At 70.7% G+C, this 55,165-nt stretch carries 54 protein-coding genes and 1 pseudogene (1 of these 55 cut by a window edge); 33 read left to right on the top strand and 22 right to left on the bottom strand.

From position 1 onward, the window contains the following. A protein-coding gene (locus tag ACFXJ5_RS30520) for a GNAT family N-acetyltransferase (protein WP_384638047.1) crosses the window boundary here: on the bottom strand, positions 1–467 show its 5' portion. It extends 148 nt beyond the left edge of the window; only the first 467 of its 615 coding nucleotides appear in the window; it begins with the start codon at positions 465–467; the stop codon falls past the left edge of the window. Between the two features lie 34 nt (positions 468–501). Next, positions 502–1,053, bottom strand: a complete 552-nt coding sequence (locus tag ACFXJ5_RS30515; protein ID WP_384638044.1) for a DinB family protein — start codon at positions 1,051–1,053, stop codon at positions 502–504. 59 nt (positions 1,054–1,112) lie between these two features. Between ACFXJ5_RS30515 and ACFXJ5_RS30510 the strand changes: the two genes are divergently transcribed. Then, on the top strand, positions 1,113–2,075 hold the full coding sequence (locus ACFXJ5_RS30510; protein ID WP_384638040.1) for a helix-turn-helix transcriptional regulator: 963 nt from the start codon (positions 1,113–1,115) through the stop codon (positions 2,073–2,075). A 169-nt stretch (positions 2,076–2,244) separates the two neighbouring features. On the opposite strand, the gene ACFXJ5_RS30505 is transcribed toward ACFXJ5_RS30510, so the two are convergent. From ACFXJ5_RS30505 to ACFXJ5_RS30495, 3 genes are read right to left on the bottom strand one after another with little or no spacing between them, the layout of a single operon-like run. Further along, a complete protein-coding gene (locus ACFXJ5_RS30505; RefSeq protein WP_384638119.1) occupies positions 2,245–3,123 on the bottom strand; it encodes a haloalkane dehalogenase in 879 nt (292 codons plus the stop codon). A 3-nt stretch (positions 3,124–3,126) separates the two neighbouring features. Then, positions 3,127–3,534 (bottom strand): nuclear transport factor 2 family protein, encoded by a 408-nt coding sequence (locus ACFXJ5_RS30500; RefSeq protein ID WP_384638038.1) that lies wholly within the window; start codon positions 3,532–3,534, stop codon positions 3,127–3,129. Position 3,535: 1 nt separating this feature from the next. After that, a complete protein-coding gene (locus ACFXJ5_RS30495) occupies positions 3,536–3,985 on the bottom strand; it encodes a hypothetical protein (RefSeq protein WP_384638035.1) in 450 nt (149 codons plus the stop codon). 112 nt (positions 3,986–4,097) lie between these two features. Here ACFXJ5_RS30495 and ACFXJ5_RS30490 point away from each other — a divergent pair, with 112 nt between their 5' ends. Continuing rightward, entirely contained in the window at positions 4,098–4,622 is a 525-nt protein-coding gene (locus tag ACFXJ5_RS30490; RefSeq protein WP_384638032.1) for a MarR family winged helix-turn-helix transcriptional regulator, read from the top strand. 278 nt (positions 4,623–4,900) lie between these two features. Here the strand turns inward: ACFXJ5_RS30490 and ACFXJ5_RS30485 are convergent, their stop codons facing one another. Together ACFXJ5_RS30485 and ACFXJ5_RS30480 are read right to left on the bottom strand one after the other, a co-directional pair. Next, complete coding sequence (locus ACFXJ5_RS30485) at positions 4,901–5,383, bottom strand: GNAT family N-acetyltransferase (protein ID WP_384638029.1); 483 nt, start codon at positions 5,381–5,383, stop codon at positions 4,901–4,903. A gap of 12 nt (positions 5,384–5,395) precedes the next feature. Next, the gene (locus ACFXJ5_RS30480; protein ID WP_384638026.1) at positions 5,396–5,992 is read right to left on the bottom strand and encodes a carboxymuconolactone decarboxylase family protein; all 597 of its coding nucleotides are present in this window, start codon (positions 5,990–5,992) and stop codon (positions 5,396–5,398) included. A gap of 115 nt (positions 5,993–6,107) precedes the next feature. Here ACFXJ5_RS30480 and ACFXJ5_RS30475 point away from each other — a divergent pair, with 115 nt between their 5' ends. Then, the gene (locus ACFXJ5_RS30475; RefSeq protein ID WP_384638023.1) at positions 6,108–6,638 is read left to right on the top strand and encodes a nuclear transport factor 2 family protein; all 531 of its coding nucleotides are present in this window, start codon (positions 6,108–6,110) and stop codon (positions 6,636–6,638) included. Here ACFXJ5_RS30475 and ACFXJ5_RS30470 read toward each other — a convergent pair. Next, a complete protein-coding gene (locus tag ACFXJ5_RS30470; RefSeq protein ID WP_384638021.1) occupies positions 6,613–7,992 on the bottom strand; it encodes a hypothetical protein in 1,380 nt (459 codons plus the stop codon). The genes ACFXJ5_RS30475 and ACFXJ5_RS30470 overlap by 26 nt on opposite strands. 182 nt (positions 7,993–8,174) lie before the next feature. Between ACFXJ5_RS30470 and ACFXJ5_RS30465 the strand changes: the two genes are divergently transcribed. The 10 genes from ACFXJ5_RS30465 (at position 8,175) to ACFXJ5_RS30420 (ending at position 18,805) form a co-directional block, all read left to right on the top strand. After that, the gene (locus ACFXJ5_RS30465; protein ID WP_384638018.1) at positions 8,175–8,999 is read left to right on the top strand and encodes an SDR family NAD(P)-dependent oxidoreductase; all 825 of its coding nucleotides are present in this window, start codon (positions 8,175–8,177) and stop codon (positions 8,997–8,999) included. Positions 9,000–9,006: 7 nt separating this feature from the next. Next, positions 9,007–9,933, top strand: coding sequence for an amidohydrolase family protein (locus ACFXJ5_RS30460; protein ID WP_384638016.1), 927 nt, complete (start codon positions 9,007–9,009; stop codon positions 9,931–9,933). Beyond that, positions 9,930–11,300 (top strand): FAD-binding oxidoreductase, encoded by a 1,371-nt coding sequence (locus tag ACFXJ5_RS30455; RefSeq protein ID WP_384638014.1) that lies wholly within the window; start codon positions 9,930–9,932, stop codon positions 11,298–11,300. The genes ACFXJ5_RS30460 and ACFXJ5_RS30455 overlap by 4 nt, the downstream gene beginning before the upstream one ends. Positions 11,301–11,503: 203 nt before the next feature. Then, complete coding sequence (locus ACFXJ5_RS30450) at positions 11,504–12,853, top strand: FAD-binding oxidoreductase (protein ID WP_384638011.1); 1,350 nt, start codon at positions 11,504–11,506, stop codon at positions 12,851–12,853. Then, entirely contained in the window at positions 12,847–13,869 is a 1,023-nt protein-coding gene (locus tag ACFXJ5_RS30445; protein WP_384638008.1) for an ABC transporter substrate-binding protein, read from the top strand. Before ACFXJ5_RS30450 ends, ACFXJ5_RS30445 begins: the two co-directional genes overlap by 7 nt. A gap of 12 nt (positions 13,870–13,881) precedes the next feature. Beyond that, complete coding sequence (locus ACFXJ5_RS30440; protein WP_384638004.1) at positions 13,882–14,718, top strand: ABC transporter permease; 837 nt, start codon at positions 13,882–13,884, stop codon at positions 14,716–14,718. Between the two features lie 16 nt (positions 14,719–14,734). Continuing rightward, complete coding sequence (locus ACFXJ5_RS30435) at positions 14,735–15,502, top strand: ABC transporter permease (RefSeq protein ID WP_384638001.1); 768 nt, start codon at positions 14,735–14,737, stop codon at positions 15,500–15,502. Then, positions 15,499–16,305 carry an ABC transporter ATP-binding protein gene (locus tag ACFXJ5_RS30430; RefSeq protein WP_384637999.1) on the top strand — a complete coding sequence of 269 codons (807 nt, stop codon included), beginning with the start codon at positions 15,499–15,501 and terminating at the stop codon, positions 16,303–16,305. Before ACFXJ5_RS30435 ends, ACFXJ5_RS30430 begins: the two co-directional genes overlap by 4 nt. Next, entirely contained in the window at positions 16,302–16,721 is a 420-nt protein-coding gene (locus tag ACFXJ5_RS30425) for a VOC family protein (RefSeq protein ID WP_384637996.1), read from the top strand. The genes ACFXJ5_RS30430 and ACFXJ5_RS30425 overlap by 4 nt, the downstream gene beginning before the upstream one ends. A 98-nt stretch (positions 16,722–16,819) precedes the next feature. Next, on the top strand, positions 16,820–18,805 hold the full coding sequence (locus tag ACFXJ5_RS30420; protein ID WP_384637993.1) for a hypothetical protein: 1,986 nt from the start codon (positions 16,820–16,822) through the stop codon (positions 18,803–18,805). Positions 18,806–18,932: 127 nt separating this feature from the next. Here ACFXJ5_RS30420 and ACFXJ5_RS30415 read toward each other — a convergent pair whose 3' ends face one another. Further along, the gene (locus tag ACFXJ5_RS30415; protein ID WP_384637990.1) at positions 18,933–19,715 is read right to left on the bottom strand and encodes an SDR family NAD(P)-dependent oxidoreductase; all 783 of its coding nucleotides are present in this window, start codon (positions 19,713–19,715) and stop codon (positions 18,933–18,935) included. A gap of 37 nt (positions 19,716–19,752) precedes the next feature. Beyond that, positions 19,753–20,496, bottom strand: coding sequence for an SDR family NAD(P)-dependent oxidoreductase (locus tag ACFXJ5_RS30410; protein WP_384637987.1), 744 nt, complete (start codon positions 20,494–20,496; stop codon positions 19,753–19,755). 108 nt (positions 20,497–20,604) lie between these two features. Here ACFXJ5_RS30410 and ACFXJ5_RS30405 point away from each other — a divergent pair, with 108 nt between their 5' ends. Genes ACFXJ5_RS30405 through ACFXJ5_RS30385 form a run of 5 tightly spaced genes read left to right on the top strand, consistent with a single transcriptional unit; the run spans position 20,605 to position 25,589 of the window. Further along, positions 20,605–21,477, top strand: coding sequence for a fumarylacetoacetate hydrolase family protein (locus ACFXJ5_RS30405; RefSeq protein ID WP_384637985.1), 873 nt, complete (start codon positions 20,605–20,607; stop codon positions 21,475–21,477). A gap of 4 nt (positions 21,478–21,481) precedes the next feature. Further along, positions 21,482–22,327 carry a fumarylacetoacetate hydrolase family protein gene (locus tag ACFXJ5_RS30400; protein ID WP_384637982.1) on the top strand — a complete coding sequence of 282 codons (846 nt, stop codon included), beginning with the start codon at positions 21,482–21,484 and terminating at the stop codon, positions 22,325–22,327. Next, a complete protein-coding gene (locus ACFXJ5_RS30395; protein WP_384637980.1) occupies positions 22,328–23,587 on the top strand; it encodes an amidohydrolase family protein in 1,260 nt (419 codons plus the stop codon). Beyond that, positions 23,584–25,074: a carboxylesterase/lipase family protein gene (locus tag ACFXJ5_RS30390; protein ID WP_384637977.1), complete on the top strand. Its 1,491-nt coding sequence runs from the start codon at positions 23,584–23,586 to the stop codon at positions 25,072–25,074. Before ACFXJ5_RS30395 ends, ACFXJ5_RS30390 begins: the two co-directional genes overlap by 4 nt. 11 nt (positions 25,075–25,085) lie before the next feature. Then, positions 25,086–25,589, top strand: a complete 504-nt coding sequence (locus ACFXJ5_RS30385; RefSeq protein WP_384637974.1) for a carboxymuconolactone decarboxylase family protein — start codon at positions 25,086–25,088, stop codon at positions 25,587–25,589. A gap of 20 nt (positions 25,590–25,609) precedes the next feature. Here the strand turns inward: ACFXJ5_RS30385 and ACFXJ5_RS30380 are convergent, their stop codons facing one another. Then, on the bottom strand, positions 25,610–26,590 hold the full coding sequence (locus ACFXJ5_RS30380) for an alpha/beta fold hydrolase (RefSeq protein ID WP_384637971.1): 981 nt from the start codon (positions 26,588–26,590) through the stop codon (positions 25,610–25,612). A 158-nt stretch (positions 26,591–26,748) separates the two neighbouring features. Here ACFXJ5_RS30380 and ACFXJ5_RS30375 point away from each other — a divergent pair, with 158 nt between their 5' ends. Next, positions 26,749–27,489 (top strand): GntR family transcriptional regulator, encoded by a 741-nt coding sequence (locus ACFXJ5_RS30375; protein ID WP_384637968.1) that lies wholly within the window; start codon positions 26,749–26,751, stop codon positions 27,487–27,489. A 39-nt stretch (positions 27,490–27,528) separates the two neighbouring features. Here ACFXJ5_RS30375 and ACFXJ5_RS30370 read toward each other — a convergent pair whose 3' ends face one another. Beyond that, positions 27,529–28,338, bottom strand: a complete 810-nt coding sequence (locus ACFXJ5_RS30370; RefSeq protein WP_384637965.1) for an SDR family NAD(P)-dependent oxidoreductase — start codon at positions 28,336–28,338, stop codon at positions 27,529–27,531. Positions 28,339–28,480: 142 nt separating this feature from the next. Then, positions 28,481–30,172 (bottom strand): discoidin domain-containing protein, encoded by a 1,692-nt coding sequence (locus tag ACFXJ5_RS30365; protein WP_384637962.1) that lies wholly within the window; start codon positions 30,170–30,172, stop codon positions 28,481–28,483. A gap of 385 nt (positions 30,173–30,557) precedes the next feature. On the opposite strand from ACFXJ5_RS30365, the gene ACFXJ5_RS30360 reads away from it, so the two are divergent. Both ACFXJ5_RS30360 and ACFXJ5_RS30355 read left to right on the top strand, forming a co-directional pair. Then, a complete protein-coding gene (locus ACFXJ5_RS30360; protein ID WP_384637959.1) occupies positions 30,558–34,853 on the top strand; it encodes a discoidin domain-containing protein in 4,296 nt (1,431 codons plus the stop codon). A 220-nt stretch (positions 34,854–35,073) separates the two neighbouring features. After that, a complete protein-coding gene (locus ACFXJ5_RS30355) occupies positions 35,074–36,873 on the top strand; it encodes a discoidin domain-containing protein (protein ID WP_384637957.1) in 1,800 nt (599 codons plus the stop codon). A gap of 67 nt (positions 36,874–36,940) precedes the next feature. On the opposite strand, the pseudogene ACFXJ5_RS30350 reads toward ACFXJ5_RS30355, so the two are convergent. Together ACFXJ5_RS30350 and ACFXJ5_RS30345 are read right to left on the bottom strand one after the other, a co-directional pair. After that, a pseudogene (locus tag ACFXJ5_RS30350) lies at positions 36,941–37,237 on the bottom strand (aldo/keto reductase); the annotation flags it as partial. A 16-nt stretch (positions 37,238–37,253) separates the two neighbouring features. Beyond that, positions 37,254–37,757, bottom strand: coding sequence for a MarR family winged helix-turn-helix transcriptional regulator (locus tag ACFXJ5_RS30345; protein ID WP_384637954.1), 504 nt, complete (start codon positions 37,755–37,757; stop codon positions 37,254–37,256). A gap of 110 nt (positions 37,758–37,867) precedes the next feature. Here ACFXJ5_RS30345 and ACFXJ5_RS30340 point away from each other — a divergent pair, with 110 nt between their 5' ends. Together ACFXJ5_RS30340 and ACFXJ5_RS30335 are read left to right on the top strand one after the other, a co-directional pair. Beyond that, positions 37,868–39,013 carry an ABC transporter substrate-binding protein gene (locus ACFXJ5_RS30340; RefSeq protein ID WP_384637951.1) on the top strand — a complete coding sequence of 382 codons (1,146 nt, stop codon included), beginning with the start codon at positions 37,868–37,870 and terminating at the stop codon, positions 39,011–39,013. 206 nt (positions 39,014–39,219) lie between these two features. Beyond that, positions 39,220–40,236, top strand: coding sequence for a DUF3800 domain-containing protein (locus ACFXJ5_RS30335; RefSeq protein WP_384637948.1), 1,017 nt, complete (start codon positions 39,220–39,222; stop codon positions 40,234–40,236). 27 nt (positions 40,237–40,263) lie between these two features. On the opposite strand, the gene ACFXJ5_RS30330 is transcribed toward ACFXJ5_RS30335, so the two are convergent. Then, positions 40,264–40,590, bottom strand: a complete 327-nt coding sequence (locus ACFXJ5_RS30330; protein WP_384637946.1) for a plasmid stabilization protein — start codon at positions 40,588–40,590, stop codon at positions 40,264–40,266. A 265-nt stretch (positions 40,591–40,855) separates the two neighbouring features. Here ACFXJ5_RS30330 and ACFXJ5_RS30325 point away from each other — a divergent pair, with 265 nt between their 5' ends. Continuing rightward, positions 40,856–41,014, top strand: a complete 159-nt coding sequence (locus ACFXJ5_RS30325) for a hypothetical protein (protein WP_384637943.1) — start codon at positions 40,856–40,858, stop codon at positions 41,012–41,014. A 24-nt stretch (positions 41,015–41,038) separates the two neighbouring features. On the opposite strand, the gene ACFXJ5_RS30320 is transcribed toward ACFXJ5_RS30325, so the two are convergent. Beyond that, positions 41,039–41,455, bottom strand: a complete 417-nt coding sequence (locus ACFXJ5_RS30320) for a DUF1992 domain-containing protein (RefSeq protein WP_384637940.1) — start codon at positions 41,453–41,455, stop codon at positions 41,039–41,041. A 176-nt stretch (positions 41,456–41,631) separates the two neighbouring features. Between ACFXJ5_RS30320 and ACFXJ5_RS30315 the strand changes: the two genes are divergently transcribed. The 4 genes from ACFXJ5_RS30315 (at position 41,632) to ACFXJ5_RS30300 (ending at position 45,506) form a co-directional block, all read left to right on the top strand. Further along, positions 41,632–42,597 carry an ATP-binding cassette domain-containing protein gene (locus tag ACFXJ5_RS30315; RefSeq protein WP_384637937.1) on the top strand — a complete coding sequence of 322 codons (966 nt, stop codon included), beginning with the start codon at positions 41,632–41,634 and terminating at the stop codon, positions 42,595–42,597. Next, on the top strand, positions 42,594–43,442 hold the full coding sequence (locus tag ACFXJ5_RS30310) for an ABC transporter permease (protein WP_384637934.1): 849 nt from the start codon (positions 42,594–42,596) through the stop codon (positions 43,440–43,442). The genes ACFXJ5_RS30315 and ACFXJ5_RS30310 overlap by 4 nt, the downstream gene beginning before the upstream one ends. Positions 43,443–43,533: 91 nt before the next feature. Then, the gene (locus tag ACFXJ5_RS30305; protein ID WP_384637931.1) at positions 43,534–44,832 is read left to right on the top strand and encodes a sensor histidine kinase; all 1,299 of its coding nucleotides are present in this window, start codon (positions 43,534–43,536) and stop codon (positions 44,830–44,832) included. Continuing rightward, a complete protein-coding gene (locus ACFXJ5_RS30300; protein WP_384637928.1) occupies positions 44,829–45,506 on the top strand; it encodes a response regulator in 678 nt (225 codons plus the stop codon). The genes ACFXJ5_RS30305 and ACFXJ5_RS30300 overlap by 4 nt, the downstream gene beginning before the upstream one ends. A 28-nt stretch (positions 45,507–45,534) precedes the next feature. Here the strand turns inward: ACFXJ5_RS30300 and ACFXJ5_RS30295 are convergent, their stop codons facing one another. The 4 genes from ACFXJ5_RS30295 to ACFXJ5_RS30280 all read right to left on the bottom strand — a co-directional run bounded on the left by ACFXJ5_RS30295 (position 45,535) and on the right by ACFXJ5_RS30280 (position 49,972). Next, the gene (locus ACFXJ5_RS30295) at positions 45,535–46,503 is read right to left on the bottom strand and encodes a pirin family protein (protein WP_384637925.1); all 969 of its coding nucleotides are present in this window, start codon (positions 46,501–46,503) and stop codon (positions 45,535–45,537) included. Between the two features lie 35 nt (positions 46,504–46,538). Then, positions 46,539–46,715 (bottom strand): hypothetical protein, encoded by a 177-nt coding sequence (locus tag ACFXJ5_RS30290; protein ID WP_384637922.1) that lies wholly within the window; start codon positions 46,713–46,715, stop codon positions 46,539–46,541. Positions 46,716–46,803: 88 nt separating this feature from the next. After that, positions 46,804–48,552: an acyclic terpene utilization AtuA family protein gene (locus ACFXJ5_RS30285; protein ID WP_384638116.1), complete on the bottom strand. Its 1,749-nt coding sequence runs from the start codon at positions 48,550–48,552 to the stop codon at positions 46,804–46,806. Between the two features lie 61 nt (positions 48,553–48,613). After that, on the bottom strand, positions 48,614–49,972 hold the full coding sequence (locus ACFXJ5_RS30280) for an NAD(P)/FAD-dependent oxidoreductase (RefSeq protein ID WP_384637919.1): 1,359 nt from the start codon (positions 49,970–49,972) through the stop codon (positions 48,614–48,616). Between the two features lie 211 nt (positions 49,973–50,183). On the opposite strand from ACFXJ5_RS30280, the gene ACFXJ5_RS30275 reads away from it, so the two are divergent. Next, positions 50,184–51,245, top strand: coding sequence for a DUF3533 domain-containing protein (locus ACFXJ5_RS30275; protein WP_384637916.1), 1,062 nt, complete (start codon positions 50,184–50,186; stop codon positions 51,243–51,245). Here the strand turns inward: ACFXJ5_RS30275 and ACFXJ5_RS30270 are convergent. Beyond that, the gene (locus ACFXJ5_RS30270) at positions 51,172–52,566 is read right to left on the bottom strand and encodes a cytochrome P450 (protein ID WP_384637913.1); all 1,395 of its coding nucleotides are present in this window, start codon (positions 52,564–52,566) and stop codon (positions 51,172–51,174) included. The two genes, ACFXJ5_RS30275 and ACFXJ5_RS30270, sit on opposite strands and share 74 nt — an antisense overlap. 71 nt (positions 52,567–52,637) lie before the next feature. On the opposite strand from ACFXJ5_RS30270, the gene ACFXJ5_RS30265 reads away from it, so the two are divergent. The 4 genes from ACFXJ5_RS30265 (at position 52,638) to ACFXJ5_RS30250 (ending at position 55,127) form a co-directional block, all read left to right on the top strand. After that, positions 52,638–53,159 carry an NUDIX hydrolase gene (locus tag ACFXJ5_RS30265; protein ID WP_384637910.1) on the top strand — a complete coding sequence of 174 codons (522 nt, stop codon included), beginning with the start codon at positions 52,638–52,640 and terminating at the stop codon, positions 53,157–53,159. A gap of 166 nt (positions 53,160–53,325) precedes the next feature. Beyond that, positions 53,326–53,730, top strand: coding sequence for a YidH family protein (locus tag ACFXJ5_RS30260; RefSeq protein WP_384638113.1), 405 nt, complete (start codon positions 53,326–53,328; stop codon positions 53,728–53,730). Then, positions 53,730–54,044: a DUF202 domain-containing protein gene (locus ACFXJ5_RS30255; protein WP_384637907.1), complete on the top strand. Its 315-nt coding sequence runs from the start codon at positions 53,730–53,732 to the stop codon at positions 54,042–54,044. The genes ACFXJ5_RS30260 and ACFXJ5_RS30255 overlap by 1 nt, the downstream gene beginning before the upstream one ends. Positions 54,045–54,092: 48 nt before the next feature. Beyond that, positions 54,093–55,127: an ArsR/SmtB family transcription factor gene (locus tag ACFXJ5_RS30250; protein ID WP_384637904.1), complete on the top strand. Its 1,035-nt coding sequence runs from the start codon at positions 54,093–54,095 to the stop codon at positions 55,125–55,127. Positions 55,128–55,165: the final 38 nt, after the last annotated feature.

Here is a 55,165-nt window from a genome sequence, read left to right as displayed (position 1 = left end):
AGCGCACGAGCCCCGCGGTCGCGCGCGAAATCGACCGTGGCGCGTGCGAGCGCGTAGGTGATGCCGCGGCGGCGGAAGGACTTGCGGGTGACGAAACAGGTCACGGCCCAGACGCTGTCGTCGGTCTTGTCCTCCTCCCGGCCGGTCCAGGGGACGCGGGTACGGAGCAGCCGGAGGTAGGCCGTTCGGGGCTCGACCGCGCACCACCCGACCGGCTCGCCGTCCAGATAGGCGACGAGGCCGCTCGTCGAAGGAGCACCGGCGTCGCCGCAACCGGTCTGTTCGCGCAGCCGCTCGGCGCGTTCGTCGTCGGAGACCGAGGCCCAGTGGGAGTCCCGGATCTTGTAGCGCTGGCACTGGCACTTGGACGGGTAGTCCGTTGTGCCGAAGATCGTCCGCAGGTCGTCCCATGACGCTTCGTTGGCGGGGACGATCGAGATCTGATAATCCGTGATCTGCTGGGTCATGGCTGAGATCATCGCAATCCGGGAGACACGGGGGTCACCGGGGTGGGTCCTCTCCTACGAGCCCGTCCACCGACTCCCGGATGAGGTCGGCATGGCCGACATGCCGTGCGTACTCCTCGATCAGATCGATCAGAATGCGCCGCAGGCTGGGTGCCCGGCCGTCGGGCCGGCCACGCTGGGCCAGCCGGTCCAGGCCGCCGTCGGCCAGCGCCTCCGTAACGAGGGAGCGGGAGCGGGCCACGGTGTCCTGCCAGAGCGTCAGCAGCTGCTCCGGGGTGTCCTCGGCCGCCGATCGCCACTCCCAGTCGGGGTCGGCGTCCCAGTCCACCGTGTCCCACGGGGGACTCGGCTGCCGCCCGAACAGCCGCCCGGAGAAATAGTCGTCCTCGACCAGGGCCAGGTGCTTGAGCAGCCCGCCGAGGGTCATCGACGACTTGCCGACCGTCGCCCTCAGGCCGGCCGCGTCCAGTCCCCCGCACTTCCACGCCAGGGTCGCGCGCTGGCGCTCCAGGGAGCCCAGGAGGGTCGCGGTTTCGTCGCCCGCGACCGGAGGTTCCGAGAGAACCGACTCGTTGTTGTCACTCATGGCGAGCACGCTAACCTCTATTCCGGTCGATCCACTTCCGGAATGCGGAGTGATTGCTGATGGTGCACGACACGAGCCCAACGGCCCGGACGCTGCTGGTCCTCGAGCTGATCCAGAACAGCCCCGGCATCACGGCGGACCGGCTGGCGGACGGGCTCGGTGTCTCCGAGCGGGCGGCCCGCCGGTACGTCGGCATCCTGCGGGAGGCCGGTGTCCCGATCGAGTCCACCCGGGGCCCTTACGGGGGTTACCGCGTCGGGCGTGGTCTGCGGCTTCCGCCGCTGATGTTCACCACCCCCGAGGCGCTGGGGCTCGTCATGGCCGTACTGGAAGGACGTCGCAGCGCAGCTGACGCGGCCGACCCGGTGGAGAGCGCCCTCGGCAAGATCATCCGCGTTCTTCCCGATCCCGTCGCCAAACCGGCCGAGGCCGTCCGGAAGGTGAGCGCACTCGGCCCGGATCCCGGCGCCGCGAGCCCCAGCCCCGAGACGACGGCCGTCCTCGTTCAGTCCTGCGCCTCGCGTCGCCGGCTGCGGCTCGGATACCGAAGGGGGCCCGGAGTGGAACGGGTCATGGAAGTCGATCCGTGGGCCGTCGTCGTGCGTCACAGCCGGTGGTATCTGCTGTGCTGGTCGCACGCGAAGAACGCCAGACGAGTCCTCCGCGTGGACAGGGTTGCCACCGTCGACGTTCTCCAGGACACCTTCATCCCTCCGGCTGGTCTCGACCCGACGCAGACGCTGGAAGAGCACCTCGCCGAAGGCTGGAAGTACGAGGTCGAGGTCGTCGTCGACGCTCCCGCCGCCATGGTCGCCCAATGGATTCCGCGGAACCTGGGCCGCCTCGAGGCGATCGACGCGGACCACACCCACCTCGTCGCCACCACCGACGAACCGGACTGGTACGCCGAACAACTCTCGGCCGTCAAGGCGCCGTTCCGCATCGTCAGGCCACGGGAACTACGGGATGCCGTGCACGTTCTCGGACAACGGCTGCTGCGGGCGAGTGCCCAGCCCTCGTAGCGGAGCCCTCCCAGGAATCGAGGCCCGCACCCGGCGGCGAAGCATCAAGACCCCGTTCGGTTTCGCCGGCGCCGCCGCCGAGGTCGCCCCGGGCGTTGACCTCACCGGCCTTCGCCCCCGCTCGGACTGAGTGGCCGTCCGGTCGGAACCCCCGGACGGCCACTGGCGTCTAGCGCAGCCCGTGCCGGTCGGCCCATGCGGAGACCGCGGCTGCGATCTCTTCCGGGCGGTCCTCCGGGGCGTGGTGCGCGGCCTCGCCGCAGGGGACGGTCTCAAGCGAGGCGATATGGGTCTCGCACCAGTCGGCCATCTCCTTGCCCAGGAGCAGTGTGGGCGAGCCCTCGAAGGTCATGAGCAGCTTGGGGACGCTCGTACTGGTCGCGAGCCACGCGTCGTACGCCTCGATGCGGGCGACCAGTTCGGCCGGCTCGCCGCCGAGCGGGAGCTGCCGTGCCCAGGCGAGAAGGGGGCGCCGGCTCTCGCGGGTCGAGTAGGGGGAGAGGTAGACCTCCAGGTCGTCCTCGTTCACGGGGGTGAGTACGCCACCGCCGGTGAACGCCATCCTGACCAGCACGTCCTGATCGAGAAGGGCGTCCTCACCGGCGGGAGCGAGAACCATTTCGGAGCGCCGGCGCGCCTGGGGCGACAGGTCCTCCCAGGCCATCGGCTTGACGATGGTCTCCAGGAAGGCGATGCCGCGTACGCGTTCGGGGTGCCGGGCCGCCCGGTCGAAGGCGAGCGCGCCGCCCCAGTCGTGGCCGATCAGGATGACCTGGTCCAGGTCGAGGGCGTCGAACCAGGCGTCGAGGTAACGGGCCTGGTCGGCGAAGCTGTAGGGGATGTCGGGCTTGCCGGACTGCCCCATCCCGATGAGATCGGGTGCAAGCAGCCGCCCCTCCCCCACGCGGGGAAGCACGTTGCGCCACAGGTACGAGGAGCCGGGGTTGCCGTGCAGGAAGACCAGAGGCGTTCCACTCCCCTTCTCCTGGTAGTGGATGGTCGAGTCGAGAACGTCGATCGTCGGCATGGCGGTGTCCTTCCGTGAGATGTGTCAGGTCCGCGTGGCGAGGTCCCCGGGCCGCCAGAACGGGGTCACCTGGACGGCGGCGGGCTCAGGGGCGGCGGTGTCGCGGACGAAGGCGGCGATCAGGTTCGCCCGCACCGTGGCCCGGTCGCCGTCGAGGTCGATGAGGACGCCCGACGTGGTGTGCTGGATCGCGGCGAAGTCGGCGTGGATGCGGCGTGCCTGGGCGGTGATGGCCTGCAGTCCTTGGGACCGGCCGCCCTGGGTGTGGACGGTGGCGTCCTCGGTGAAGACGGTGCCGGCGTCGTCGAAGCGCTGCTCGTCCAGCCAGAGGCCCTGACGGGCGAGCAGGGTGGCGAGGTCGGCGCGGTCCGCCAACTCCTGGAGCGGGCCGAGGCCTTCGGCCGGGGTCGGGGTCGGGGTCGGGGTCGTCATCTCAGGTCCGCGCGGCGTTGAGGCGGGTGGTGACGAGGGTCAGCACGCGGCCCGCGGTCGCCAGGTCGTCGGCGGGGATGTCCGCGTAGACCCGGGTGACGACCTCGTCGACGGCGCTGCTGATCTGCCGGAAGAGCGCCTGGCCGGCGTCGGTGAACCCGAGACGGGACGCCCCCTCCCCGGGCAGGTGCTTCAGCAGCTCGGCGGTGGTCAACTCGGTGACGGCCGCGAGCGCCGCCGAGTCGTCGATCTGCAAGGCGCCGGCGATCGCGCTGCCGAGCTGGTCGCGGTCGGCGCTGCCGCCGCTGACGGCGGTGAACTTGAGCGCCACCCATTGGTTCATGGTGGTGCCGGTCCGGGCCAGGATGCGATCCAGGACCGGCTTGTGGGCCTTCTCGGCCTGACCGACGATCTGCGGGTTGAGGGCCGGGGCGGGGGCAGTGGTGGTCACGACTACTCCTCCATGGATCCGATAGTCCTTCTAACGTTCGCAGCACTAATGTTTATGCCACTACCGACCGTATATCGTTAGGGCGACTAACGCAACGGGTAGGATCACCGGCATGAGCACCGCCGACGACACGACCGACGCCATGGACGACAGCGGGGACGGCAGGCCGACGGCCGCCTGGCTGCAGAGCATGCCGAGCCGTCTGCTGGCACACACCGCGATGCACGCCGACCGCCTGGTGAACGAGGGGCTGGCCGGCGCGGACGCCCGTAAATGGCACTACGCCGTGCTGGTGGCGCTGCGGGAGTCCGGCGCGGCGAGCCAGTCGACGCTGAGCCGCCGCACCGGCATCTACCGCAGCGACCTGGTCGCCGTCATCAACGAACTGGCCGACCGCGGCCACGTCGAGCGCACGCCCGATCCCGACGACCGCCGCCGCAACGTCATCACCATCACCCAGCAGGGCCGTCACCACCTGCGCCGGCTCGACAAGCTGGTCGCCGAGATCCAGGACGACGTGCTCGCGCCCCTGACCCCACCCGAACGCGACCAGTTCACCGGCTTCCTGACGCGCCTTCTGGACCACCTTTCGCTGAAGGATAAGGGCGACACCACGGGAGCGCCGCCGCTCGCCTGAAGGGTCGGAGGGTGGGCAACGTGGTCATGGCCCGGCGTTGTTCACATGGTCGACCCGACGGTCACGAACCCCACGTTCGCCGACTACTGCGCCTTCCGGGCGGCCGCGATCGCCTGACGCGCGCTCTGCGCACCGATCCCAGAGATCTGCAGGAGGGTGTACTCCCGTGCCTCCAGGACCGTGCGGACGGTGGAGTACCCGGCCCGCTCCAGGGCGCTCCGGACGTCGGTGCGCAGTTCGGCATGGTCCGCGACGTGGCGGCCTCTCCCCCTGTTCCGTCACAGCGCCGGCGGACCCGGTGGGCGCACCATGAAGACGTCGATCGGGTCCTGGGTTTCCACCACGAACCCGTGGCGCTCGTACAACCGCCGGGCGGCACTGCCCTGCAGGACGTTCAGGCGGATGCTCACACCCTGGGTGTCGACTGGGGTGAGCACCGCGCGCAGGACGGCCGAGCCGAGGCCCCGGCCCTGATGGTGCGGCGCGAGGTAGAAGTGCTCCAGCCACCAGCCGTCCTGGGCGGGCCGCAGGGTGACGCACCCCGCGATGGCACGGTCGATCTCGATGATCGACGTGTACCGCGGGGAGAGGGAGTCCCGCAGGCGCTGCCGTACGCGTCGCTCGTCGAAACGGCCCAGACGCTCGAGGTCCGCCCGCATCACCGTCGCCCGCAGTTCAGCGATCACCTCGATGTCGGCCGGCTCCGTGGCACGCAGCAACCACCCCGACTGCGTGCCGGCCGGCCTCGCGCGCTCATCCATGGCTGGAGTATCTCAGCCATGGATGGGCCCAGGCGTCGACGCCGGTGCCGGGATGTCGAACAGGCGCAACTGCAGGGCGAGGGTGGCGTAGTAGCCGACCAGGGTGGAGAGCTCGAAGAGGGTGCGCTCGCCGAGGGCGTCCCGGGCGGCCGTGTACCAGGCGTCGTCGAGGCGGTCCGGGCGGGCGAGGGCGTGGGCGGCGGACCAGGCGGCGTGTTCGGCGGGGTCGGTGAGGCGGGGGTCGGTGCCTTCGCGGAGGGCGAGGAGTTCGGCGTCGGTGAGGCCTGCGGCTTTGCCGACGGGTTCGTGGGCGTAGCGCTCGAAGTCGCTGTCCCAGGCGGTGGCGACGACGAGGATGGCCATCTCCCGCATGCGCGGCGGCAGGTCGGTCCCGTAACGGATCGCCGAGCCGAGGGACTGGAGGGCCCGGCCGAGCCGGGGGCTGAACAGCATCGCGTTGAAGGGGCCGTTGAGCCGGCCTTCCGCATCGGTGAGGGCGAAGAGCTGGGGGCCGTCGGCGCGGGGGCCGCCGGTGATCTCCTCGTAGAGGGCGCGTTGTTCGGCGTCGAGCGCGTCGGGATGGAGGAGAGGCAGACGGCTGGGGGACATCGTGGCGATCCTCATTCTCGCGAGCCGACCGTGAAGTGTCGACAAAATCCTGGTGATCTGACAAAAATAGCAGCCTGCTGGGTAATTCTGTCGACACTATCGAGGAGCGTGCTTCATGCCGTCGCAACCACCGCAGGCCTGGGCCCACCGTCAGGGCCGGGTCGCCATGTGTCCGCTGGAGCCCGCCGACTTCAGCCCCGAGGGGCTGGCCGCGCGGGCCGGGATCGCCGACGCCTTCTACCGGTTCGGCATCGCGCACGACGAGGCGCGGATCGAGGTGATCGGCAGCTGCTTCACGCAGGACGCCGTTTTCGAGGTGGCCGAGGGGCGGGCCGAGTCGTTCACCCGGTTCGAGGGGCGGGCCGAGATCTGCGACAGGCTGGGCCGCATCATCGCCGAGCAGGGCGATCAGCGGCGGCATCTGATCAGCAATGTGCTGGTCGACGAACTCGACCTGACGGCGGGGACCGCCGCCGCGATCGCCTTCGGCGTGGTGACGGTCGCCGCCGACGGACTGCGCCTGGGCGCCAGCGTCATCTACGACGCCCGCTCGCGCCGCGAGGACGACAGGTGTTGGCGCTTCTCGGCGTTCTTCATCGGCATGGACGCGTACGCGGGCGTCAAGCCGACGGCGGGCGCGAAGTGACCTCCCCGGACACCTCCCCGGACACCTCCGCCACCTCCTCCGCCAGCGCCGCCAGGTCGGCGTCGCCGAGCAGGCGCCCCTCGCGGGCCATGAGGTCGCGTGCCCTCCGCAGCACCTCGTCGAGCTGGTCCGTCGTAGTGTCGACACCGAGGGCGTGGAGCTTGTCGGCGAGGGTGTAGGGGCCGCTGTCGGGGGTGAAGGGGACCTTGCGCTCGTTGCCGACGAAGGTGGGCTCGAGGCAGTTGTGGAGCAGCGGGTCGACCGTCGTCTCCTGGGTGATGAGGTCCATGCCGCCCCAGGAGAAGGCGCTGGTGCCGGTCACCGGGTGGTTCCAGGCGAGGTGGTAGCCGGTCAGGGCCTCGCCGGCGCGGGCCAGCGCCGTGAGCCGCTCCGTACGGATGCCGGTGCGGACGCCGTACAGGGCCTCGAAGGCGACGGCGGTCGCGGCGAGGTCGGCGTTGCCGGGGCCGCCGCAGTAGCCGTTGACGGACAGCTCGATGACGTCGGCGCCGGCCCGGGCGGCGCTGACCGCGCAACCGACCGCCAGGCCGAAGGTGTTGTGCGGGTGGAGGCCTACGTCGCAGCCGCCGGGGGCCAGCTCCTTCGTACGGCGGACCAGGTGACCGTACGCCTCGGGGCTCATGGCGCCGGGGCCGTCGAACAGGGTGAGTTCGGTGGCGCCGGCGCCGGTGAGCGCGGCCACGGACTCCTCCAGGACCTCGTCGGTGAGGTACGAGACCATCAGCATCGGCACGATCACCCCGAGGCCCCGGGAGCGTGCGTGCCGGATGAGCGGGACCGCGCGGGCGAGCACGTCGGCGCGGCTGCGCGGGGTTTGCGGGGTGCGCCAGTCCTCGCCCTTCCAGGCCTGCTGGTAGGCGGCGGGCTGGTAGATCAGCGAGGTCTCGCCGAAGCCCTGCACCCAGATCTGGACGGCGTCGTAACCGGCGTCGGCGGCGCGGTCGATGTCCTGGGTCGTACGCAGCAGCGGGCACACCGCCCGGCAGTCGGGCGCCTCGCCCTTGATGACGTCGACCTCGGCGCGCAGCGCCTTGTCGTCGCGCCCTGCGAGTCCGGCGGTGACGACCTCGCCGACGCCGGCCCCGACGAGCTGCCGCAGATACGCCTCCTTGGCCTCGACGGAGGCGACCACGCCGGGCAGCGTCTCGACCGAGCGCAGGGTGGCGTCGCGCAGTCGTACGGACTCCGGCAGGGAGCCGGTCACCTCCGGCTGCCGGTTGAGCGCGCTGACCGACCAACGGCCGGGCTCGTAGGCGCCGGGGGCGCGCTTCGCGGCCAGCTCGGCCCGGAAGCGGGCGATCTCCTCTTCGGTGAACACTGCCGGCTTGTCCATGAGCCCTCCGGGCGTATCTCTGCGACCTCGTTGTCCCCGTTGATTCTCCATCCAAGCATTGTGTCGACACTGATGGCAATGATTCCGCCCCGCGACCGCATTTCACCTCACGTTGTTTACTTTCTGTCGACACTCGGTGAAACTGTCGACAGCTGGATCCGATCCGACCGAGGGAGACCACCGTGACCCAAGACGTGCCCGATCCGGGGCGTGGCCGGCTGGCGGGCAGGGTCGCCGTCATCAGCGGAGCCGGCAGTGTCGGCCCCGGCTGGGGCAATGGCCGCGCCACCGCCGTGATCTTCGCCCGCGAGGGTGCGACCGTGTTCCTGACCGACCGCGACGAGAGCTCGCTGGAGATCACGGCCAAGCAGATCCGCGAGGAGGGCGGCACCGCCCACACCCGCCTGCTGGATGTGACCGAACCGGCCGCCGTCCAGGCCTGCTTCGAGGCCGCCGAGCGCCAGACCGGCCGGATCGACATCCTGGTCAACAACGTCGGCGGCTCCCGGGCCGGCGGGGCGGTCGAGCTGAGCCTGGAGGACTGGGAGAGCCAGCTCCGTACCAACCTGACCAGCGCCTTCCTGGCCTGCAAGCACGCGATCCCGGCCATGCGGCGCACCGGCGGCGGCGCCATCGTCAACACCGCGTCCGCGTCCGGGCTGCGCTGGACCGGCGCCGCCCAGGTGGGCTACGCGGCGGCCAAGGCGGCCGTCATCCAGCTCTCCCGGGTCACCGCCGTCGAGTACGCCCCGCACGGCATCCGGGTCAACACCGTGGTCCCCGGGCAGCTGCACACCCCGATGGTCGAGGCCCGCCTCGCCGGGCAGCGCGCAGGCGGTGACGTGGAGAAGCTGCTGGCGCAGCGCCAGGCGCGGATCCCGCTCGGCTTCATGGGCGACGGCCGCGACACCGCCTACGCCGCGCTGTTCCTGGCCTCGGACGAGGCCCGGTTCGTCACCGGCACCGAGATCGTGGTGGACGGCGGAATGACGGCCCGCTGTGACTGAACCCGCTGTGACTGAGGCCAGGACCACCGCCGTCGGGCCCTCCCCCGGCTGCCCGCCCCCGCACCCGGCGCCGCGCGCACCACGGCTCGTACTGCCGCCCGGCAGCTGCGACGCCCACTGCCATGTCTTCGGCCCCGCCGCGCTCTTCCCCTACGCCCCCGAGCGCACGTTCACTCCGCCGGACGCCCCCAAGGAGCAACTGGCCGCCCTGCACCGGCATCTCGGCCTGTCGCGGGCCGTGGTCGTGCAGTCGTCCTCCAACGGCTCCGACCACCGCGTGCTCCTCGACGCGCTGACCGCCGGCGACGACCGGCTGCGCGGGGTCGCGCTGATCGGCGATGCGACCACCCGGTCGGAGATCGAGGAGCTGCACCGCGCCGGGGTCCGGGCCTTCCGGCTGAACTTCCTGCCGCACCTGCGGACGGCGCCGACCCGGGACGAGATCGACTCGGTGCTGGAGCGGGTGGACGGCCTCGACTGGGGCGCCGAACTCCACGTCACCGGGCAGGAGGTCGCCGACTTCCACCGCCTCATCCGGGCGTTCCCGGGCCGGGTGGTGATCGACCACCTCGCCCGCGTGGACATCACCGAGGGGCCCGACAGCCCGGCCCTGCGCAGCCTGCGCGCGCTGCTCGACACCGGCGACGTCTGGCTCAAGGTCAGCGGGGTCGACCGGGTCTCCCGCCAGGGGCCGCCGTACGCCGACGCCGTGGCGCTGGCCGCGTCGCTCGTGGCGTACGCGCCCCAGCGGGTGCTGTGGGGCACCGACTACCCCCATGTGAACATCAGCGGAGCCACCCCGGACGACGGCCTGCTGGTGGATCTGCTGGCCGACATCGCCCCCGACCCCGACCGTCTGCACCGGCTGATGGTCGACAACCCGGCGGAGTTCTTCGACTTCGGGGAGCCGCCGCAGCGTAAGGAGCCCGCATGACCTTCGACGGCGTCTTCCTCCCCAAGGGCGCGCCGGGCTACGAGGAGGCACGGCTCGGCGCGGTGTGGAACGAGCGCAAGCCGGACCGCCATCCCGCCGCCGTCCTGGTCGCGGCGACCGACCGGGACGTCAGCGAGGGCGTGCGTTTCGCCGCCGCCCGTGGCCTGCGGGTCTCCATCCGTTCCGGCGGCCACAGCTGGATCGGCAACGGAGTGCGCGACGGCGGTCTGCTGATCGACCTGTCGGCCCTGGACGAGGTCACCATCGACGCCGCGAACCACCGTGCCACCGTCCGCCCCGCCGTCCAGGGCACGGTCCTCAACGCACTGCTCGCCGCCGAGGGGCTGGTCTTCCCCAGCGGCCACTGCCCCTCGGTCGGCGTCGGCGGCTTCCTGCTGGGCGGCGGCTACGGCTGGAACTCCCGCCATCTCGGCCCGGCCTGCTTCAGCGTGGAGGCGGTCGACGTGGTCCTCGCGGACGGCGAGCTCGTCCATGCCGACGACGCCTCCCACCCCGACCTGATGTGGGCGGTGCGCGGGGCCGGCCCCGGGTTCTTCGGCATCGTGACGCGCTTCCACCTCAGGGTCTATCCGCTCTACGACCAGATCCTGCGCAGCGTGTACGTCTTCCCGGACGAGCTGCGCGACGAGGTGCTGGCCTGGTCGTACGACACCGTGCCGGCCATCTCGACCTCCCTGGAGATGTCCGCCAAGGTCAGCTTCTCCCCCGGCATCGAGCGGCAGACCACGATGCTCACCGCCGTCGCCTTCTGCGGCCCGGGCGAGGGCGCCGAGCTGCTGCATCCCGTGGAGAAGGCGCCCTTCATCGACCGGGCGGTGCGCAGCATCCAGCGGGTGCCGTCGGCACTCGACGACCTGTACGCCCTGTCGGACGGCCTCACCCCCAAGGGGAGGCGGTACGCCGTCGACGGTGTCTGGACGGACGCCCCGGTGGGGCGGGTGCTCGACGCCGGGCGCGGGGTTCTGGACGGGCTGCCGAGCCGGGAGAGCTTTCTGCTGTGGATGCTGTGGGGCGGGCAGCCGACGTGTGCGGACGCCTGCTGGTCGACCCAGTCGCGGCTGTACTTCTCGCCCAACGCCGTGTGGACCGACCCCTCCGACGACCTCCGCAACGAGCGCTGGGCCCACGAGACGCTGCGGGACATGGCGCCGGTGGCGCACGGCACCCAGTTCGCGGACGCCAATCCGGCGGACCGGCCCGACCACGGGCTGGAGGCGGAGCAGGCCGGCCGTCTGGAGCGGCTGCGGGAGCGATACGACCCGCAGGGGCTGTTTCGTACGTATCTGTCGCCCGCGGAGTCCACAACGGCCCTCGCGCTGCACCGCCGCCGCACAGGCGCGCAATAGTGTCGACAGAGAGGTCTAAATGGCGGCGCAACACCCCTTGACCGCCGATTAGTGTCGACAGTAACGTCGCGATATCCACACCACGAGAGGAGACAGAGTTGTCCCCGTCGTCCAGGTCATCCGGTCCCAAGCCTGCCCAGGCTTTTCGTGGGGCCATCATCGGTCGTGGTGATGGTGGGTATGAGGCAGCCCGTCTCGGCGCGGTGTGGAACGAGCGCAAGCCGGTCCGGTTCCCCGACCTCATCGTCATCGCCAAGGACGAGCAGGACGTGGTCCAGGCCGTGCGGCTCGCCCGCGCGGAAGGGCTCGCGGTCAGCGTCCGGTCCGGGGGCCACAGCTGGGTCGGCAACGGGGTGCGCGAGGGCGGCCTGCTGATCGACCTCTCGCTGCTGCAGGAGATCACCGTCGATCCGGCGGCCGGTACCGCGACCGCCCAGCCCGCCGCCAAGGGCCCCGCCATCCAGGAACTCCTCGCCCCGCACGGGCTGTTCTTCCCGACCGGGCACGCGCCCACCGTCGGCATCGGCGGTTTCATCCTCGGCGGCGGCTACGGCTGGAACTCCCGCCACCTCGGCCCGGCCTGCCTGAGCATCCGTGCCATCGACGTCGTACTCGCCGACGGCACGCTGGTGCACGCCACCGACACCTCGCACCCCGACCTCCTCTGGGCGGCCCGTGGCAGCGGCCCCGGCTTCTTCGGCGTGGTCACCCGCTTCCACCTCGACGTCCACCCCCGCCCCAGCAAGATCCTGCGGACCGTCCACAGCTACCCGCTCGAGCTCCGCGACGAGGTGCTGGCCTGGGCGTACGACACGCTCGAGACCCTCTCCCCCGCCGTCGAGTTCTCCGCCAAAGTCGGGCGGGGGTCCGGGGGCTTGCCCCCGGGAAAACACAGCACGCCGGGCCTGGCGGAGCCGACCGTCTCCCTCACCGCCACCGCCTTCTGCACCCCGGAGACCGGCGAGGACCTCCTGACCCCGCTGGAGGCCGCGCCCTTCCGCGACCGGGCGGTGCGGGCAGTGGTCAACGAGGAGACGACCATGGGCGAGTTGTACGAGATCGCCGACCGCCTCAACCCGGCGGGCCTGCGCTGGGCCGTGGACGGCATCTGGGCGGACGGCCCGGCCGAGGAGATCCTCACCGCCGCGCGCCCCGTTTTCGACACGATCCCCGACGGCGCGAGCTTCGTGCTGTGGATGCTCTGGGGCCACTACCCGCCGCGGGCCGACGCCTGCTGGTCCGCCCAGGCCAAGGCCTACCTGTCCCCCAACGCCGGCTGGGCCGACCCCGCCCGGGACCTGGAGTACGAGAGCTGGGTGCACGGCTCGCTCGGCTCCGTACAACACCTTTCCAAGGGACTGCAGTTCTCCGACAACAACCTCGCCGACCGGTTCGACCTCGGGCTCAGCGCGGACAACGCCGAGCGCCTCGAGAAGCTACGGGCCGCCTACGACCCCGACGGGCTCTTCCGGACCTACATGGCCCCGCACGAGTCCACCACCGCCTATGCCGTCGCCACGCATTCCGTGCAAAGGAGCACACCCTCATGCTGAAGCGCTCTTCGAGAACCCCGCGGGGCCGACTCACCGTCGCCCTCGTGGTGCTGGCCCTCGCCGCCCCGCTCGCCGCGTGCGGCGGGAGCGCGGGCAGCAGCTCCACGGTCAAGGCCAACAAGGACGGGCTGGTCCCGGTCACCGTCCTGCGCTCGAACGGCGCCATCTTCGAGTCGCTCTACATAGCCCAGCAGCAGGGCTACTTCAAGAAGGCCGGCCTGGCTGTCACCATCAAGGCCGGCGCGCAGGACACCTCGCAGAACGCCCCGTCGATCCTCAACGGCGAGGCCCAGTTCGCGATGACCGACAGCTCGGGCTTCCTCAAGGGCGCGGCCCAGAAGATGCCGATCCGCATCGTCACGGGCCTGCAGTCCGCGGTGGCGGGCGGGGACCCCAGCGACGGCCTGCTGGTGAAGAAGAGCAGCTCCATCAAGACCTTCTCCGACCTGGAGGGCAAGACCGTGGGCCTGGCGGCCCTGGGCGGCACCATCCAGTTCATCACCGAGTACCTGGTGCAGAAGGACGGCGGTGACCCGAGCAAGGTCAAGTTCGTCGCCCTGCCGACCACTTCGCTCAACGACGCGGCGAGCAGCGGCAAGACCGACGCCGTCTTCTCCTTCGGCACCTTCTACGCGGCCGGAAAGGCCGCCGGGCTGCGGTCCGTCGGCAACGGCATGAACGATCTGCCGGGCATCACCCAGGGACTTCTCTTCGCAAGCCAGAAGTACCTGTCGGCGAACGCCGCCACGGCGAAGAAGTTCATCGACGCCGTCGCCAAGGCCATCACCTACGCCAACGCCCACCCCGACGCGATCCGGGCGATCGACAAGAAGTACACGCAGCTGCCCGCCGCCTTCATCGAGTCGTCGACCCCGGCCCGTCTCGACAAGAACACCAACACCACGGTCATGCGGACCGTCATCACCAAGATGGGGGAGTTCGGACTGCTGACCAGCGCCCCCAAGGACAGCGCCCTTTACTGGGACCAGGCGCCCACCGTTACGTCCGGCAGCTGAGGCGGCACAACCATGGCCACCTCAACCGACCGCGCCCTCGCCTCGGTCCTCGCGCCGGCCAGGCGCGCGAAGGCCGACGGCCAGGGCCGCGGCAAGATCCTCCTGCTCCAGGTCTCCGCGGTGCTGGTGGTGCTCGCGGTCTGGGCGCTGGTCGGCATGGCCGGGCTGGTGAGCGCCACCGCGCTGCCGGGCCCGGGGGCCGTGTTCGCGAAGTTCCCGGACCTCGCGGCGAGCGGGGAGTACTGGCAGGCGGTGAGCGACACCCTGCGCGGGGCGGTGACCGGCTTCGCCGTGGCCGCCGTGATCGGCGTCCCGCTGGGCCTGGTCACCGGTACGTATGCCGCCGCCGAGCAGTCGTCCCGGCTGCTGGTGGACATCCTCCGGTCGTTCCCGGTCATCGCGCTGCTGCCGGTCTTCCTGCTGGTGCTCGGCTCGACGCCGTCGATGAAGGCCACGGTCGTCTTCATCGCCTGCGTGTTCCCGGTCTTCCTGCAGGCCCAGTACGGGGCCAGGGCTGTGACGCCCATGATCCAGGAGACGGCCGCGAGTTACCGCGTCCCGCGGCTGCTGCGGTTCCGCAGGGTGATCCTGCCCAGCGCCACCCCGTCGATCATGACCGGGCTGCGGCTGGCCGCGACGACCTCCGTGCTGGTGGCGATCGGTGTCGAGGTGCTCACCACGCTCCCCGGGATCGGCCACATGGTCGTACAGGCCCAGCAGGGCGGCGCGTCGGCGGAGGCGTACGCGTACATCCTCACCGCCGGGCTGATCGGCTATGCGATCAACCTGCTGTCACAGATCGCCGAATCCCGGCTGCTGCGCTGGCGCCCGCCGGCGCACACGGACTGAGAGGGGGAGAGTAACCGTGTGGTGGAAGTCCCTGCTCAAGCAGCTGTGGCTGCCGGTCCTGGTGTTCGCCGTCCTGCTCGTGGCGACCGCGGGCAGCACCAGCTTCTACTTCCCGCCGCTGTCCCAGGTGCTCGCCACCCTGTGGACCGAGCTGACCCAAGGCGGCCTGGTCGGCGACCTGTTGTTCTCGCTGCGCAACATCGTGCTCGGGCTGGCGATCGCAACCGGAGTCGGGGTCGGGGCCGGCCTGGTGATCGGCGAGGTCAAGCTGCTGCGGCAGGCCACCGCGCCGCTGCTCGACTTCGCCCGGGCGACCCCGACGGTGGCCTTCGTCCCCGTCATCATCCTGACCCTGGGCATCGGATCGGGGCCGAAGGTCTTCCTGATCGCCTTCGGGTCGCTGTGGCCGATCCTGCTCAACACCGTCAGCGGCGTGAGCGGCATCAATCCGGCCGTGCACGAGACCGCGCACAGTTTCCGCATCCCGTGGCGGCTGCGCATGCTGAAGGTCGTGCTGCCGGGCGCCCTGCCGCAGATCTTCGCGGGCATCCGGATCGCCCTGTCGGTCGCCGTGGTCCTCATGGTGGTCAGCGAGATCTACGGATCCCCCGTCGGCCTCGGCAACTTCATCCTGCAGAGCGGATCGAGCTTCCAGGTCCAGGACACCTGGGCCGGCACCATCATGATCGGCATCCTCGGCTACGTCCTGAGCGTGCTTCTCCTGGCGGCCGAACACGTACTTCTCGGCTGGTACCACAACTCCCGGAACGAGGTCAGCTCATGAAACGCGGATCCAGCCTGGTCGTCGAGGACGTCCGCAAGTCCTTCGGCCGTGGTCCGGACGAGCACCGGGTCATCGACGGGCTGTCCCTGCGGGTCGACCCGGGCGAGTTCGTCTGCGTCGTGGGCCCGTCCGGCGCGGGCAAGACCACCCTGCTGCGCTGCCTGTCCGGACTCACCCGCCCCACCTCGGGCACGATCCGTTACGGGGACGAGCCGCTCACCAAACCCGTCGGGGACATCGCCGTGGTCTTCCAGGACTACCGCGGCTCGCTCATGCCGTGGCTGAGGGTCTGGGACAACGTCGCCTTCCCCCTGGAAGGCATGGGCGTGAAGCGGGCCGTGCGCAAGCAGCGGGCCGAGGAGTGCCTGGCCGCCGTCGGGCTGTCCGACGTGGGCGACAAGTACCCGTGGCAGCTGTCGGGCGGCATGCAGCAGCGGGTCGCCATCGCGCGCGGCCTCGCCTACGAGGCGCCCGTACTCCTCATGGACGAGCCCTTCGGATCGGTGGACGCCCAGTCCCGCTTCGATCTGGAGGACCTGACCCTGTCCCTGCGCCGGAAGCTGGGCATCACCGTCATCGTCGTCACCCACGACATCGACGAGGCGGTCTATCTGGGCGACCGCGTGGTCGTCCTGGGCGGCAGGCCGACGACGGTCGTCGACAACCTCACCGTGGACCTCGGCGCTGACCGCGACCAGATCGGCACCCGCGCCGACCCGCGCTTCGCGGAGCTGCGCACCCGGGTCCTCACCCAGATCCGTGGCGGGAAGACGCCCGACAAGCCGCAGCAGGCGGTGGTGTGACCGTGGTGCGTTTCGACCACGTGGGGATCTCGGTGCCGGACCTGGAGGCCGCGATCGCCTGGTACTGCGAAGCCCTGCAGCTCACGGCGGCCCCGGTGTTCGCGATCCCGGGCACCGATCTGCGCGGGGTGATGCTGCTGCACGAGAGCGGCTACCGCATCGAGTTGATGCACCGCCCGAGCGCGCTGCCGGGCCTGGCCGCCGGCAGCGCTCTGGAGGCGGCCGGCACCCTGGGCTTCGGGCACATCTGCCTGTGCGTCGACTCGGCCGACGAGGTCGACGCCGAGTTCGCACGGCTGATCGCCGCGGGCGCGACCGTACGGATGGCTCCGCAGGCGGCCCCGAGGGCGGGCGCGCGGATGGCCTTCGTGGCGGACCCGTACGGGAATCTCATCGAGCTGATCGACCGCGCGTAACCCCACAGACCCCCGGTCCTGAGCCCGGCCCTGACATGTGTCGGGCCCAGGGCCGGCGTAGCCATGAGCAGATCCACTGGAAAACAAGGGAGTTCACGGTGGAAAACCGGACAGACCGCACGACCGGCTCGCTCCTGACGGAACGAGAGTTCACGTTCAGGGCGCGGCCCCGCGCCCTGCTGGTGGCGGTCGCCGCCGCAATGGCCCCGGCCCTGGCCGTCCCCACCGTCGCGCAGGCCGCGACCGGCAAGAAGATCACGGTGGCGGCCGGGGAGACCCTGGAGATCAGCGAGACCACCAAGGCCGCCGTCCTCACCATCGAGGAGGGCGGGGCCATAGCCGCCCCCGACGGCTACAGCCTCACCGTCACCGTCAACGGGGTGGAGACCGGCAGCACCCTGGCCGCACTCACCGACGGCTACGGAGGGGCCGCTACCACGATCGCCGCCGGCACCTACCGGGGCAACGTCGTGATCACCGTGGCCGGGTCGAACGAGGTCCCGTTCAGCGACCTCACCTTCCCCTTCCGCCAGGCCGTCTACGTGGACGCCGACGGCGTCGACCCGGCGAAGTCCGTCGTCTCGGACGTGATCGGCGGCAAGGCCACCACCACATACGCGAAGGACATCCGGCTCGCCTCGACCGGTGAGGCCTTCAACGGCGTCTACGTCACGGGCGGCGGCAGCTACACCCTCACCGACCCCAGGATCGCCTTCACCGGCAACGGCCGCTGCGACTTCGTCGGTTACGGCGCCGCCGTCGTCGGCACCGGCGCGGGCACCACCCTCGTCGTGGACGGCGCCACCATCGACAACAAGGGCGCGGTCCGCACCGCCGTGATCGCCGACGCCACCGCCAACGTGATCGTCAAGAACTCCCGGATCCACGCGGCGGACGGCGTGCTGCCCGCGGAGTACGTCCCGACCGGCGACACCCGGTACATGATGGACGTGCCCTGGATGCTGAGCCTGAAGGGCAACGTCCGGGCCACCAACCTGCTGGGGGCCAACACCAGGGCCGCCTACATCAACTCCCGCGTCTCGTCCGAGAACTGGGGTGCGCTGTCCGTCGACGGCGGCAGCAACTGCACGCTGACCGTCATCAACAGCGCGATCGCCAACACCGGAGGGGTCGGCTACGGGTCGTACGCCATCGGCAATGTGACCGAGCACATCCTCGGCTCCAGCTACGACGTCGGGGACTACGTCCTGATCGCCTGGAGCGGGAGCGCCCACTACGGCGACAGCACCCCGGCGGCGGTCGCCGAGCTGAACGACGGGCTGGAGCTGGGGCTCACCGGCAGGGAGCTGGCCCGCCTCCACGAACAGCCGTGTGACCTCAACTCCGGGCGGTTCGGCTTCATGTGGTACGGCGCCGCAGCCGTGACCATCGACGGCGGGACCCGGGTCAGTACCCGCAAGACCACCTTCCTCTCGAAGGCCTCGGCGGCGTCCGTCACCGTGGACGGCTCCCAGGGTGCCCGGATCCACGCCGGGAACGGGGTCCTCTTCCAGCTGATGGACACCGACCGCCCCAGCAGCATCGCGGTGACGGGGAAGCCGTGGAAGACCGAGACCATCGGGACGTACACCGAGCCCACCGGGACCCCCGCGAAGTCGTCCAGCTGGAACGTCACCACCGCTCAGAGCGGTGACGCGACCGCCACCTTCACGGACATCCCGCTGAAGGGCGACTTCTACAACTCGGTCTGGGGCGGCGGCAACGCGGGCCTCCAGGGCATGAACCTGGTGCTCACCTTCGACGGCGCCGGCATCGAGGGCGTCATCTCAGCGAGCGCGTCGAAGCACAGTGTCTCCACCATCACCAAGGCGGAGTACCTGCAGATCGGCGAGGTCACCAACACCGCCCAGGCGGTGGTCAACAACGGCGTCATCGTCGGCCTGAAGAACGGCGCCGAGTGGACGGTGACCGGCACCTCGTACCTCAGCGCGCTGTCCATCGGCTCCGACGCGACGGTCACCGCCCCGTCGGGGAAGACGGTGTCCCTCACGGTCGACGGAACCGCCACCGCCATCACCCCGGGCACCAGCTACACCGGGGCGCTCACGCTGACGGTGGGGTGAACATCAGCCGCTCCGGAGTTTGAGGAGCGGGGTGCGGGGGCGGAGCCCCGCGACGCGGCGTCAGCCGCACAACGTCGGCCCCCGGGGATCCCGTCCCCGGGGGCCGACGTCCATGCTCCGCGCGGCGTTACGCGCCGACCATGTTGTAGCCGCCGTCGGCGATCAGGAAGCCGCCGGTGATGTGGTTCGCGTCCTCCGTGGCGAGGAACAGCGCCGGCCCGGCAAGCTCCTCGGGGCCCGGGATACGGCCCATCGGGGTGGCCTTGCGCAGCTGCTCGCCGCGGCCGTTCTTCCAGTCCTCGCGGCCGAGGGTGGCCTGCGTCTCGATGAAGCCGGGGGCGAAGACATTGACCCGTACGACCGGCGCGAAGGCCTGGGCGTAGGACTTGGTCAGGCCGATGATGCCGTACTTGGCCGCGGCGTACTGGGGGGCGCGGGCGCTGCCGCGTACGACCACCGTGGAGCCGACGTTGACGATCGCGCCGCCGCCCTGCTCCAGCATGCGGGCGCCGAACTCGTGGGTGCAGAACAGGGTGCCCTTGATGTCGACGGCGAGGACGTGGTCGATGGACTCCTCGGTGATGTCCCGCCAGGACATCTGCTCGCGGGCCACGTCGCCGACATTGTTGACGGCCACGTCCAGGCGGCCGAAGTACGACCACACCTCCTCGGCCATCCGCTGGATCTGGGCGTGCTCGGCGATGTCGGCCTGGACGACGAAGGCCTTGCGGCCCAGGGCGGTGACCCGCTCGGCGGTGGCGTCCGCGCCCTCGCGCGAACTGCGGTAGTGGATGGCGACGTCGGCGCCCTCCTGGGCGGCGCGCACCGCGATCTCGGCGCCGAAGCCGGTGCCGGCGCCGGTGACGAGGACGGTCTTGCCGGTGAAGCGCTGGGGGAAGGGGGCGGTCATGGCGTCTCCGATCGGGAGTGCGGGAGTGCGGGAGGGGTCATACGAGGGTCCGGCCGCCGTCGGCGTACAGCACATGGCCGGTGACAAAGGCGGCCTCCTCCGACGCGAGGAACAGGGTGGGGCCGACCAGGTCCTCGGGTCGGCCGAGCCGGCCGGCCGGCACCAGCGCCTCCATGGAGGCACGCATGCCGGGCCGGGCGAGGTATGCGCGGGTGAGGTCGGTCTCGGTGTAGCCGGGGGCGACGGCGTTGACGGTGACACCGGAGGGCGCCCATTCGCGGGCCATCACGCGCATCAGCTGGTTGATGCCGCCCTTGGTGGCGGCGTACGGCGAGTGGTCCTTGTGCGCGAGGAGCCCGGAGACGGAGGACAGATAGACGATGCGGCCGTAGCCGCTCGGCACCATGACCGCGCCGGCGGCCTGGCCGAGCCAGAAGGCGCTGTTGAGGTTGATCGCGACGATCCGCTCCCAGACCTCGTCGGTGATGTCGAGCACCGGCCTGCGGTCGTTGGTGCCGACCGCGTGCACGAAGACGTCGAGTCCGCCGAGGAGTCCGGCCGCGTCGGTGACGGCGGCACGGCAGGCGTCGGCGGAGGTGAGGTCGGCGGCGATGCCGGATACGCCCGGGCTGCGAGCGAGCTTGGCGAGCTGCTCCTCGTCGATGTCGAGGACGACCACCTGTCCTCCGGCATCGGCCAGCGCCGCCGTGACCGCCGCTCCGATGCCTCCGGCGCCCGCGACCAGCGCCCGCGTCCCCTGGAAATCCCACGTCGTCTTCATGACCTGGACGGTAATCGACCACGACGCAAGGTGTCCACACTTGGACCAGGTCTTGACGCAGATCGGGGCCCGGTGCAGGCTGAGTGTCGACAGTTAACAGGAGGTCTGATGAAGCTGGTCACGTTCAACGAGGGGCTCGTGGGGCGCATCGACGGCGACACCGTCGTCGAACTCGAGGTCCCGTCCACCCGTGCCTTCTTCGAGCGGGGCGGACAGGTCGGCGAGACCGGCCGGGCCTTCCCGCTCGCCGAGGTCCGGTTGCGGGCGCCCATCGTGCCCAAGAAGTTCTTCCACACGGCCGGCAACTTCCGTGAACACCACGAGGACCTGGTCCGCGTCGACTGGTCGCACCCGGTCAACAAGGGCATCGTCTTCTTCCAGAACGTCGACGCGATCATCGGCCCCGAGGACGCGATCGTCTACCCGGAGAACCTGACCCGGGAGCTCGACTACGAACTCGAACTGGCCGTCATCATCGGCAAGCCGGGCAAGTTCTTCACCGCCGAGCAGGCCGTCGAGCACATCGCCGGCTACCTGGTCTTCAACGACATCACCGCGCGCGACATCCAGCGCAAGGAGATGGAGTCCGGCGTCTTCTCCTTCTCCAAGGGCATCGACACCTTCTGCCCCATCGGCCCCTACATCGTCACCGCCGACGAGATCGGCGACCCGCACAACCTGGACATGGAGCTCCGGGTCAACGGCGACGTACGCCAGAAGTCCAACACCTCGCGGATGTCGGTGTCGATACCGCAGCTGGTGGCCTACCACTCGCCGCAGGTCTACAGCGCCGGCGACATCATCACCACCGGCACCATCGCGGGCGTCGCGGCGAGCACCGAGGACCCGTTCGCGAACTACCTGAAGCCCGGCGATGTCATCGAGGCCGAGATCGAGGGCCTGGGGATCCTGCGCAACCGCGTGGTCTCCTGGCAGGACGCGTACGGCACCCCGGCGCCGCCCGCCGAGCAGTGGGTGTGACGCGATGCGGATCATCAATCTCTCGGGTCGCCCGGCCCTTCTGACCGCCGACGGCGCCATCGACATCGCGTCGGCGAGCGGCGGCCGCTTCCCGCCCGACCCCGGGGCACTGTTCGGGCAGTGGGACGAGCTGCGCGACTGGTCCGCCGGCGTGGACCCGGCGCTGGCGGTGCCGTACGAGGAGTCGCAGCTGCGGGCCCCGGTGCCGGAGCCGCGCCAGGTGTTCGCGGTGGCGCTGAACTACCGCCCGCACACGGCCGAGGCGGGGTACGAGGAGCCGGCCGAGCCGCTGGTGTTCACCAAGTTTCCCAGCTGCCTGACCGGGCCGTACGCGACCGTCGAGCTGCCGCCCGGCCATGTCGACTGGGAGCTGGAGATGGTCGCCGTCATCGGCCGCGACGCGTACCGGGTGCCGGAGGAGAAGGGCTGGGACCCGGTCGTCGCGGTGACCGTGGGGCAGGACCTGTCCGAGCGGATCTCCCAGCTGGCGGGCCGCCCGGCGCAGTTCTCGCTGGGCAAGTCCTTCCCGGGCTTCGGTCCGGTCGGACCCGCGCTGGTCAGCACCGACGAGCTGCCCGACCGTGACGACCTGGAGCTGACCTGCGAGCTGAACGGGGAGGTGGTGCAGCACGACCGCACCGCCAACATGATCTTCCCGGTGCCGAAGCTGGTCGCCCACCTCAGCGCGTTCTGCCCGCTCCGGCCCGGCGACCTGATCTTCACCGGCACGCCCGCCGGCGTCGGCAACCGCCGGGTGCCGCAGCGCTTCCTCACCCCTGATGACACCCTGGTCAGCAGGATCGGCGGCCTCGGCGAGATGCGGCACCGGTTCCGCGCGAAGGGAGAGTAGATGTCCGACAGCACCAGCAACGCCGTTCTCTACGCGGACGTACGGGTCTTCGACGGCACCGGCAGCGACCCCTTCCCCGCGGAAGTCCTCGTCACGGGCAACCGCATCACCGCCGTCGCCGCCGCCTCCGCCTCCGCCGTCGCCGACCGGATCCCGGCCGACCTGCGGGCCGGGGCCCGGGTGGTCGACGGACGCGGCGGCACCCTCATCCCCGGCCTGGTCGACGCCCACGCGCACCTCGGCTTCGGCTCCACCGTCGAGCACCGCTCGCCCCGCCGCGACGAGCCCGCCGAGGAGAAGGCACTCCTCGTGGCGCACGCCGGCCGCGTCCTGCTCGACCACGGCATCACCAGCGCCTACTCCGGCGGCAACCGGCTGCCCCGTACCGAGACCGCCGCCCGCAAGGCCTTCGCCGAGGGATGGATGCCCGGGCCCCGTCTGAAGGCCGCCTCCTGGGAGGGCAGCGCGGGCATGGTCGAGCCGGGGGTCTACGACTTCCCCGGCATCGACGGCCGGGCGTCGGACCCTGAGTCGGTGAGCCGATTCGTCGGCGAGATGGCGGGGTTGGGTGTCGACATCGTCAAGCTGTCGCTGTCCGGGGAGAGCGCGGTGGTCGCGGGCACCTCGCGCATCGTGCAGTTCACCGACGAGGAGGTCGCCGCCGCCTCCGCGACCGCGCGCGAGCACGGCGTCTGGCTGACGGCCCACGCCCATGCCGCCGAGTCGATCAAGATGGCGGTACGGCACGGCATCCGGGCCGTCTACCACTGCACCTTCGCCGACGAGGAAGCCCTCGACCTGCTGACCGAGGCGCGCGACCGGCTCTTCGTCGCCCCGACCCCCGGCATCATCTATGCCAACCTCCACGAGGCCGACAGCGAGCCCGAGCCCGGCATGGAGGTCGAGGTCACGGCGAAAGCGGTCCGCGAGGTCGTCCCCGAACTGGTCCGGCGCGGCATCCGCGTCGTCCCCGGCGGCGACTACGGCTTCCCCTGGAACCCGGTCGGCCGCAACACCCGCGACCTGGAACTCTTCGTCGACTGGTTCGGCTTCACGCCCACCGAGGCGCTGCGCGCCGCCACCCGGTACGGCGGCCAGATCATGGGCATGGGCGACGAACTCGGCCTGATCCGCCCCGGCTACCTCGCCGACCTCGTCCTCGTCGACGGCGACCCGCTCGACGACATCCGTATCCTCCAGGACCGCGACCGGCTGCTGGCCATCATGAAGGACGGCCGCTTCCACAAGGCGCCGGCATGACGGCCGCACCGGCGCGGGCCAGCACTGCTGCGGGCCGTCTGCTCGGCGCGTGGGACCGTACGGTGGCCGTCTTCCGGGGGATCCCCTTCGCCGCGCCACCGGTCGGCGAGCTGCGCTGGCGGCCGCCCCGGCGAGCGGCCGCCTGGGACGGCGAGCGCCGGGCGACCGACTTCTCTCCGGCGCCGTTGCAGCCGCAGCCACCGAGCGACTCGATCATGTACCACGCCAACTTCGCCGACCGGCGGGCCCTGGTGATGAGCGAGGACTGCCTCTATCTCAACGTCTGGACGCCGGAGCCGTCCCCGTCGGCCGGGCTGCCGGTCATGGTCTGGATCCACGGCGGCGGCAACCGCTACGGACACGGCTCGCAGAGCATCCACGACGGCCGCTCCATGGCCGCCCGGGGCCTGGTCGTCGTCACCCTCAACCACCGGCTCGGCGCCCTCGGTTTCCTCGCCCACCCCGAACTGGCCGGCGAGAACCGGCTCGGCGCCTCCGGCAACTACGGCCTCCTCGACATCGTGGCCGCCCTCACCTGGGTGCAGGAGAACATCGCGGCCTTCGGCGGCGACCCTGCACGGGTCACGATCGCGGGCAACTCCGCCGGGGCCGCCCACATCTGCCACCTCATGGCGTCGCAGGAGGCCCGGCCGCTGTTCCGCGCCGCCATCGGCCAGAGCGCTTCCGGCATCGGCCGCGCCGAGGGACGGCTGCCCGACCAGGCCGGGGCCCAGAAGCAAGGCCTGGGCTGGGCGGGCGAGTTCGGCGGCCGGGACCTCGCCGGGCTGCGCCGGGTCTCCGGTGTCGAGCTGGTCCTGAAGGGCCACTTCGGTCCCGTCACCGACGGCCGCGTCCTGACCGAGGCCACCGACAACGTCTTCGACTCCGGCCGCCAGTACCCCGTCCCGCTGCTGGTCGGCAGCAACCTCGACGAGGGCTCGGTCTACGCCCGCGCGGACGGCGTACGGAACCTACCCGCCGGCCCCGGCTTCGACGCCCTCTACCCGGCCGGCGACGCCGACCTGGCCCGCCACTCCGCCCGCCGGTTCACCGGGGAGAGCCGCTTCGTCCACCCCGTGTGGCGCTGGGCCCGGACCCACCGCACGACGACGGGCGCGGCCACCTGGATGTACCGCTTCGCCCGTACGCCCCCGCTCCCGCCGGGCCTCGACCTGGCCGCCCCGCCCGACGGCCTACCGGGCTACGGCGTCCACCACACCGCCGAACTGCCCTACGTACTGGACAACCTGGACCAGCGGCCCTGGCCATGGCAGGACACCGACCGGGAGCTGGCCACCACCATGGCGGACGCCTGGTCCCGCTTCGTGGTCTCGGGCGACCCGAACGGCGGGACCACCCCCCACTGGCCCGTCTTCAGCGGCGCCGACGACGCACCCGTCATGGTCTTCGGCGACACCGTCGAGACGGGCACCGTCGAGCGGCCCGAGGCGATGCGGCTGCTCGACCAGCTTCCCCGTCCCCTGTGAAAGGACATCCCGTGGCACGACTGCCGGGCACCGACGGCAGCGGCGACATCGCCGACCGCATCCGTGAGCGACGCGGCGGCGCGCTGCGGCCCCTGGACCGGATGCTCCTGCACAGCCCGCAGCTCGCCGACGGCTGGAACAGCCTGCTCGGGGCGATCCGGCAACGCATCGCCCTGCCCCCGGCGATCCGGGAGCTGGTCGTCCTGCGCATCGCCGTGCTCAACCGCGCCGACTACGAATGGGCCGCCCACGAACCCGAGGCCCGCGCGGCCGGGCTCGGCGACCCCCAACTGGCCGCACTCCGCTGCGAGGACGCCGCTCGGAGTACGGCCCTCGACCCGCGCCGGCGCCGGGTCGTCGCGTACACGGACGCCATGACCCGTGACATCCAGGTCCCGGACGAGGTCTTCGAGGCCCTGCGCGCCGACTTCACGGAGGCGGAGCTGGTGGAGCTCACGGCCACCGTCGCCGCGTACAACATGGTCTCCCGCTTCCTGGTCGCCCTGGACGTCTGAGAGGGCGCGCTGACTGCACGTCAATGGCGGTGCAGGCGGTGCCTGTTCAGGAAGTGCAGCAGCACGCGGTTCCAGGCGTCAGGCTGCTCCCAGTGCGGGTTGTGGCCCGCCTCGCGGATGATGTGGGTCTCGCCGTCCTGGAGGTGCTCGGCGTTGAGGCGCATCACGGAGGGCGGGCTGTAGAGGTCGGCGTCGCCGGTGACGAGTTGGACCGGCAGGGCGATCGTCCCGAGGGCCGCCCAGGTGATGGTGTTCGCCGTCGGCTGGGCGAACGCGTCGGCTGTTCTGGCCCGTTCGTGGATCGCCAGCCAGGCCGCGACCCCGTCCGGGTCTCCGGCGCGGTAGGAGGGGCCCAGCTCCTGGAAGTCGACCGGCATGTCGCCGAACGGGTCGGGCCGGAGCGCGGCGGTCAGCTTCTGGTACTCCGCGTCGGTGATGCCGACGACGCTGCCGGAGACGGTGAGGCTGCGCAGCCGGTCCGCGTGGGACAGGGCGTAGTCCACGGCCACCGGGCCGCCCGCCGCCGATCCCGACAGGTGGAAGCGGTCCAGGCCGAGAGAGTCGGCCAGGGTGTGCAGGTCGCCGGAGACGGTGTCCGCCTCGGCCTTGGTCCCGGCCACCGAGCCGTACGCCCCGCGCCGCGAGTAGCCGATCACCCGGTACCCCGCGCGGGCCAGCACCGGCTGCTGGTACGGCCAGCTCTCGCCGCTCCCGGAACCGGGATGCAGCAGCACGACGGCCTCCCCGCTGCCTCCGGTGTCCCAGCACCACAGGCTCCCGCCCCCGGACACCGGGACCTGGTGCTCGGTCACCGGCACCTGCGCCGGCACGGGGACCGGCTCCCAGGGCGCGACCGCCCCCGCCCCCGTGGCATCGGCCCCGGCAGCCGAGGCCTGCCCGGCGCCCGCCCCGGCGACCGCGAGTGCGGCCAGGGCCGTGCCGCCGGTGACGACGGCCCGCCGACTCGGCCCCGCCGTCCCCTGACCGGGTCCGGATATCATGCGCTCTCCGCTCATTGCTTCTCCTCGTTTCCTGAATGTCCTGATTACTGCCTGTCGACACCTGAGTCGAGAACGCTGCGCATAGCGCAGAATCATTGCGATAGTGTCGACAGTGATGACGTGGCTGTGAACGCCGACCAGACATGGAGAACCGCCGCATGACCGATCACGACACGCACCTCGTGCTGGAACGGCTGTTGCGCCTGCGCGACCGGCGTGAGCCGCTGGTCGCGCAGATCGCCGAATGGGTCGGCGCCGGAATCATCGAGGGCCGACTGCAGCCCGGCCAGGACCTCAACAGCGTCGACCTTTCCCACCAGTTCAACACCAGCCGGACGCCCGTACGCGAGGCCCTGATGCTGCTGGAGCAGGAGGGCCTGGTCGAGATGAAGGCCCGCCGCCGCCCGCGCGTCGCCGCACCCTCCCTCCAGGACATCCGCGACATCTACCAGGTGCGGCGCCAGCTGCTGGCCATGCTCGCCGCGCTCCTCGTCGAGCGCGCCAGCGACGAGGAGATGGCCGACCTGCGATCCCAGGTCGTACGGATGCGGAAACTGGCCGACGCCGGGGACGTGGACACGTACTTCTGGAGCCATGTGCATCTCCAGGAGCGGATGACCGAGATCGTCCGCAATACGACCCTCAAGCAGATCCTCGACTCGCTCGCCCTGCGCACCCTGATGCTGCGCCACCTCAGCCTGACCCGGCCCGGCCGCCTCGCCTACAGCGTCGACGACCAGGAGCGGCTGATCCAGGCCTGCGAGGAGCGCGACGCGGAGCTTGCCTCGGCGCTGATCGCGGGCGCGACCGTACGGGCGCTGCGGGCCGTCGAGGAGCAGTTGGAACCGGAGGCGGCCGCCACCGGCAAGAGCCCCCGGAAGCGCCGCGCGGTCTCGTGACCCCGCCACGTGGCTACTCGGCCTGGCTACTTGGCCTGGCTACTTGGCCATCACCCCGCCGTCGACAGGGAAGTTGGCGCCGGTCACCCACGCCGCCTCGTCGGAAGCCAGGTAGACGGCACACCAGGCGATGTCCTCGGGCGTTCCGACCCGCCCCAGCGGGATGCGGGCCAGCAGGGCGTCTCGCGTACCGCCCTCGTGTGCCCCGGCGGATTCGGTGGCCGGGGTGCGCACCATGCCGGGAGAGATGGTGTTGGCCCGGATCCCGAGCGGTCCGCCCTCGACCGCGAGCTGGCGGGTCAGCCCGAGAACGGCGGACTTCCCGGCGCAGTGGGCGATCATCCCGAAGGTGGAACTGCCCCGGAAGGCGTTCACCGAGGCGAAGTTGATGATCGAGCCGCCGCCGGAGGCCTCGAGGTGCGGCCAGGCGGCCTGGCAGGGCAGAAAGGCCACGTCCACTTCACCGCGGATGGTCGGCGTCCACTGCTCCTCGAAGTCCATCTCGGCCGCTGACGCCATGTGCGGCGGGATGGCGCCGGCGGTCACCAGGATGTCGATCCGGCCGTGCAGCGCCACCGCCTCGGCCACGAAGCGCTGCACCTCGGCCGGATCCGTCATGTCGCACGGATGAACCATCCGTACGTCGAGCCCGCGTCCCCGGGCCTCCTTCTCGGTGCGCTCGGCGGCTGCCGAGTCGATGTCGCAGCCGACCACGGCAGCGCCCTGCGCGGCGAACAGCAGCGCGCACCCCTGCCCGATACCGGCGCCGGCGCCCGTGACGAGAGCGACCTTGCCGGACAGCCGGCCCGCCTGGCCGGGACGTACGGGATCGGGAAGGGAAGCAGCCACGTCGTTCTCCTCGTCGGAGTGCCACCGGGCCGCGGTAGCGACCCTCCACCTCCTTCCTAGTGTCGACACTAATGCCGTGTCAAGGCTCGCGGACGCGCTCACAGGGAAGTCGTGTCGACAGATAACGCCCCGGCGGTGCGTCTTACGACGCGTACAGCTGGACCTCCGACACCTGTCCGGCAGGCCAGCCGGTGTTGGCGGTGAAGACCAGCCGCACGTACCGCGTGACCGTCGCCGATGGCAGCGACACGGTCGCCGTGTTGCCGGTGGCGGGGTCGAAGGTGGAGCGGACGGACCCGGCGAGCGTGCTGAAGGCGGAGCCGTCCGTGCTGCCCAGGACGGAGAGGGTCTGCGTCCTGGTGGCCCAGGCGCTCGCCGGAGGCAGGGTGAGGACGACCCGGGCCACCGTCGCCGCCGTCTGGAGGTCGACCTGAATCCATTGCGGGAAGGCGTTGTTGGCGCTCTCCCAGTAGGTGTCGCTGTTTCCGTCGACGGCGTTGGCGCAGGCGTACGTCTGGGTGTGGCTGCTCTCCGACACCGGCTTGTGCAGGGCGAGGTTCGGCGGCTGGCCGGTGCCGCCGCCGGTCACCGGTTGGGTGGGGCGGGTGGCGGTCAGGGCGATCTGGCCCTTGAGCATGTTGCCGCCGTCGGCCGTGAGCCGCAGGTAGTAGTCGGAGGAGCAGGCCGTGCCGTCCTCGTCGAGGGCCAGGAAGCCGGAGTTGACGGGGATCTGAGCGGAGGTGGCGGCGGTCTTGGCGATCTGGTTGCCCTCGTTGTACTCGTCGAACATCGAGATGTAGACGCCCTGGGCGCCGGCCCGCACGACGTTGTAGAACTGCCGCCACATGAAGTCCCCGTGGGCCCGCTGGCGGGCCGAGATGTCGCCGGGCAGGACGCAGGGCTGGTAGTCGATGCCCTGGGCGTTGCAGTCGGCCTGGTCGGGGACCGTACAGGAGGAGTAGAAGGCGTCGGAGTCCGCGGCGGTGCCGATTCTGCCGACCATCCAGGGCGAGATCATGTTGAAGGCGTGGTAGACGTCGAGGTAGCCGGACCGGGAGTCGTTCACGCCGGTACGCCAGTACGTGGGCACGCCGCCCATGACGTAACAGCCCTGGGCCTTGAACCAGTTCACCACGTCGAGGCATTCCGCCGGACTCCACGGGTGGTTCGGGTCGTTGAAGCCGAAGCCCCACACGCCCACCACCGGCTTGCCGCTCTGCCGGGCGTAGGCGGACGACGCGGTGTGGGCGGACATCTTGCTGGTCCAGTCGGCCTTGATCTCCGCCTGCATGGCCGACCAGCCGCTCACGTCGTACATGACGTAGAACTTCCGACCGTGCGCCTCGGCGGCGCTGCGGACCTTGGCGGCCATCGCGTCCCGGGTCGGGCCCTCGGAGCCGTTGGGGTTGAAGCGCTGGAGGGCGGCTGTGTCGCAGCCGTTCTGCTGCATCCACGTGAAGTGGGTGTCGACGGTCTGGTCGTCGTAGGAGGAGAAGAGGGTCGCGGGGGCGCCGCTGCCGAGGTTGCCGAAACCGGTCGCGTAGCCCTTGGCGTAGTCGGTCATGTCGGGCCAGGCGACGATGGCCTTGTTCGACGGGGAGGGGGCCTTGGACCAGTCCTGGCTCCAGTGCCACCACCCGTTGATCGGGGCGCCGTCACCGGGGCAGGCGAACCAGCCCTGGTAACCCACCGTGATCTTGCCGACGACATCGCCGGGCGTGCCGGCCTGGGGAGCGGCGGTGCGTGCGTACGCCGTACCGGGGGTGAGCGGCACAGCCGCCAGAACGGGTGCTGCCGCTGCCGCGGCGAGTAACGACCGTCGGGTGAGGGGCATCGGATCTCCTCGCGTCGCGTCCCGCGTGGGTAGTCCGTGGCGGGACCAGGTGTGGGGGCGGCAGAGCGTAGTCAGCCCGCGCTGCGACAGCAAGAGTTCAAGCAACTTGCGCAATAACTTGTCGACTCTCCGCAAGTAGACGTCATGAACACGGCATTCCGTTGCCAGGCAGCCGGCAGTCCGTCAAAACGGCCGGTCGTGACCGTAGACGCCTGGAAAACCCTCTGCAACTATCGGCTCGAATACCGCAATTAAGTGAATGATCGCTGCAACTTCCGTGGGAGCGCTGCTCGGTGGCGTCGGCCGTACGGGAGATCAGGGACTCCCCGCACGTGATCTATGTCATGGCACCAACAACTCCGGGACGAGAGGCACAGGAGTGACCATGCGAAGGAACCGCTCGATCTTGCGGCTGCTGGCGGGGGTGATCGCGGCGGGCCTGGTGCTGTTCGGCTTGACGACCCTGCCGGCGGCAGCCGCCGGCGGCCCCAACCTCGCGGCCGGCAGATCGGCCACCGCGAGCAGTACCAACAGCGGCTACGGCGTCGCCAATGTCACCGACGGCAACCAGGACACGTACTGGGAGAGTTCCGGCAGCTCCTTCCCGCAGTGGGTCCAGGTCGACCTCGGCAGCAGCCAGAGCATCGGCCAGGTCGCGGTGAAACTCCCCGCTGCCTGGGGTGCCAGGACGCAGACCTTCTCCGTCCAGGGCAGCGCTGACGGCGTCAGCTTCTCCACCATCTCCGGCTCGGCGGCGCACGACTTCGCCCCCGGGTCCGGCAACACGGTCAGGATCGACTTCGGCGCCACCAGCGCCCGGTACGTACGCCTGAACATCACCGCCAACACCGGCTGGGCCGCCGCGCAGGTCTCGGAGCTCGAGGTCTACGCGGCCACCTTCGCGACCGACAACCTCGCCTCGGGCAAGACCCTGACCGCGAGCAGCAGCACCTCCCCGTACACCCCCGGCAACGCCAACGACGGCAACCAGGACAGCTACTGGGAGAGCAGCAACAACGCCCTCCCACAGTGGATCCAGGCCGACCTCGGGGCCTCGGTCGGCGTGAACAAGGTGGTGCTCAAGCTGCCGTCGAGCTGGGGAGCCCGGACGCAGACGCTGTCCGTGCGGGGCAGCACCGACGGCTCGGCCTTCACCGACCTGGTGGCGTCGCACGACTACGCCTTCGACCCGTCGTCGAGCAACACGGTGACCATCACCCTGTCCACCACGACCACGCGCTATCTGCGCATCAACGTCACCGCCAACACCGGGCAGCCCGCCGCGCAGGTGTCCGAGCTGGAGGTCTACGGCCCCGCCACCGGTGACGTCACCGCGCCCAGCGCCCCGACCGGCCTGGCCTACACCCAGCCCGCGTCCGGCCAGATCAAGCTGACCTGGAACGCGGCCACCGACAACGTCGGCGTCACCGGCTATGACGTCTACGCCGACGGCACCCTGCGCACCAGCGTCGCCGGCACCGTCCTGACCTTCACCGACAGCCAGCCCGACAGCGCCACGGTGACCTACTACGTACGGGCCAAGGACGCCGCCGGCAACCAGTCGGCCAACAGCAACAGCGTCACCCGCACCGGCGCCAGTGGCGACACCCAGGCGCCGACCCAGCCCACCAACCTCGCGTACACCCAGCCGGCCTCCGGTCAGATCAAGCTGACCTGGAGCGCCTCCTCCGACAACGTCGGCGTCACCGGCTACGAGGTCTACGCCAACGACGTACTGCTCACCACGGTCGCCGGGGGCACCCTGACGTACACCGACAGCCAGCCCGACTCGGCGACCGTCTCGTACTACGTCAAGGCCAAGGACGCCGCCGGCAACCGCAGCGTCGCCAGCGCCACCGTCACCCGCAACGGCTCGACCAGCGGCAACGGGTCGAACATGGCGGTCGGCAAGCCCATCACCGCCTCCTCCACCACCCAGAACTTCGTCGCCACCAACGCCAACGACAACAGCGTGACGACCTACTGGGAGGGCGCGGGCGGCAGCTACCCCAACACCCTGACCGTCTCGCTCGGCGCCAACGCGGACGTCACCTCGCTGGTGCTCAAGCTCAACCCCGACAGCGCCTGGGGCACGCGCACCCAGACCATCCAGGTGCTGGGCCGCGACCAGAGCGCCACCGCCTACACCAGTCTCAAGGCGGCCGCCGACTACACGTTCAACCCGGCCACCGGCAACACCGTGACCATCCCGGTCACGGCCACGGTCGCCGACGTACGGCTGCAGTTCACGGCCAACACCGGCGCGGGCGGCGGCCAGGTCGCCGAGTTCCAGGTGATCGGCACCCCGGCGCCGAACCCGGACCTGACCGTCACGGGCATGTCCGTGTCGCCCTCGGCACCGGTCGAGACCGACGCCGTCACCCTGTCCGCCACCGTCAAGAACATCGGCAACCTGCCGTCCGCCGCCACCGCGGTCACCTTCTACCTGGGCACCACCAAGGCCGGTACGGCATCGGTCGGCGCCCTCGCCGCCGGCGCCTCCAGCACCGTCACGGCGAACATCGGCACGCGTGACGCGGGGAGTTACCCGCTCAGCGCCACCGTCGACGAGGCCGGCACCGTCATCGAGCAGAACGACACCAACAACAGCTACGCCAGCCCCACCCCCCTGGTGGTGAAGCCGGTGGACAGCTCCGACCTGATCGCCTCCCCCGTCGCCTGGACGCCGAACAACCCGGCCAACGGCAACACCGTCACCTTCTCGGTGGCCCTCAAGAACCAGGGCACCGTGGCCACCGCGAGCGGCGCGCACGGCATCACCCTGACCGTCACCGACACCGCGAGCGGCAGCGTCGTCAAGACGCTCACCGGTTCGTACACCGGCACCATCAACCCCGGCAGCACCACCAGCCCGGTCTCCCTCGGCACCTGGACCGCGGCCGACGGCAAGTACAGCGTCAAGACGGTCATCGCCGCCGACGCCAACGAGCTCTCCGTCAAGCAGGCCAACAACACCAGCACGCAGTCCCTGTACGTCGGACGCGGCGCCAACATGCCGTACGACATGTACGAGGCCGAGGACGGCGTCCTGGCCGGCGGCGCGGCCGTCGTCGGCCCGAACCGGACCGTCGGCGACGTGGCGGGCGAGGCCTCCGGGCGCAAGGCGGTCACTCTCAACAGCACCGGAAGCTCGGTCGAGTTCACCACCAGGGCCAGCACCAACACCCTGGTCGTGCGCTACTCCATCCCCGACTCGGCGGGCGGCGGAGGCATCGACTCCACCCTCGACGTCTACGTCAACGGGACCTTCCTCAAGGCCATCGACCTCACCTCGAAGTACGCCTGGCTGTACGGCAGCGAGACCGCTCCCGGCAACAGCCCGGGCGACGGCAGCCCCCGGCACATATACGACGAAGCCAACATGATGCTCGGCACCACCGTGCCGGCCGGTGCCAAGATCAAGCTGCAGAAGGACGCGGCCAACAGCACCAACTACGCGGTGGACTTCGTCAACACCGAGCAGGTCGCACCCATCGCCAACCCCGACCCGGCCGCGTACACCGCACCCACCGGGTTCACCCAGCAGGACGTCCAGAACGCCCTCGACAAGGCGCGCATGGACACCACGGGCACGATCAAGGGTGTCTACCTGCCGCCGGGCGACTACTCCACGTCCAGCAAGTTCCAGGTGTACGGCAAGGCCGTCAAGGTGATCGGCGCCGGACCCTGGTACACCCGGTTCAGCACCCCGGCCAGCCAGTCGAACACGGACGCCGGCTTCCGGGCGGACTCCACGGCGAACGGGTCGTCCTTCTCCGGCTTCTCCTTCTTCGGCAACTACACGTCCCGCATCGACGGGCCGGGCAAGGTGTTCGACTTCTCCAGCGTCGCCAACATCACCATCGACAACGTCTGGAACGAGCACACGGTCTGCCTGTACTGGGGCGCCAACACCGACAGCATCACCATCACCAACTCCCGTATCCGTGACACGTTCGCCGACGGCATCAACATGACGAACGGCAGCACGGACAACCACCTCAACAACATCGAGGCCCGCGCCACAGGCGACGACAGCTTCGCCCTGTTCTCGGCGATCGACTCGGGCGGCGCGGACGAGAAGAACAACCTGTACGAGAACCTGACCTCCCTGCTGACCTGGCGCGCCGCGGGCATCGCCGTCTACGGCGGCTACGCCAACACGTTCCGCAACATCTACATCGCGGACACGCTGGTCTACTCCGGAGTCACCATCAGCTCCCTGGACTTCGGCTACCCGATGAACGGCTTCGGGACCGACCCGACCAACATCCAGAACATCTCCATCGTCCGCTGCGGCGGCCACTTCTGGGGCGGGCAGACCTTCCCGGGGATCTGGCTCTTCTCCGCCTCGAAGGTCTTCCAGGGCATCCGCGTCAGCGACGTGGACATCGTGTCCCCGACCTACAGCGGGATCATGTTCCAGACCAACTACGTCGGGGGCCAGCCGCAGAACCCGATCAAGGACACCATCCTCACGAACGTGACGATCACCGGCGCCCACCGCAGCGGTGACGCCTACGACGCCAAGTCCGGCTTCGGTCTGTGGGCCAACGAGTTGCCCGAGGCAGGCCAGGGTCCGGCGGTCGGGTCCGTCACCTTCAACAACCTCAAGATGAGCGACAACTACCTGGACATCAAGAACACGACGTCCACCTTCACCATCAACATCAACCCGTAGCGGAGGGCGCCGCACACCACGAGCCCCCCGGCCGAACACCGGCCGGGGGGCTCGCTGTTGGCCCCTGTGAATAGTTCCGTAAACGAGGCCGCTCTCTTGACAGCGTTCCAGGCGAAGGACGACCCTCCAGAGAGCGCTCTCTCGGTTCTCTCCCCCTGCCAACGGCACCGCTGTCATGGCCAGTTGCGGTCGCCCTCCCCCACTTGGAGAAGGAGTACGCATGTCGATCAGAGTCAGGCGCTTCCGACCACCGCACCCCCGGCCGAACGGACGCCTCACCGTCGGCCTGCTGGCCCTCACCGCCGTCGCGGCGGTCACGTTGGCCGGCTCACCCTCGGCCACCGCCACTCCCACGGCTTCCGCGCAACCGGCCGCCGCGGTGCAACCGGCAGCGGTGCCGGCGGCGCCGACGGGCTTCACCAGCACCTGGAGCGACGACTTCAACGGCGCCGCCAACACAGGCCTGGACACCGCGACGTGGCGCTACGACGCCGGCGCCGGCAGCAGCTTCGGCACCGGCGAGATCGAGACCACGACCACCAGCACCGCCAACGTCTACCAGGACGGCAGCGGCCATCTGGTGCTCAAGGCCCTGCACTCGGGTACCGACCCGAACGCCGGCTGGACCTCCGGCCGGGTCGAGACGCAGGCCGACGGCTTCGGCGCACAGCCCGGTGGAGTCGTGCGGATCCAGGCGTCCATCCAGCAGCCGAACCTCACCACGGCCAACGGAGCCGGGTACTGGCCGGCGTTCTGGATGCTGGGCTCGCCGCTGCGCATCGGCGTCCCGTGGCCGGGCTCCGGCGAGATCGACATGATGGAGGACATCAACGGTCGCAGCTCGCTGTTCGGCACACTGCACTGCGGTGTCAGCCCGGGCGGCCCGTGCAACGAGTCCACCGGACTCGGCAGCGGCGAGCGCGCCTGCAGCGGGTGCCAGACCGGCTACCACACCTACGCGGTGGAGGTCGACAGGTCGACCTCGCCCGAGCAGATCCGCTGGTACCTCGACGGCGCCAACTACTTCACCGTCAACTCCTCCCAGATGGACGCGACTTCCTGGGCCAACGCGGTCGACCACAGCTTCTTCCCCATCTTCGACCTCGCCATAGGCGGCGCATTCCCCGCCGCGTTCGGCGGCGGCCCCACCTCCGCCACCGTCTCCGGCGGCCACATGGACATCGACTACGTCGCCGTGTACAACAAGGCCCCGGCCGGCACCTCGGGTACCAACATCGCCCAGGGCAAGCCCACCACGGCCTCGTCGGTGGAGAGCACCTCCTTCCCGGCGACCTACGCGACCGACGGCGACATCACCACCCGCTGGTCGAGCGGATTCTCCGACCCCCAGTGGCTCCAGGTCGACCTCGGCCAGTCCTACAACCTCACCCACGCGACCCTGACCTGGGAGGCGTCGGCCGCATCGGCCTACCAGCTACAGACGTCCACCAACGGCACGACGTGGACCACCATCTACTCGAACAACAACAGCCCAGCCGATCTCCAGGACACCGCACTGTCCGGCTCCGGACGCTACGTCCGGGTGTACGCGACCAGCAGAGCCTCCCAATGGGGCGACTCCCTCTACGAACTGGCGCTCTACGGCACACCCACGTCCGGCGGCACCGGCGGTGGCACTCTGCTGTCGCAGGGCAGGACGGCGACCGCCTCGTCCGCGGAGAACACCAGCTTCACCGCGCCGAACGCGGTCGACGGCAACACCGGCACCCGGTGGTCGAGCGCATTCTCCGACCCGCAGTGGCTCCAGGTCGACCTGGGCGCCGTCCACACGATCAGCCAGGTGGTACTCAACTGGGAGGCCGCCTACGGCACGGCGTTCCAGATCCAGACCTCGGCGGACGGTTCGGCCTGGACCACCGTCTACTCCACCACCAGCGGTACCGGTGGCACCCAGACCCTGCCGGTCACCGGATCCGGTCGCTATGTGCGCGTGTACGGCACCGCACGGGCCACCCAATACGGCTACTCGCTCTGGGAGTTCCAGGTTCTCGGCACCTGACACCTGACTGCCCCGGACGCCCCGGTGCGCCACCCGCGCACCGGGGCAGTCCCGGTGGTGGTCGTCCCTACGTGCCGATGGTGTCGAGTTCCGCGATCGCGTCCGCGGGAAGTTCGAGGTCGGCGGCGGCGACGTTCTCGCGCAGGTGGGCGACGGAGGACGTGCCGGGGATCAGGACGGTGGTGGCCGAGCGCTGCAACAGCCAGGCCAGGGCCACCTGCTGCGGGGAGGGCTCCAGGCGGGCTGCGACTTCGTTGAGGGTGTCGTGCTGGAGCGGGCTGAAGCCGCCCAGCGGGAAGAACGAGGCGAAGGCGATGTTCTCGGCCGCGCAGCGGTCCACGAGCGCGTCGTCCTGCCGGTTCGCGCGGCCTCTTACGGGCTCACCGGCGCTGCCAGGGAAGGTCGGCGGGCTCACCGGCCTCACGGTCTGCTCGGCTGAGGGCCCGGGCGATGGCCTCCCCGATGTCGGCGAGCTGGCCGAGCTGTTCCCGGCTGAGCTGATCGAAGACCGCCCGCCGCACCGCGGCGAGATGCCCGGGCGCGGCGGCGGCCAGGACCCGCGCGCCCTCGTCGGTGAGCACCGCCGACTGCCCGCGCCGGTCGGCGGGGTCTTCCCGCCGCTCCACCAGGCCCGACTTCTCCAGCTTCGCCACCGTATGCGACAGCCGGCTACGGGTGATCCGCAGCTGCTCGGCGAGCTGTGACATCCGGATGGACCGACCGGGGGCCGCGGACAGCCGCGTGAGTACGGAGTAGTGGGCGTGCGGCATGCCGGCGTCGCTCTGGAGCTGCCGGTCGATGTAGTCGCCGATCAGGGTGGACGCGTCCAGGTAGGCGATCCAGGCGCGCATCTCCTGCTCGTCGAGCCATGGCGTGATCTGCATAACATCATCATAGGGCTGGTTTGAAAGTTCAAACAATCTGAGTATCGTCACCGGTGTTGTTTGAGACTTCAAACAGATTCTCGTACCACCCGAGAAGGGTCCCCACCCCCATGAAGATCAGCAAGAAGCCGCTCGCCATCGCCCTCTCGACGGCGGTCCTGGCGGCCGGCGGCGCGAGCCTCGCACTCGCCGGGACCGCGAACGCCAACGCCACCACTGCGAGCGTCACCGCGAGCGAGAACGCCCAGCTCAAGCAGCTCTACGCGAAGGCCAAGGCCGAGGGCGGCAAGGTGACCGTGTACATCGGCGGCGACAAGCCCGGCCAGTGGGACTTCATAGCCGCGGCGTTCAAGAAGGCGTACCCCGACATCAAGATCAACATGGTCACCGACCTCAGCAAGAACCACGACGCCCGCATCGACAACCAGATCGCCACCCACAACCAGGTGGCCGACGTCGCCATCCTGCAGACCACGCAGGACTTCGACCGCTGGAAGAAGGAGGGCGCGCTGCTGAAGTACAAGCCCGTGGGCTGGGACAAGGTGTACGCCAACGCCAAGGACAAGGACGGCTACTACACCGGCGTCTTCTACGGCGCCTTCGCCTACATGGTCAACACCAAGCAGCTGCCTGCCGACCCGTCCAGCTTCAAGGCGTCGGATCTGCTCAAGTCCACCTTCAAGAACAAGCTGATCTTCACCTATCCCAACGACGACGACGCCGTGCTCTACGAGTTCAAGCTGATCGTCCAGAAGTACGGCTGGAGCTGGCTGAAGAAGGTCATGGCCCAGAACCCCGCCCTCGTCCGCGGCACCCCCTACTCCGCCGGGCCCGTCGCCGCCGGCACGTACCTCGCGACCGCCGGCACCACCGGCGACCCGACCCCGAACGCCACGGTCGTCCTCCCGAGCGGTGACCGCTTCAACTCCTGGGCGCAGCGCAGCGCGATCTTCAAGGCGTCCAAGAACCGGGCGACGGCCGAGCTGTTCACCAGCTGGCTGCACTCCCAGGCCGTCCAGAAGACCGCCATCGCCTCCTGGACCTGGTCCGTACGCAGCGACGTGGCCCCGCCCACCGGCCTCAAGCCGCTCTCCGCGTACAAGACCACCAACCCGGACTCCTTCGCGAAGTTCATGAGCGACCGCGCCGCCGTCGAGCGCTTCCGCTCCCAACTGCAGCTGTACGTCGGCTCCGTCACCGGCGCCGACCCCGCCGACCCCGACAACACCCTGGGCCTCAACCCCGGCGCGTTCTGAGCTCGCGTCACACGGGGGGGCCGGTCGGCTGAATTCGCACGCCACGCGACCGCCCCCATGCCGCGGGAGTGGCATCTGGGGCGGCGCCTCCGAGGAGGACCGGCGGGCGATCCGCCGCGTGCACGGCAGGCGCCAGGCGGTGGCCGAACCGCCGCGCCGGGGAAAACCCGTGGTGGATTCCGCGGCGGTGGCCGACGATGGCGGGCATGCCCATGGACGCGGTCACGGGACTGCTTGAGATCGCCTGCGACGAGTCGGGCTCGGACGGCGAGAATCTCCTCGGCGGGAACACGGATGTGTTCGCACATGCCAGCGTGCGGCTGGACGGCCGGTCGGCGGCGGAATCCATCCAGGAAATAAGGGACAGAATTCGCTCGCCGGCGCAGGAGTACAAGGCGAATCATCTGCTCCGCGAGAAACACCGCGCGGTCCTCGAATGGATGCTCGGGCCGTCGGGGCCGATCCACGGGAATGCTCACGTACATCTGACCGACAAGTCGTTCTTTGTCGTCGGCAGAGTCGTCGACCTGCTGCTCGGACATGGCACTTACCCGGCAGGTACGGGTCCGGGCCGGGATCCGCGGGCCAGGGCCACAGCCGTCACCCTGTATCGCGAGGGCCGCCGGGCGTTGGGGCACGAACGCTGGCAGGGCTTCCTCGAGGCGTCCAACGACCTGATGCGCACCAGGAGTCGTACGGATGTGACGGCGCCCGTCGAATCGTTCTTCCGCCTGGTTGACGCTCTGCGGCTCGCCGGGGCGCGGGGCCCGGTGGACGACATCATGAAACTGCTGGCGGGGGCCAGACCGCACGCCGAGTCCTTTCGGGCGCACCTTCTCGACAACCCGAAAGTGATTCCGGCTCTGGACCCGCTGATTCCCGCCATTGCGCAGACAGTCACGTACTGGAGTGCAGGCGGAGAACACATTGCGATCGTTCATGATCGACAGAACACGCTGACGGACGAGCGGGTCGCGCAGCTCCGTCACTCACCGCAGCTGCGGCTGACCGGCCTGAGGCTGGTCGACTCACGCTCCGACTCGCGGATTCAAATCGCCGATTTCCTGGCCGGCATCGCCCGAAAACTGGCGTCGGACGAACTCAACCAGCGGGGCGACGCGCAACTCACAGCCCTGCTGCGACCGTACGTGGACTCCGCCTCGACCTGGGGGGACGACCGAAGCTGGGCCCTGTTGGGGCCAACCTCCGGCGTCGGCGCCTGACCACGATCCGCAGGCCCGCGGCCGTCGTCAGCTGCCGCCCAAGGCCCGCGTCAACTCGGCCTTGTTCATGTGCGACCGGCCGTCGATGTTGCGGCGCTTGGCCTCTTCGTACAGCTGGTCGTAGGTCTGGCCCTGGGAGCCCTGGTGGGAGCGCTGACCGCCGCGCTTTCCGGAGGACATGTCCTGGAGGGAGGTGCGGCCGGCGGTCTTGGCCTCGCCGGAGCGGGCGCGCTCCTTGTTGACGGTGCGGGCGGCGATTTCCTTGGCGCGGCCTTCGCTCTCGCCGCGCTCCTGCGCGCTGTCCTTGATGTGCTCGTACTGCCGCTCACGCTTGTCGCTGGAACCTCGCGGCATGACGTTCACCCCTTCGTGTCACCTTGCCGGCGGGGGCACCGGGCGCCGACCCGGGGGAAAGCCGGGGCCCGGTGCTCGTTCACCACACGGCCGCTCTTGCCGCGTTTCGTCGGGTGCCGGCGGGCCGGAGCCGAAACCCGTCAAGCCGCCCGGACCGAGTATCCGGGCCTCCGCAGGGGAGCCTCAGGTCCAACATCGTGCTGGGCGAGGACTGATCGAGGCCCGAGCGCGTCGCGATTCCCCGGGCCCTGGCCGACCGGCCCGCTTGGACGCCGAGACCGGCCGCACCGTGATGGAGCTGCCGCGCGCCGTCGTACAGAGCGAGGGCGGCACGGCACTGCTCGCCGCCCATGACGCACAGCTCGTCGAACTCGCCGACCGGGTACCGGAGTTGCGGGACGGCCGGATCCTCCAGGACCGCTGAGCCGCCGAGAGCGGTGCGGGTGGACTACTCCGTCCGGGGCGGTGAACCGTGGCGCTCGCGCCACTCGCGGACGACGTCCTCGACGTCGAACGGCGTCAGATTCAGGGGCGGTCCGGCGGGCGGCATGCGCAGCGCCTCGCCGATCTTCTTGTTGATGTCCTCGATGATCCGGCGGACCTGGCGCTCGGACGCGGCTTTGGAGACGGCCTCGAGTGCGTCCTCCGCCTCCTTGCGCAGGGCGAGGGCGGGCGGCAGGGCGGACAACTTCTCGCGGTGCATCTTCTGCTTGATCCACCACAGCTCGTCGTACGGCCGGTCCAGGCTGGGCAGCGGTTCACCGAAACCGGGAAGTTCCTTGAAGTCGCCGCGTTCGGTCGCCTCGCGGATCTGCTTGTCGACCCATGACTCGAAGCTGACCCCTGGTGGTTTGCGCTCTGTCACCCTTCCGAGGCTACAGGCGATGCCCCTGACACGGACCGGGTCCGGCCGTAGTACCGCGGTACCACTCACCCGGGGAGGTCAGCCCCTGGGTACCACGGATGCGGCTCCAGCCGCTCGTAACGTTCCCGGTGAGGAAGGCCGGGAAGCCCCGGCAACCCGAGCGTGAGGAAGCATCCATGATCGAGGCGCAGCAGCTGACGAAGCGGTACGGGGAGAAGACGGCGGTGGACCGGCTGGACTTCACCGTGAAGCCGGGCACCGTCACCGGCTTCCTGGGCCCGAACGGGGCCGGGAAGTCCACGACCATGCGCATGATCGTGGGCCTGGACGAGCCCACGGGCGGGTCGGTGACCGTCAACGGCCGCCGCTACGCCGAGCACACGGCGCCGTTGCAGGAGGTCGGCGCGCTGCTCGAGGCGAAGTCGATCCACCCGGGCCGTTCCGCGTTCGACCACCTCATGTCGCAGGCGTACACGCACGGCATCCCGCGCCGCCGGGTGGACGAGGTCATCGAGCTGTCGGGCCTGCAGTCCGTGGCGAAGAAGCGCGCCGGAGCCTTCTCCCTGGGCATGGGCCAGCGCCTCGGCATCGCCGCCGCGCTGCTGGGCGACCCGGCGACGGTGATGCTCGACGAGCCCGTCAACGGCCTGGACCCCGAGGGCGTGCTCTGGATCCGCAACCTGCTGACCGGGCTCGCGTCCGAGGGCCGTACCGTCTTCGTCTCCTCGCACCTGATGAGCGAGATGGCGCTGGTGGCCGACCACCTGATCATCGTCGGGCGGGGCCGGCTGCTGGCGGACACCACCGTCGAGGACCTGATCCGCCAGGCCGGCGGCGACACCGTGAAGGTGGCCAGTGAGGACCCGGCGCGGCTGCGCGAGGTCCTGGCCGGTCCCGGTGTCGAGATCACCGGCCGGGCCGGCTCGGAGGAGCTGCAGGTCACCGGTATGGCGGCGCGCTCCATCGGGATGAAGGCCGCCACGGCGGGCATCGCGCTGTTCGAGCTCACTCCGCGGACCCTCTCCCTGGAGGAGGCGTTCATGGACCTGACCCGTGAGTCCGTCGAGTACCACGGCGGCACGACCGTCTCCGAGGCCTTTGAGACCCCGGAATCCCTCGAGACCGCCGGGAGCGCAGCATGAGCACCGTGACGACCCAGGCACCGACGTCCGTCCCCGCCGAGGCGACGCGTCCGGTCTACAAGGTGACCGGGGTGCGCGTCGTGCGCTCCGAGTGGGCGAAGTTCTGGTCGCTGCGCTCCAGCTGGATCACGCTGGGCCTGGCGCTGATCTTCATGCTGGGCTTCGGCCTGATCAGGCTGGCCCGCTACAAGTCCATGATCACCTCCGGCGACACGCACGGCGGCGGGGATCTGGCCACCGCCGACGCGGTCAGCCTCTCCCTGTTCGGGATCAACTTCGCCCAGCTGGCCCTGGGCATCCTCGGTGTGCTGGTCACCGCCGGCGAGTACTCCACCGGGATGATCCGCTCGACGCTCGCGGCCGTCCCGCGCCGCCTGCCGGTGCTGTGGTCCAAGGCCTCGGTGTACGGCGTGATCGCCCTGGTCCTCGGGACGGTCGGCGCGTTCGCCGCCTTCCTGTTCGGCAGCGGCATCATCTCCGGGACCCCGGCTGCGCTCTCGCTCTCCGACGCGGGAGTCGTCCGCAGCCTGTTCGCGGCCGGCCTGTACCTCGGCCTGATCGCCGTGATCGGCATCGCGCTGGGCGCGCTGCTGCGCTCGGTCGCGGGTGGCATCGCCGTCCTCGTCGGCGCGCTGATGCTGGTCCCGGGCCTGGTCGAGCTGCTGCCGACCACCTGGCAGAACAACGTCAGCCAGTACCTGCCCAGCAACGCGGGTGAGTCGATGTTCGCCCTGCACCACTCCGCGAACACGCTCTCCCCCGCCGCCGGCCTGGCCGTCTTCGCCGGCTGGACCGTGCTCGCCCTGGCCGGCGCCGCGTACCGTCTGGTACGGACCGACGCCTGACCGAGGGCATGCCCTGCAACCGACGACACCCCCGGGGAGCGCGACACGCCCCGGGGGTGTCGCCAGGGCGGTCATCGCCCACGATGGACAGGTGAACCGCGTGACGACGCAAGACCCGATCTGGGGGCACCCCCAGGTCGCCCGGCTGAGCCGCGCCGGACGGCGGCTGTGGCAGGCCGACCGGGACCGGCCGTGGATGCTGGACGCCGCCCTGGTCTTCGCGGTCTTCCTGATCAGCGGCCTCCCCGATCTGCTCCGCGACGGCCACCACGAGCCGGCCCTGCTCGCCCAGACGTCCACGGCGAACGTGCTCCTCCTGCAGGCCGGGCTGATCCTGCCGTTGCTGTGGCGGCGCAGGGCACCCTTCGCGGTCTTCAGCGTGATCGCGGCCGTGTTCATCCTGCAGTGGTCCCTGAACGTGTGGATGCGCGCCGACCTTGCCCTCTTCGTCGCCCTGTACAGCCTGGCCCGGCACGGCGCCCTGCGGTTCCTGCCCTGGGCGGCCGGTATCACCGTCGCCGCGCTGGCGGTGGTCTTCGTCCGGATCTACAGCCTGGTGGACGTGTTCGCCGCTCTGTTCTTCCTGGGTTGCGCCGCCACGGCGGCCGTCGCTCTGGGCCTGGGGCTGCGGATCGCGCAGGGTTATCTGGCCGCGCTGCGGGACCGCGCCGCCCGGCTGGAGGTCGAACGCGACCAGCGCGCCATGCTCGCCGCGGCGGCCGAGCGCACCCGCGTGGCCCGCGAGATGCACGACATCATCGGCCACAACCTCTCCGTCATCATCGGTCTCGCCGACGGCGGCGCCGCCGCGGCCGACCTCGCGCCCGAGCGCAGCAAGGAGGCGCTCCGGCTCATCGGCGGCACCGGCCGCCAGGCCCTCGGCGAGCTGCGCCGCATGCTGGGCGTCCTGCGGGAACGTACGGAGAACGGCGCGGCCGTCCCTCAGCTCAGCCCGCAGCCCGGCATCGCCGACCTCGACGCCCTGTGCGAACGCGTCCGGGCCGCCGGGCCCCAGGTCGTCTACCGCACCGTCGGGAACGTGGACGCGCTGGACCACGGCGTGCAGCTGACGGTCTACCGCATCGTGCAGGAGTCGCTCACCAACACCCTCAAGCACGCGGGCACCGACACCCGCGCCCAGCTCACGCTGGCCGCCGAGGGCCAGGAGGTCCGCATCATCGTCGAGGACACCGGCCCGCCCGACGGCACCAGACGCCGCCCGGCGCCGGCCGAGGACGGGCACGGGCACGGGCTCGCGGGCATGCGGGAGCGCGCCGCCCTCTACAGCGGCACCATCACCGCCGGACCCCGCCCCGGCGGTGGGTGGACCGTGAACGCCCTGCTGGACCTCGCCCCCCACGACCTCACCGCACAGGGCGGAGCATCGTGACCACCGTGCTCATCGTGGACGATCAGCCGCTGCAGCGCTTCGGCTTCCGGATGCTGCTGGAGAGCACCCCCGGCACCCAGGTCGTCGGCGAGGCGGCCCACGGTGCCGAGGCGGTGCGCAAGGTCGCCGAGCTGCGACCCGACGTGGTCCTCATGGACGTACGGATGCCCGGCATGGACGGCATCGAGGCCACCCGCCGCATCGTCGCCGGCGGCGGACGCTCCCGCGTGCTGGTCCTCACCACCTTCGACCTCGACGAGTACGCCCACACCGCGCTGCGCGCCGGAGCCAGCGGCTTCCTGCTCAAGGACGCTCTGCCCGAGGAGCTGCTGGCCGGCATCCGCGCCGTCGCGTCCGGCGACGCGGTCATCGCGCCCGGACTCACCCGCCGCCTGCTCGACGCCTACTCCCACCACCTGCCGGGCCACCCGCAGGACGGGAAGGCCGCCGACGACCCCCGGCTGCGCAATCTGACCGAACGTGAACACGAGATCCTGGTCGCCATCGGCCAGGGCTGGACGAACGGGGAGATCGCCGAACGCCTCGTGCTGTCCGAGTCCACCGTGAAGACCCACGTCGGACGGGTCCTGGCGAAGATCGGCGCCCGCGACCGGATCCAGGCCGTCATCACCGCCTACGACCTCGGTCTGGCGCGCCCCAACGGCCCCGACTGAAGGTGAACCGGGGCTCACGGTGCCCGGGTCACCTCACCCGGCCACGCGCCTTCAGCGGCACCGGGGGCAGTTCCGGAGCGGGCAGCGGGGCGCCGTCGTAGCCCTTCACCTCGCCGAAGCGGGACCCGGACATCCAGTCGGCACGGGCCTGGGCGATGTCGTCGCCGGTCCGCCCGACGAAGTTCCACCACATGACGATCCGCTCGGCGAAGGGCTCGCCGCCCAGCAGCATGAGGCCGCTGTCGACGTCGGCCCGCAGCGGCAACTCCGTACGGCCGGAGCCGAGGTAGAGCATGGATCCGGCCTCGACGGGGACGCCGTCCACCACGGCGGCGCCGGACATGGCGAGGACGGCGTACTCGAAGTCGCGCTCCAGCGGGAGGCGGGCGTCCGTGCCGGCCGCCAGGGCGACGTCGGCGCCGACGATGGGGGTGTAGGTGGTGCCCGGGGAGGAGGCGCCGTCGACGGAGCCGAGGATGACGGTGGCGCGGAGCCCGCCGCCGCCGGCCGCCACCGGGAGGTCGGCGTGGTGCTCGAAGGCCGGGGCGACATTGCGGTGGGCGTCGGGGAGGGCGACCCAGAGCTGGGCGCCGTGGAGGACGCGCGAGTGCGGCCGCGGGGACTCCTCGGAGTGCGCGATGGCGCGGCCGGAGGTCATCAGGCCCAGCTCGCGGGGGCGTACGGTCTGCACGCTGCCGAGGCTGTCGCGGTGCAGCACTTCGCCGTCGTGGAGCCAGCTGACGGTCTGCAGGCCCATATGCGGATGCGGGGGCACCTGCATGCCGGGCTCGTCGGCGATGTCGTCGGGACCGTAGTGGTCGACGAAGCACCACGCGCCCACCATGCGGCGGCCGAGGTTGGGCAGCAGGCGCCGGACGACGGTACTCTCGCCGACCGGCACCACGCGGCCGGTGAGCAGCTCGTGGACCGGCTGCGCCGACACGTCGTCGCGGCCTCCGCAGACGGTCGGCGCGGCCTTCACGTCAAGATTGCTCATACGCCCGACGGTACGCCGACGGTGGGTCAGCGGCCTTATGAAGTGGCGCTGTGGACGCCGTGGATCATGTCCCACGCCTCGCCGACGTATCGCTCACGGTCACCGAGATGCAGGTGCGGGAAGTACTTCTTGAGACCTTCCACGGCCTGCTGCTCGGATTCGTGGCAGTCACGCAGAAGGAATATCGCCTTGCGCAGGATGTCGTTGTCCATGAATTCAGGTTAGGCAGCGCAAGAGCTGTTCAAGCGCGTTGCGGGCCCCCATGACCGAAGCAGAGACGGCTTTTTGCCGTCCCCATACTCACGGCTTATTTACTCCGCTCAATAGCGTCGCGGGTATCTCAACAGAGCACGCACGGAGGAATTCACCAAGGCTCTTGGCCTGCGGATCGGCCCGGGTCGAGGCGGCCACACCGTCGCCGAGGAGGCCGTGTACGACGAAGTTCAGCGCGCGCAGATTGGGCAGCTCGTAGCGGCTGACGGGGAGTCCGGCGGCCTCGGGCAGCAGCTCGCGCAGCGCGTCCACGTCCAGGGTTCGCCGCAGCCAGGCGTACGCCTCGTCGTCGCGGGCCCACAGGCCGACATTGGCGTCGCCGCCCTTGTCGCCCGAGCGGGCGCCGATGATCCGGCCGAGCGGGGCGCGGACGGTGGGGCCCTCGGGACTCCGCCCCGCGTCCGTGGCGGAACCCTGCGCCGGTATCGCCGGCCGCCGGGCCTCGCGGGCCTGACGGGGCGGCTCCGGCACGGCGAGGCGGCTGCCCTCCGCAATGCCCTCCGAAAAGCCCTCCGCAATGCCCTCCGGAGAGTTCTCCCGCCCCAGCACGGCCTCGGCCCGTACGGCGTCGGCGGCGATCAGCGCCGGCCAGTAGACGCCGTACTCCTCCGCCTTCGGGGAGAAGTGCTCCAGGTGCAGCCCCGGGTAGCCGGACAGGCCGGTGCCGACGACGGCGGAGAAGAGCGAGCGGCCCACCTTGTCCGGGTCGGGGTCCTTGACGGTGAGGGTGAGGCGGGCCGTGGTCCCGGTGCCGGGCTCCAGGCGGGTTTCGTACGTCTCGAAGCGGTCGGGGCCGCCGGTGGCGTCGAGCAGGGTGGCCTCGGCGAAGGCGGCCTTGGCCTCGATGTCCAGGCCGGTGAGGACGAAGACGGCCGCATTGCGATAGCCGCCGCGGTAGTTGAGGCAGACCTTCAGGGTGTCGGGGGCGGGCTCGCCCCGGGCGCCGCTGACCAGGACGCGGTCGGGGCCGAGCTGGTCGAGGGTCACGGTGTCGAAGCGGGCCGTGACGTCGGGGTTGAGATAGGCGGGCCGGTCGATCTCGTACAGCAGCTGGGCGGTGACGGTGTCCACGGTGACGGCGCCGCCGGTCCCGGGGTGCTTGGTGATGACGCTGGAGCCGTCGGGCCGCAGCTCGGCGATGGGGAAGCCGGGGCGTACGGGCTGCCCGATCTCGGTGAAGAAGGCGTAGTTGCCGCCGGTGGCCTGGGCGCCGCATTCGATGATGTGCCCGGCGGTGACGGCTCCGGCGAGCCGGTCCCAGTCATCGGGCGGCCAGTCGAAGGCCCAGGCGGCGGGGCCGACGACCAGCGAGGCGTCGGTGACCCGGCCGCAGATCACGACGTCGGCCCCGGCCCGCAGCGCCTCGGCGATCCCCCAGCCGCCGAGGTAGGCGTTGGCGGTGACCGGATCCACCCCGGCCTCGGCGAGTGGCCGCCCGCTGGACAGGTGAGCGAAGTCATGTCCCTGGTCCTGGAGTTGCGGGAGCCGGGGCAGCAGGTCGTCGCCCTCGACATGGGCGATGCGGGGCCGCAGACCGACGGCCGACGCCAGTTCGCCGAGCTTCTTCGCCAGCCCCGCCGGGTTGAGCCCGCCCGCGTTGACCACGACCTTGATGCCGCGCTCCAGGCAGGTGCCGAGCACGTCGCGCATCTGGGCGAGGAAGGAGACGGCGTAACCGCCCTCCGGGTCGCGCTGTCGGGCCTTCCAGAGGATCAGCATCGTCAGCTCGGCGAGATAGTCGCCGGTGAGGACGTCGATCGGGCCGCCTTCGACCATTTCGCGTGCCGCGGAGAGGCGGTCGCCGTAGAACCCCGAGCAGTTGGCGATCCGCAGGACGTCAGGCCGCTCGGAGGGACTCGATCCGGGCACGTGCCTCCTCGGGCGACAGATAGATGTCGGTGACCTCGAAGTCCCGCAGCCTGGCCGGGCGCCGGGCCTGGAAGCCGGTGCGCACGAAGTCGTCCCCGGCCACCGAGTTCAGCAGCCAGCCGGCGGCCGTACGGAAGCGGGCGGGGAAGGTGCGCAGCGCGCCCAGATGATATCCCCGGGCGACGAGCTGCGCAGGCGGTCCGCTGAGCGGGACGCCGAGCGGCTTGGAGACCGCCTGGGCGCCACCGAGGTCGACGACGAGGCCGAGGTCCCGGTGCTCGTACGGCTTGAGGGGATTGCCGCGCAGTGCGGCGACCACGTTCTCGGCGGCGGCCTTGCCCTGGCGCATGGCGTGCTGGGCGGTGGGCGGGCAGATGGCGTCGCCGCCTCCCTTGGCGAGGTCCGGGACGGCGGCGGAGTCACCGAGGGCGAAGACCCCGTCGGCGCCGGGGACTTCCATCTCGGCGTTGACATGGAGCCGGCCCTTGACCGTCTCGGTGCCGAGGGTGGCGACCAGCGGGCTGGCGGCGACGCCGGCGGTCCAGATCAGCGTGCGGCAGGGGATCTTACGTCCGTCGGTGAAGGTGACCAGATCCTCGCCGGCCTCGGCCACCGAGACACCGAGGGAGACCTCGACGCCGCGCTTGCTGACGATCTCCAGGGCCTTCTGACCCAGCTTGTCGCCGAGTTCGGGCATCAGCTTGGGCGCGATGTCGATCAGATGCCACTTGATGAGCCCGGGGTCCAGACGCGGGTAGCGCTTGACCGCCGCCGCGGTGAGCCGCTGCAGGCAGGCCGCGGTCTCGGTGCCCGCGTAGCCGCCGCCGACCACGACGAACTGCAGCCGCGAGGCGCGCTCGGCCTCGTCGGTGCTGGCGGAGGCGAGGTCGAGCTGGGTGATGACGTGGTCGCGGATGTACGCGGCCTCGGCGAGCGTCTTCATACCGCGGCCGTATTCGGTGAGGCCGGGGATGTCGAAGGTCCGGGTGACACTGCCGGGGGCGAGGATCAGGTAGTCGTAGCGCTCGACGAACTCCTCGTCGGTGATCTTCTTGATGACCACGGCCTTGGCGGGCGCGTCGACCCCGATCGCCCGTCCGGGGATGATCACCGTACGGCGCAGCATGCGGCGCAGCGCCACGGCCACCGCCTGCGGGGTGAGGACACCGGCCGCGACATGCGGCAGCAGTGGCAGATACAACTGGTGGCTCCACGGGGACACCAGGGTGATGTCGGCCTCGTCGGGCGACAGCCGTCGCTCCAGGCGGTGCGCGCACTCCAGGCCCGCGAATCCGCCGCCCACCACCAGGATCCTCGGTCGACTCATGGCTCGCCTCTCATGGGGCTGTTTCACGTACTGCGGCCACGCTCGCACAGGCACCCTACGGCCGCGAACGGAGCACTACCCCGAGCGGGGGCATGCAATCCGGCCTAGCGTCCGAATAAGTAGTGCCCCGACAGCCCCGGGCAGCGGCGGGCAGCCCCGGCGACCCCCGGTGCGACCCCGGTGCGACCCCCGGCGGGAGTGAGGACGGCTCATGAGCCACGCCAGACCCGAGACGCCGCCGCACGGTTTCGGCGCGGAGCTGCGGGACGCGATCAGCCTCCGCGCGTTCGCGCTGGTGCTGGGTGGCCTGGTGGTGCAGCTGGCCTTCATCGTGTCGTACCTCGGGGCCTTCCACTCCCCCACCCCGCACCGGATCCCGGTCGCGGTGGTCGCCGCCGACCAAGCCCGGGGGCAGATCGTGGCCAAGCTCAACGCCCTGTCCGGCGACCCGGTGAAGGCCACCCCGGTCGCCGACGAGGCCACCGCCCGGCGGGAGATCCTGGACCGTACGGTCGACGCGGGCTTCCTCTACAACGCGACCGGGACGACGGACACGCTGCTCGTCGCCTCGGCGGGCGGCCCCTCGGTGTCGCAGACCGCCGCCCAGATCGCCCAGCAGCTGGAGCAGGCGCGGCAGCGGCAGGTCACCGTCACCGACCTCCGGACGCCCAACAAGGGCGACGGGCGGGGCATGACCTCGTTCTACCTGGTGGTCGGCTGGGTCATCGGCGGCTACCTCACCGCCACCATCCTCGGCATGGCCGGCGGCGCCCGCCCCGCCAACCGGCACCGCACTTTCATCCGGCTCGGCGTCCTGGCCCTGTACGCGGTCGTGTCGGGCATCGCGGGCGCGGTCATCGTCGGGCCGGTCTTCGACGCCCTCAGCGGGCACTTCTGGCAGCTGGCCGGGGTCGGCGCCCTGGTGGTCTTCGCGGCGGCGGCGACGGCCTCGGGCCTGCAGACCCTCTTCGGGCTGCTGGGCACCGGCCTGTGCATCATCCTCTTCGTCGTCCTGGGCAACCCCAGCTCCGGCGGCGTCTACCCGGACGCGCTGCTGCCGCGTTTCTGGCGGGCCATCGGCCAGGCCATCCCGCCGGGCGCGGGCACGACCCTCGTACGCAACACGGTCTACTTCCACGGCCACGACACCATCCACGCCTGGTGGGTCCTCGGCGCCTACGCCGTCGGCGGCTTCCTGGTCACTCTGCTTGTCGTGCTGTGGACCGGGCGTCGGTCACGCGGCACCGGACCGGCCCCTTTGCCAGCAGTGTGATCCCCGCGCCGAGCGGGACGTCGGCGTCGACGGCCTCGAACGCGTACGACTGAAGCAGTACGGCCAGACCGAGCACCGACTCCAGCATCGAGAAGTGCTGCCCGATGCACGCGCGCGGCCCGCCGCCGAACGGGAACCAGGCATAGCGCGGCCGCGCCGCCTCCGCCTCCGGCGTGAAGCGCTCGGGGTCGAAGCGGTCCGGGTCCGGCCAGTGCTCCGGGTGACGGTGCGTGACCCAGGGGCTGACCAGGACGTCGGCGCCGGCCGGGATGCGGTGGCCGCCGATCTCGGTCTCCGCCACGGCCCGGCGGCCCACCACCGGCGCGGACGGATACAGCCGCATCGTCTCCTTCAGCACCATCGTCAGATACGGCAGCGTGTCCAGGTCCGCCGCCGTCGGCGGCCGGCCCCCGAGGACCCGGTCGAGCTCCTCGCGTACCCGCTGCTGCTCCTTGGGGTGCCGGGCCAGCAGATGCAGGGCGAAGGCGAGCGCGGTCGCGGTGGTCTCGTGGCCGGCGAGCAGGAAGACCAGCACCTGCTCACGGAGTTCGCCGCGGTCGAGGCTGCCGTCCTCGTCGTTCCCGGCACGTACGAGGAGGCTGAGCAGGTCCTCCTGGGGGTCGCCGTGCGGGTCTTCGGCGCGGCGCCTGTCGATGATGGTGTCGCAGAGCGCGTACAGCTCGGCCTGGGCGCGGGCGGCGCGGCGGTTGGCGGGGGTGGGCCAGTCGCGGGGCGGCTTGAGTGGCGACAGCGCGCGCTTGAGGGCGTGGTCGCTGAGCAGCGGCAGACTGCGCTCCACCACGGCGATCGCCTCCTCGACATCCGTGCCGAAGAGGATGCCCCCCACGATGCGCAGCGCGAACCGGTGCATCTCCTCGACCAGTTCCACTTCCGCCGTCCCGCGCCAGGTCGCGGCGAGGGCGGCGGCCTCGGTCGTGACGGCCGCCGCGTATCCGTCCACCCGGCGGCGGGTGAACAGCGGCTGGATCAGCCGGCGTTGGCGCAGGTAGTCCGCGTCCTGGCTGGTGAGCAGACCATTGCCGAGGGTCTGCCGCACCTCTTCGTAGAAGACGTTGTCCTTGCGGAAGTTGGCCGAATCCGTGCCCAGCACGCGCTGTGCACCGTCCGGCGAGAACACCGCGTAGAAGTCCTGCCGCAGCCCCGGCGGTCCGGCGCTGAAGCGGACCACATCGCCCTGCTCGCGCCGCGCCCGCAGATACGCCGCCAGCGGATCCCTCAGCAGGTCCACCATCGAACCGAGCAGCGGCATCCCCGCCGCGCTCGGTGCCTCCGCCGCCGCTGTGCCCGTCCCCGTCGCCATGCGGCCATTCTTGCCGCGGTGGGCGGGGCTGAGGCTCGTTGGCCCGAGACTGTCCGGATTAGGGTGGCCGCATGGCACCTTCCGACGAGTTGCTCGACATCGTCGACGAGCATGACCGCGTCATCGGGCAGGCGCCGCGCGGCGAGGCGTACGCGCGGGGGCTGCGCCACCGGTGCGTCTTCATCCACGTACGGGACGGTCAGGGCCGGGTCTTCGTCCACCGGCGGACCGCCGACAAGCTGGTCTTCCCGTCCCTGTACGACCTCTTCGTCGGCGGTGTCGTCGGCGCGGGCGAGTCCTACGACGCCGCCGCGCTGCGCGAGGCCGAGGAGGAGCTGGGGGTGTCCGGACTGCCGCGGCCGGAACCGCTGTTCAGCTTCCTGTACCAGGGGACGGGCGAGGCGGCCGGCCACACCTGGTGGTCGAGGGTCTACGAAGTGCGCTGCGAGCTGCCGGTCGCGCCGCAGGCCGAGGAGGTCGCCTGGCACGCCTTCCTCCCCGAGGAAGAGCTGGCCCGGGTCCTCCCGCTGTGGGAGTGGGTGCCGGACGGCCTGGAGGCCTACCGGAGGCTGCGCGAACCGGGGTCCGGCTGATCCTGCCCGGGCCCGCGAGACTCCCCCAGCTAGTGCCGCGCCGGACGAACATTGCCGGGCGCGGCACTGGACACTGCGAGGTGCTCCCAGCGCCTTGCGGTGCGCCGCGCCAGCCGCCGCGGCCCGTCCGACCCTGATCGCCCCGGCAGGGCCTAGTGTGGCCGATGTGATCGACTTCGTACGGGGCCTGCCGACACGGGCGCGGCTGTGGCTCTCGCCGCAGGACATCCGTACGGAGGGCACGACCCCCGACTACCGCTTCTCCCTGGCCAACGAGCGGACCTTCCTGGCCTGGCTCCGCACCGCCCTGGCCCTGATCGGCGGCGGCTTCGCCGTGGACCAGTTCCTGCCCCACCTCCACCGGCCCGTACGGGTCACCCTCGCGGTGCTGCTTCTGGTGGGCGGCGCCATGTGCGCCGTCCGGGCCGTCAACCACTGGGTGCGCTGCGAACGGGCCATGCGGCGCGGCGAGGACCTGCCCGTCTCGCGCTTCCCCACGCTTCTGGCACTGCTCGTCGCGGCCGTGGCCCTGCTGATGGTCGTGGTCGCGGCCGTCGGGTGGGCCGGCTGATGTCCGGGCCCGTCGCCGATCGCGATCCCGGCCTCCAGCCCGAACGCACCCGCCTGGCCTGGCGCCGCACCACCCTCGCCTGCACCGTCGCCGCCATCCTGGCCGTCCGTCAGGCCCTCCACCGCGGCCTCTCCCCCCTGGCGCTGGTGGCGGTGGCACTGTGTGCGGTGGTCTGGCTGGCCTTCCTCGCGGTGGCCCAGGCCCGGATCGCCGCTCTCGGCGCCGGCGAGCCGACGCCGCTGGCGTTGCGTACGGCCGTTGTCGCGGCGGTGTGCGTGGTCGCATTGGTTTTCGGGGCGTCATTGATTGCGTGAGCGTGTCATGTACTCTCCCAAGGGGAAGTAAAACGTCGGGCGGCGTCCATGACCAGATGCCGCCTCGTTGAAACGTGGGGAAACGGGGAAAAGTTGATCCGCATACGGTTGAGCTCCGAGGCGCTCGCGACCGCTCGCTTCGTGGTGTCGCCACTGATGCATATCAGGGGTGCGATGAGCCCCGGTTATCCTCGGTCAGCCGAGATACACGAAACCCTGAAGCGGCGAAAACTGCGGATACTCAGCATTCTGCACAGGGAATGCAACGGCGACGGTCTGGTGCTTCCGCCGGCTGTGTCCACCGACTTCCATCCCGATGTCGACACCGAGTTACAGCAGATAACGACGGCTCCGGCCCCCTTTGTCGATCGCATCGTGAGCCGCCTCCGCAAGAGCCGGAACACCGAGTTCCACTCTTTCGCCGAACTGGACGAGCGGGAATTCGCCGAGCTCTTCGCCTCGGAGCTCGAACAGGTGTGGAAAGACTGCCTCGCGCCGCATTGGTCCGCCATGGCGTCCCAGGCCGAGGCGGACATCGACCACCGCGGCCGCGCCGCGGCCCGGGCCGGTCTGGGTGCGGTCCTGGACACCCTGCATCCGTCGATCGCCTACCGCGAGGACACGCTCAGCGTGGCCGGCGGATGTGAGGGCGACGTCGATGCGGCAGAGCGCATCACCCTGTACCCGACCGTGCTCAACCGGATCTGCCGGGCGGACATCGAGGCGTGGCGTGCGGTGGGCGTGCGGCTCAGCTATCCGGCACGGGCGCTCCATGGCACGGACGAGCAGGTCACCCAGGCCCTGAGCGAGGTGCTGGGCCATACCCGCCTCACCCTGCTGGCCGACCTCGGCGTCCCTCGTACGACCGCCGAACTCGCCGACCTGCACCACCTGAGCCGGTCCACCGTGTCCTACCACCTGGCCCGGCTGCATCGCGCGGGACTGACGACCCGAACCCGGTCGGGCAGCAGCGTGTACTACCAGGTGTCCGCGGACGGCGGCCGGCTTGTGGTGGGGGGGGGCCCCCCCCCCCCCCCAAAAAACCCGCGGGATTACGAGAGGGCGCACCCCCGTGGTTTGTAAAAGGTTTTTTTTTTATAGTGGGGACAGGATTTGAATTG

The organism is Streptomyces sp. NPDC059373 (genome assembly GCF_042751495.1).
GTDB lineage: Bacteria > Actinomycetota > Actinomycetes > Streptomycetales > Streptomycetaceae > Actinacidiphila.
This window is presented reverse-complemented; position numbering and strand designations above follow the sequence as displayed.

What these genes read in the sequence shown, in the direction of transcription:
- ACFXJ5_RS30290 (WP_384637922.1), bottom strand. Translation starts at nt 46,715, where the DNA reads ATGGACAACGACATCCTGCGCAAGGCGATATTCCTTCTGCGTGACTGC.
- ACFXJ5_RS30480 (WP_384638026.1), bottom strand. Translation starts at nt 5,992, where the DNA reads ATGTCCCCCAGCCGTCTGCCTCTCCTCCATCCCGACGCGCTCGACGCC.
- ACFXJ5_RS30355 (WP_384637957.1), top strand. Translation starts at nt 35,074, where the DNA reads ATGTCGATCAGAGTCAGGCGCTTCCGACCACCGCACCCCCGGCCGAAC.
- ACFXJ5_RS30405 (WP_384637985.1), top strand. Translation starts at nt 20,605, where the DNA reads ATGAAGCTGGTCACGTTCAACGAGGGGCTCGTGGGGCGCATCGACGGC.
- ACFXJ5_RS30400 (WP_384637982.1), top strand. Translation starts at nt 21,482, where the DNA reads ATGCGGATCATCAATCTCTCGGGTCGCCCGGCCCTTCTGACCGCCGAC.
- ACFXJ5_RS30500 (WP_384638038.1), bottom strand. Translation starts at nt 3,534, where the DNA reads ATGACGACCCCGACCCCGACCCCGACCCCGGCCGAAGGCCTCGGCCCG.
- ACFXJ5_RS30295 (WP_384637925.1), bottom strand. Translation starts at nt 46,503, where the DNA reads ATGAGCAATCTTGACGTGAAGGCCGCGCCGACCGTCTGCGGAGGCCGC.
- ACFXJ5_RS30390 (WP_384637977.1), top strand. Translation starts at nt 23,584, where the DNA reads ATGACGGCCGCACCGGCGCGGGCCAGCACTGCTGCGGGCCGTCTGCTC.
- ACFXJ5_RS30335 (WP_384637948.1), top strand. Translation starts at nt 39,220, where the DNA reads ATGCCCATGGACGCGGTCACGGGACTGCTTGAGATCGCCTGCGACGAG.
- ACFXJ5_RS30380 (WP_384637971.1), bottom strand. Translation starts at nt 26,590, where the DNA reads ATGATATCCGGACCCGGTCAGGGGACGGCGGGGCCGAGTCGGCGGGCC.
- ACFXJ5_RS30375 (WP_384637968.1), top strand. Translation starts at nt 26,749, where the DNA reads ATGACCGATCACGACACGCACCTCGTGCTGGAACGGCTGTTGCGCCTG.
- ACFXJ5_RS30510 (WP_384638040.1), top strand. Translation starts at nt 1,113, where the DNA reads ATGGTGCACGACACGAGCCCAACGGCCCGGACGCTGCTGGTCCTCGAG.
- ACFXJ5_RS30475 (WP_384638023.1), top strand. Translation starts at nt 6,108, where the DNA reads ATGCCGTCGCAACCACCGCAGGCCTGGGCCCACCGTCAGGGCCGGGTC.
- ACFXJ5_RS30455 (WP_384638014.1), top strand. Translation starts at nt 9,930, where the DNA reads ATGACCTTCGACGGCGTCTTCCTCCCCAAGGGCGCGCCGGGCTACGAG.
- ACFXJ5_RS30280 (WP_384637919.1), bottom strand. Translation starts at nt 49,972, where the DNA reads ATGAGTCGACCGAGGATCCTGGTGGTGGGCGGCGGATTCGCGGGCCTG.
- ACFXJ5_RS30445 (WP_384638008.1), top strand. Translation starts at nt 12,847, where the DNA reads ATGCTGAAGCGCTCTTCGAGAACCCCGCGGGGCCGACTCACCGTCGCC.
- ACFXJ5_RS30415 (WP_384637990.1), bottom strand. Translation starts at nt 19,715, where the DNA reads ATGACCGCCCCCTTCCCCCAGCGCTTCACCGGCAAGACCGTCCTCGTC.
- ACFXJ5_RS30345 (WP_384637954.1), bottom strand. Translation starts at nt 37,757, where the DNA reads ATGCAGATCACGCCATGGCTCGACGAGCAGGAGATGCGCGCCTGGATC.
- ACFXJ5_RS30440 (WP_384638004.1), top strand. Translation starts at nt 13,882, where the DNA reads ATGGCCACCTCAACCGACCGCGCCCTCGCCTCGGTCCTCGCGCCGGCC.
- ACFXJ5_RS30315 (WP_384637937.1), top strand. Translation starts at nt 41,632, where the DNA reads ATGATCGAGGCGCAGCAGCTGACGAAGCGGTACGGGGAGAAGACGGCG.
- ACFXJ5_RS30285 (WP_384638116.1), bottom strand. Translation starts at nt 48,552, where the DNA reads ATGGTCGAAGGCGGCCCGATCGACGTCCTCACCGGCGACTATCTCGCC.
- ACFXJ5_RS30330 (WP_384637946.1), bottom strand. Translation starts at nt 40,590, where the DNA reads ATGCCGCGAGGTTCCAGCGACAAGCGTGAGCGGCAGTACGAGCACATC.
- ACFXJ5_RS30255 (WP_384637907.1), top strand. Translation starts at nt 53,730, where the DNA reads ATGTCCGGGCCCGTCGCCGATCGCGATCCCGGCCTCCAGCCCGAACGC.
- ACFXJ5_RS30310 (WP_384637934.1), top strand. Translation starts at nt 42,594, where the DNA reads ATGAGCACCGTGACGACCCAGGCACCGACGTCCGTCCCCGCCGAGGCG.
- ACFXJ5_RS30365 (WP_384637962.1), bottom strand. Translation starts at nt 30,172, where the DNA reads ATGCCCCTCACCCGACGGTCGTTACTCGCCGCGGCAGCGGCAGCACCC.
- ACFXJ5_RS30395 (WP_384637980.1), top strand. Translation starts at nt 22,328, where the DNA reads ATGTCCGACAGCACCAGCAACGCCGTTCTCTACGCGGACGTACGGGTC.
- ACFXJ5_RS30360 (WP_384637959.1), top strand. Translation starts at nt 30,558, where the DNA reads ATGCGAAGGAACCGCTCGATCTTGCGGCTGCTGGCGGGGGTGATCGCG.
- ACFXJ5_RS30430 (WP_384637999.1), top strand. Translation starts at nt 15,499, where the DNA reads ATGAAACGCGGATCCAGCCTGGTCGTCGAGGACGTCCGCAAGTCCTTC.
- ACFXJ5_RS30515 (WP_384638044.1), bottom strand. Translation starts at nt 1,053, where the DNA reads ATGAGTGACAACAACGAGTCGGTTCTCTCGGAACCTCCGGTCGCGGGC.
- ACFXJ5_RS30340 (WP_384637951.1), top strand. Translation starts at nt 37,868, where the DNA reads ATGAAGATCAGCAAGAAGCCGCTCGCCATCGCCCTCTCGACGGCGGTC.
- ACFXJ5_RS30275 (WP_384637916.1), top strand. Translation starts at nt 50,184, where the DNA reads ATGAGCCACGCCAGACCCGAGACGCCGCCGCACGGTTTCGGCGCGGAG.
- ACFXJ5_RS30410 (WP_384637987.1), bottom strand. Translation starts at nt 20,496, where the DNA reads ATGAAGACGACGTGGGATTTCCAGGGGACGCGGGCGCTGGTCGCGGGC.
- ACFXJ5_RS30485 (WP_384638029.1), bottom strand. Translation starts at nt 5,383, where the DNA reads ATGGATGAGCGCGCGAGGCCGGCCGGCACGCAGTCGGGGTGGTTGCTG.
- ACFXJ5_RS30270 (WP_384637913.1), bottom strand. Translation starts at nt 52,566, where the DNA reads ATGGCGACGGGGACGGGCACAGCGGCGGCGGAGGCACCGAGCGCGGCG.
- ACFXJ5_RS30250 (WP_384637904.1), top strand. Translation starts at nt 54,093, where the DNA reads ATGACCAGATGCCGCCTCGTTGAAACGTGGGGAAACGGGGAAAAGTTG.
- ACFXJ5_RS30265 (WP_384637910.1), top strand. Translation starts at nt 52,638, where the DNA reads ATGGCACCTTCCGACGAGTTGCTCGACATCGTCGACGAGCATGACCGC.
- ACFXJ5_RS30470 (WP_384638021.1), bottom strand. Translation starts at nt 7,992, where the DNA reads ATGGACAAGCCGGCAGTGTTCACCGAAGAGGAGATCGCCCGCTTCCGG.
- ACFXJ5_RS30490 (WP_384638032.1), top strand. Translation starts at nt 4,098, where the DNA reads ATGAGCACCGCCGACGACACGACCGACGCCATGGACGACAGCGGGGAC.